The organism is Pseudomonas sp. SJZ079 (assembly GCF_007993865.1).
GTDB lineage: Bacteria > Pseudomonadota > Gammaproteobacteria > Pseudomonadales > Pseudomonadaceae > Aquipseudomonas.
The window spans coordinates 170475-227329 of sequence record NZ_VIUH01000004.1 but is presented as its reverse complement, the minus strand read 5'-3'; the positions used below and the strand labels follow the sequence as shown (position 1 = coordinate 227329).

Below are 56855 nucleotides of genomic sequence, written 5' to 3'. Positions count from 1 at the left end.
TTTCGAGTTCGAGTATAGACGGGGTCTTCCACCTCGCAACGCCAAAACGAAAATGACCAAAGCCCCGCAAGGCTTGTCCTAAACGCCACGCCCGTCATCGAGGGGATAAAATCGACTGCGCCGCGTTATAGCGCGCTCGCATAAGTATTAAAAAATTATGACAATCGCGTCTTAGCAATTGCGTCCAGCCAGCTAAGGTTCACGCCCATGCAATCATTTCAGGAGACGCCATGAACACCCCCGCCTTGCGCGAACTGATCCAGCGCGCCCAGCAACATGAGGCCAGCAGCGGCCTGCTTGCCCGGCTACTGCAGGCTCAAATCGACCACCTGCACCCCTCGATACGCCTGCCGAGCGATGATGCGTTGGGCGTGCTGACGCGCTTCGTCATGGCTTATATCGAACAAGTCCCGGATGTGCTGGAGGCGGCCAATCAGGTCGCTCGCGAAGCCGGGATCGAGGCGCAGATCAAACCGGTGCTGAAGATCGCCGAGCAGTACTTTGTCCAACCGCCGGCCCTGATGGCTGGGCATGACGGCCTCGACGGCCTGCTCGATGAGGCCTACCTGGCCCATCGCCTGGTCGAGGAAGTCAACGACCGCTACATCACGCACCTCGGTCAGCCACTGATCCCACTGGACACCACGGTGGCCAACCTGATCGCCCATCAATTGATCGGCGAGCCCTTCGCCAATCAATTGGATGAGGCCGTGCACCACGCGGTAGACGGCATGCTCGATGACGCCAGCTTCGCCCAGGACTCGGTGGTGGCCTACCGCAGGCGCCTGAGCGACCCACACACCGAAGCGGCCTGGAAGCGCTGGCCCTGCCTGTCGGGCCAATTGGGTGTCGAGTTGGTGCTGGACCAGACCCGCGCTGCCGGTTAAGCGCGGGATGTCCAACCCAGGGTGGTTCAGCACGACCGGGTTGCACACCCGGCCTGCACTGAAGGCCCTTCGGGAACCGCGCGAAGCTTCCTGAGTCGCCCGGGCTTCAGGCGTGCGGGTAACGCGCGCGGGGCGTGGCCATCGGCAGCGGGCCGTTACCGATCAGGCGGAACGTACATTGCTCGGCGTCATAGGCCTTGATGTCACCGGTCTCGATGTCATACACCCAACCGTGGATAAACAACTGGCCGCTGGCCAGGCGCGAGGCCACCGAGGGGTGGGTGCGCAGGTGGTCGAGTTGGGCCACGACGTTTTCCTCGGTGAGGATGCCGAGGGTGGTGTGATCGGCGCAGCCGCAATTGTCCGCGACTACGGTCTTGGCCACTTCGGCATGGCGCAGCCAGGCCTTGACTGTCGGCATGCGCCTCAGGGTCTCGGGGTCGAGCACCGCCTTCATCGCACCGCAGTCGGAATGCCCGCAGATGATGATGTGGTGCACGCCGAGCGCCATCACCGCGAACTCGATGGCCGTGGACACCCCGCCCATCATCTGCCCGTAGGGCGGCACCACGTTGCCGACGTTGCGGGCGACGAACAGGTCGCCGGGGTCACTCTGGGTGATCAGCTCGGGAACGATGCGCGAGTCGGCACAGGTGATGAACATCGCCCGCGGCGTCTGTTCATGGGCGAGCTTCTTGAACAGTGCCTGTTGCTGCGGCACGACCTCTTCGCGAAAGCGCCGAAAGCCCTCGACGATATGTTGTAGCGCCTCCTCGGCGCTCTCGGGCACGGTCGTGGCGCTGTGCTGTTCGTTATCCATACTGGCAACCTCAATAAAACTGCGGAAATCACAATCGCCCGGCGTGGTGGATGACCTGGGCAGGTTGTTACATACCCTAAGTGGACACACGCCGCGAACCTTCGGTCACCGCGCGCCCATCCAATAGTCACCCGCGCTCCCAGATACAACCCGGCCAGGAGATGCTCAACGGCAGCCCCTGGCTGGGTGGTCGGCGCACCAGGCAAGCGCCACAGTCTAGCCGCTAGCGTAGCTGGCTATCACCACCAGTATTCGACCTGCGCACCGAAGTTGGAGCCGTGCAGCGCGGTCTCGAAGGCACCGCTGTCGGACAAGGCAGAACCTGCAGCCAATTCACTGGCTGCACGCTGCGCCGCCTGGTTCCAGGTGGCATAGGTGTAATACAGGCGGAACTCGGGGCGTACCCAGAAACCAGGGCCGGCCGGCGACCAGGTCGGGGCGATGGTGAACTTGGTCAGCTTGCGCGTGCCGCCAGGCGCCTGGACCTGATCACGACCCAGTTCGCCAATCAGCTTGAACTGCTCGGTGAAGGCATAGGTAGTCCGCCCACCCACCGACAACCAGTTCTGGTAGCTCTGGTCCATTTGCTTGTCCTTCTGGTAGACCACCTGAAACTGCCCACCGATACGCGGAGTCATCTGCCAATCGAAGAACTCGACCAAGCGATAGCGTTTGGCGCTGTCGTCCAGGTTGACATCGCCGGTAGAGCCCAGCGCAGTACCGGGGCCTGCACCGTACTGCAGGGCCAAGGTGTTGTTGGCGCCGGAGCCGAAAACATCCTTCTGCTTATGCTGAGCGGTGATCGACCAGCCGCTGTAGGCGCCTTCGATATGGCGCGGCTTGTCGATATAGCTCAAGCCAAACTCAAGCTCACCCCCCGGATTGGTATCAAAGCCGGCCACGTTGAAGTCGTGACGGTTGATGTACTCCTGCTGGAACACACTGTCCTTGCGCGAGAAGGCGTAGCTGTACTTCAGGCCACCCAGCTCATAGTCCTCCACACCGGCGCCGGTGGCGCTCTGGTTCCAGTAGAAGAAGTCGGAGATATGGATGTCGTTGCGCTTGTAGAAGCGTCGTCCGGCCCACAGCGAACCGCCATTGAGCGCCGGCACCTTGCTCCATTCGGCGAACATCTGGTTCATCCGGGTAAAACCATGCTCGCCGGTGAACTCAGGCGTATGGCCGTACTCGTTGAACAACTGCGCCATGGCCTCGACACTCACCACCGAGCCGTCATCCAGGGTCAATAGATCCTGACGCAGGTCGAGCTCGGAATACTGCTCGCATTCGTTGCCCAGGCGATATTTCGATTGGGCGCCGGGCAATTGGAAGCAGGACTGACTGCCATTGCCGTCCGCACTACCCACACCGCTGCGCACATAGCCGGTGAACTCCAGGGCCTGGACCTGGGGCAAAGCCAGGGTCAGGGCCAGCAGGTAGGGGGCGACGCGTACAGCGCCGGGTAGACGCGATGACCGAGGGTTGAGACTGATCTGCATGATTACTCCTGATTGTTTTTATTGTGTGAGGTGCTGCGGATAACCGCCGAAGCGACGGCTTGTTGCGGGTTATTCAGGCGCACAGCCCCCCTTACCGAGCGACGAATCGCTCGGCTTTGCGCACAGGTAACGACTTGAGGGGGACGCGGCCGCGTTTTACTTCAGGCTTGGCGGCGTCCTATCAGCCACGATGACGACCGCGGAAGAAGTCGATCAAACCCTGGGTCGAGCCATCTTCGGCGGCACCTGTCTCGCTGCCGACCAGACGTGAATACACGCCCTTGCCCAGCTGCTTGCCCAGTTCCACGCCCCACTGATCGAAGGCGTTGGTGCCCCAGATCACGCTCTGGGCGAACACCTTGTGCTCATACAGCGCAATCAAGGCGCCGAGCCGGCGCGGACTGACTCGTTCCATCACCAGGGTGTTGCTCGGCCGGTTGCCCGGGACCACCTTGTGTGCTGCCAGGCGCTGCACTTCGTCTTCGCCCAGGCCTTGGCCACGCAGTTCCCCCTCGGCCTCATGCAGGGTCTTGCCGAGCATCAATGCCTGGCTCTGCGACAGGCAGTTGGCGAACAGCCACTGGTGGTGATCGGCGACCGGGTTATAGCTGCTCACCGGCACGATGAAATCCGCCGGAATCAACTGGGTGCCCTGGTGCAGCAGCTGGTGATAGGCGTGCTGGCCATTGCAGCCGACCCCGCCCCAGATCACCGGGCCGGTAGGGAAATCCACGGCGCTGCCGTCCTGACGCACGCGCTTGCCGTTGGACTCCATGTCCAGTTGCTGCAGGTGCTTGGTGATATTGCGCAAATAGTGGTCGTACGGCAGGATCGCCTGGCTCTGCGCGCCCCAGAAATTGCCATACCAGATGCCCAGCAAGGCCAGCAGTACGGGCATGTTGCGTTCGAACGGCGCGTTCTGGAAGTGCTGGTCCATGCGGTAGGCACCGGACAGCAGCTCCTTGAAGTTGGACATGCCGATCGACATGGCAATCGGCATGCCGATCGCCGACCACAGCGAGTGGCGACCACCGACCCAGTCCCACATCGGCAGAATGTTCTCCTCACGAATGCCGAAGGCCACTGCCGCGGGCGTATTGCTCGACACCGCGATGAAGTGGCGGTGCAGCTCGCCCTCGGTGCCGCCCTGGGCCAGGTACCAGCCGCGCGCCGCCTGGGCGTTCTTCAGGGTTTCCAGGGTGTTGAAGGTTTTCGACGAGACAATGAACAGGGTGGTTTCCGCGCGCAGCTTGGCCGACAGCTCGTGGAACTCGCTACCATCGATATTGGCCAGATAATGGCAGCGCACACCGCGCTGGGCGAAAGGCAAGAGGGCTTCGGATACCAGCTGCGGTCCGAGGAAGGAGCCGCCGATGCCGATGTTGACCACATCGGTGATCGGCTTTTCGCTGTAGCCACGCCACAGGCCGTCATGCACCCGTCCGACCAACTCGGTCATTTGATTGAGCACGCGATGCACCTCGGGCATCACATCCACCCCATCGACCAGCACCTTGTCGCCAATCGGTCGGCGTAGAGCCGTATGCAGGGCCGGGCGACGCTCCGAAGCGTTGACCAGCGCACCGTCGTACAGCGCGTGAATCGCACGCTCCAGACCCGCTTCGCGCGCCAGTCCGACCAGCAACTCGCGGGTCTGGGTGGTGATCAGGTTTTTCGAGTAGTCGAGGAACAGCCCGCAGTCTTTAAGGGAGAATTCGTCGAAACGCTCAGGCTGCTCGGCGAATGCCTCGCGCATGCTGAAACTGCCAAGGCTCTCGCGGTGCGCAGCGAGGGCCTGCCAACTGGGCAACTGGGTAACATCGAACGGTGACTGGGGGTACTGCATAACGACTCCTGCGGACGTGGATGCAAAAAAGGGTGAGGCCGCGGCCTGGCTCATGGCTGTTCCAGCTCATGGGCGTAGGGCAGATCCGGCCCGACCCGCGAGCAGGTCACTGCGGCTGCGCGCACGGCGTAGCCGAGCATTGCCTCGATGTGCCCGCGGGACAGCTCGGCCAGCGCCGCCGGGCTATCCAGCCCATGCCGGCTCAGGTAGGCGAGCAGCGCGGCCTGGAAGGTGTCACCGGCGCCGACGGTATCGCGGGTCTGCACCGCCTGCGCCGGCACCGACCAATGCCCGTGCTGGCGGCTGTGCACGCTGGCACCGTCGCTGCCGTGGGTGAGGAACACCAGCTGACAACGCTGAGCGAGCCACTGGCTGACGACCTCCTCGGGCTTGCGCTGCGGGTAGAGCAGCGCCAGGTCTTCCTCGCTGACCTTGATCAGGTGCGCCTGGGCGGCGAAGGCCTCGATGCGCTGGCGCCACAGCTCGATGCTGGGCTCGACCCCGAGGCGCACGTTGGGATCGAGGCTGATCAGGCGCTGATCGCCCTCGCGCCGCACCAGTTCGAACAGGGTATCGGCGATGGGCGTCACCACCAGGGAGTAAGAGCCGACATGGATGCCGCGCACCCGCATATCGAGTGCCGGCAGATGCTCAGTGCGCAGCTGCCGATCGGCGCAGCCCTCGCCGCGAAAGCTGTAGTGCGGCACGCCCTGGGTGTCGACCGCGACCATCGCCAGGGTGGTTGGCGCGTCGCTGTCGACCAGGTAGCGCTCGCTCACCCCTTCCTCCTGCAACACCCGGCGCAGCCGGGCACCGAGGAAGTCGCTGGATATCCCGGCGAACAGGGCCGAGTCGATGCCCAGACGGCGCAAACCGACCGCGACATTGAACGGCGAGCCGCCAGCAATCGCCTGCAAATCCAGCTGACTGCTGCGCGCGCCGGCCTCCAGGCTGAAGACATCGAACAGGGCTTCACCACACACTAGATACATAACCGTCTCCGCATCGGGGAAAGGCGCCGCAGCGCACAGGACATTCGGGTTCGGCGTGGCGCGTCTGGCTGGCAGACCCGCCGCCGGGCATTTATTGCAGCTGTTGCACCTGCTCGCGATAGCGCTGGTACACCAGCTCGTAGCGCGCACTGCGCTCAGGGTCCGGCTCGGTTGCGCGGCTCTCATCGAGGCTGACGCAGGTCGCACACAACTCGTCCAGGCTGGTGCTGCGCCCCTGTTCACGCGCCAGGCTCCAGGCCGCCTGAATCGCCGCACCGAGCGCCGCCGCCTCGCTATGCCGCGGACAGACCAGCGGGGTGGCCATGATGTCGGCGACGATCTGTCGCCAGATCGGACTATTGGCGCCGCCACCGATCAAGCGGATGCTGCGGCATTCGATACCGCTGGCGCGCAACAGATCGAGGCCATAGCGCAGGCCGAAGCTGGTGCCCTCGACCACCGCCCGGCAGAGGTTGGCGCGGGTCAGGTTGTCGCTGGTCATGCCGAACAGGCTGGCGCTGGCATTCGGCAATGGCGGCACCCGTTCGCCATTGAGGAACGGCAACATCAGTACCCCCTCGGCGCCGATCGGCGCTTGTGCCACCAGGGCGCCGAAGCTGGCCAGGTCCAGGTCCAGCAGTTGCTGGATGGCGCCCGTGGCGTTGGTCAGGTTCATGGTGCAGATCAACGGCAGCCAGCCGCCGGAGGACGAGCAGAAACTGGCGACCTGCGGCTGCGGGCTGACCTGCGGCTGCTCGGCATAGGCGTACAGGGTGCCGGATGTGCCCAGGCTCATGGTGATCGCACCGGGGCGAATGTTGCCGGTGCCGATGGCCCCCATCATGTTGTCACCACCGCCGCTGGCCACCAGCGCACGCGGGTTGAGCCCCAGGCGCTGGGCGACTTGCGGGCGCAGCGGGCCGAGGCAGCGACCTGACTCGATGAGCTCCGGTAGGGCCGCCACCAAGCGCCCCGACGGATCGATATGCTCGAGCAAGGCGCTATCCCAGCGGCGCCGACGCACATCGAAATAGCCGGTGCCGGAAGCATCGCCATACTCGCTGCAGTAACGGCCGCTCAGCCAGTAGTTGAGGTAGTCGTGGGGCAGCAGGATATGGGCGATGCGCGCGAAGACGTCAGGGTGCTGCTCCTGGGTCCAGAGCAGTTTGGACACCGTGTAACCAGGCGCAATGGCCACGCCCAGACGCTCCAGCGAACCCGCCTCGCCGCCGAGGTAGTCGAGCAGGCGCCGATTCTGCGGCGTCGATTCGGTATCGCACCACAACTTGGCCGGCCGCAGCACCTCGCCGTGCTCATCGAGCAACACCAGGCCGTGCTGTTGACCGGATACGCCGACCGCGAGAATGGCGCTGCCGGGCACCCCGGCCTGCTCCAGGGCGGCGCGGGTGGCCTGCTCGAACGCCAGCAGCCAATCGGCCGGCTGCTGCTCGCGCTTGCCGTTAGCCGCGCTGATCAGCCGGTGCGCGGCACTGCCTTCGCCGAGTACCCGGCCGCTGTCGGCGTCCAGCACCAGCGCCTTGGTGCCCTGGGTTCCGCAATCGATGCCTAGAAACATACGCGTCTGATCCCGTGAATTCAGCCCAGGCTCTGCACTTTCAGTTGTTCGAGCAGGCTGGACATATGGGGGCTCCTGGTGGCTTAACCGAGCAGGGTTTGCAGGGTGGCGCTCACGCCCTGGCTGCGCAGGCTGTCGAGGTTGCGCTGGAAGGCCGCGACGAACGCCGCCGACTGTGGGATCGCCGTGCCGAAGATCGCCTCGGCCCCCAGCAGCTTGACGCTGATCTGCTCACGCTCGGCGACCAGCGCCTGGCAATAGTCTGCACGCGGGTCGACGATGTTGAAGCGCTCACCACGCTCATCGACGCCTTCGAGGTACAGCGCCCAGGCCGCTACCACCAGCGCGACGCGCTCGAGCGGCTGGCCGTCGGCGATCAGCCGGTTGAGGGTCGGCACGATGAACTTGGGCAGCTTCGACGAACCATCGGAGCAGATCCGCTCCAGTTGATCGGCGATGGCCTGGTTGGAGAAACGCTCGATCAGCGTGTCCTTGTACACATCCAGGTCGATGCCCGGCACCGGCGCCAGTTGCGGGGTGACATCCAGGTCCATGAAGGTCCGCACGAAACGCCGCAACAACGGATCGTTCATGGTCTCGTGCGCGAAGCGATAACCCTTGAGAAAGCCCAGGTAGGTCAGCGCCAGATGGCTGCCGTTGAGCAGCTTGATCTTCATCTCTTCGTAGGGCGTAACGTCGTCGGTGAACTGCACCCCGACCTTTTCCCAGGCCGGCCGACCGTTGACGAACTTGTCCTCCAGCACCCACTGCACGAAGGGCTCGCAGACCACCGGCCAGGCGTCCTCGATGCCGTGGCGCTCGGCCAGTTGCCGGCGGTGCGCGTCACTGGTCATGGGGGTGATGCGGTCGACCATGGCATTGGGGAAACTGACGTTGGCCTCGATCCAGGCTGCCAGCTCGGGGTCAGCCAGACCGGCGAAGCTGAGCAGCGCCTTGCGCGTCACCGCACCGTTGTGCGGCAGGTTATCGCAGGACATCAGGGTAAAGGCCGGGGTGCCGACGGCGCGACGCTTGGCCAAGGCCGCGCAGAGAAAGCCGAAGACGCTGCGCGGGGCCTCGGGATGGGCCAGGTCGTGCTGGATGTCGGGCAGCTCGGCGAGAAACTCGCCGCTGCTGTCGTCCATGCAGTAGCCGCCTTCGGTGATGGTCAGCGAGACGATGCGGATCGCCGGATCGGCCAGTTTGTCGATCAGCGCCTGCGGCGAATCCTCGGCCAGCAGCATGCCACTGATGGCGCCAACCACTTGCACCGCGTTGCGCACGTCGTCGCCCAGCTCGACCAGGGTGTAGAGGTAATCCTGCCCGGCCAGGGCATCGCGCATGGCGCGATCCGCGCCGCGCAGGCCGACGCCGCAGATGCTCCAGTCGAGGGCTTCGCCCTGGTTCATCAGGGCCTCGGTGTAGATCGCTTCATGGGCGCGGTGGAAGCCGCCGACGCCGATGTGGGCGATGCCCTGCTGGGTCGTATCGGCACGGTAGGCGGGCAGCGCGATAGGCGCCGCCAGCTGTTCGAGATGCTGGCGATTGAGTTTCATCTGAGCTTCCTAAGCGGGTCTCACGGGCGGCCTCAGGCCGCCTGCTGGAGTCGTTTGGCAATGGCCTGGCCATCGGCATCGAAGAGGTGGCAATGCGCCGGATCGAACGCCAGTTCCAGGGTTTCGCCAGAGCGCGGAGCGAAATCGCCACGCACCCGAATGGTCAGCATCTCCTTGGAGGCCGTGCGCACGTGGCAGTAGGTGTCGCTGCCCAGACGCTCGCTGACATCGGCGGTAACCCGCAGCTGGCCTTGGCCGGCCGGCACTATATTGAAGTGCTCGGGACGCACGCCCAGGGTCACCGGGCTGCCCGCGGCGAGGCCGCCAGCGGCCAACGGCAGGCTTAGCTGCGCGCCGCACTCCAGCTTCACCTCGCAGGCGGCGCCGTCGGCCTTGCCGGCCTGGCCACGCAGGAAGCCCATCTTCGGTGTGCCGAGGAACCCGGCAACGAACAGGTTGGCCGGCTGGTGATAGAGCTCCATCGGCGAGCCGACCTGCTCGACACGTCCGCCGTTGAGCACCACCACCTTGTCGGCCAGGGTCATGGCTTCGACCTGGTCGTGGGTCACGTAGATCATGGTCGCCTGCAGCTCCTGGTGCAGGCGCGCCAGCTCCAGTCGGGTCTGCACGCGCAGGGCGGCGTCGAGGTTGGACAGCGGCTCGTCGAACAGAAAGATCTTCGGGTTACGCACGATGGCGCGGCCGATGGCCACGCGCTGGCGCTGGCCGCCGGAGAGCTGCTTGGGCTTGCGCTCGAGCAGCGGCTCCAGCTCGAGGATGCGCGCAGCGTTCTGCACCTTTTCCTTGACCTCGCTCTTGGCCACACCGGCCAGGTCGAGGGCGAAGGACAGGTTCTTGCCCACGGTCATGTGCGGGTACAGGGCGTAGGTCTGGAACACCATGGCCAGGTCGCGCTTGGCCGGGGCCATGTCGGTGATGTCCTTACCGTCGAGTTCGATGGTGCCGCTGCTGACTTCCTCGAGCCCGGCGATCAACCGCAGCAGGGTGGACTTGCCGCAGCCGGACGGACCGACGAACACGACGAACTCGCGGTCGCGTACGTCCAGGTCGATGCCCTTGATGATGGCGGTGCCGTCGAAGCCTTTTTTCAGGTTACGAATCTTCAAATCTGCCATGGGAAAATCCTCTTGTTACTTGACTGCGCCGAAGGACAGGCCGCGTACGAGTTGTTTTTGGCTGATCCAGCCGAAGATCAGGATGGGCGCACAAGCCAGGGTCGAAACCGCCGAGAGCTTGGCCCAGAACAGGCCTTCTGGACTGGAGTAGGACGCGACCAGCGCGGTGAGCGGGGCGGCGGCCGAGGAGGTCAGGTTGAGCGACCAGAACGCCTCGTTCCAGCACAGGATCAACGACAGCAACATGGTCGAGGCCAGGCCGCCGCGGGCGATCGGCAGCAGCACGCGACCGATCTCCTGCAGGGTGGTGGCGCCGTCCAGGCGTGCGGCTTCAAGGATGTCGACGGGGATGTCCTTGAAGTAGGTGTAAATCATCCAGACCACGATCGGCAGGTTGATCAGGGTGTAGATGACGATCAGCGCAATGCGTGAATCGAGCAGGCCCAGGTTCTGGCAGATCAGGTAGATCGGCATCAGCACGCCCACCGGTGGCAGCATCTTGGTCGACAGCATCCACAGCAGCGTGCGCTTGGTGTGGCGGCTCTCGAAGAACGCCATGGAGTAAGCCGCTGGCACCGCGATAAGCATGCACAGCAGGGTCGCCACGGAGGAAATCAGCAGCGAATTCCAGGCGAAGCTGAAGTAATCACTGCGCTCATTGATCAGCAGGTAGTTCTCCAGCGTCGGCGTGAAGAAGAACTGCGGCGGCGTGGCGAACGCATCGATCTCGGTCTTGAAGCTGGTGAGGATCATCCACAGGATCGGGAAGAAAATCAGCGCTGCGATAGCCCAGGATGAAGTGCCGACCAGCACACTCTGCAGGCGACGGGATTGTTTAAGCGTGAGCATGATCAAAGCCTCATTACTGGTTGGTGAGGTTCTTGCCGATCATTCGGATCAGCACGATCGCCGCGAGGTTGGCGATGACCACCGCGATCAACCCGCCAGCGGATGCCATGCCGACGTCGAATTGCAGCAGCGCATGGTTGTAGATCAGGTAGGCCAGGTTAGTGGACTCGAAACCGGGGCCGCCGCTGGTGGTGGTGAAGATTTCGGCGAACACCGAGAGCAGGAAGATCGTCTCGATCATCACCACCACGGCGATCGGCCGGGCCAGGTGCGGCAGGGTCAGGTGCCAGAAGATCGCGATGGGCCCGGCACCATCGAGGCGCGCGGCCTCCTTCTGATCCTGATCCAGCGACTGCATGGCGGTCATCAGGATCAGGATGGCGAACGGCAGCCACTGCCAGGACACGATGAAGATGATCGACAGCAACGGATGCTGCGCCAGCCAGTCCACCGGTTGCGCGCCGAAGAACTTCCAGATGGCGGCGAGGATCCCGGAGACCGGATGGAAGATCAGGTTCTTCCACACCAGCGCACTGACCGTCGGCATGATGAAGAAGGGCGAAATCAGCAGCACCCGCACGATGCCCCGGCCCCAGAACTCACAGGCTTCCAGCAGCGCGGCGATCAGCACGCCGAACACCACGCTGATCAGCAGCACGCTGCCGACCAGGGTCAGGGTATTGAGCGCACCCGGCATAAAGCCGGCGTCGGTGAGGAAGTATTCGAAGTTCTCCAGACCGACGAACTGGTTCTCGCCGGGGTACAGCAGGTTGTAACGAATCAGCGAGAAATAGATGGTCATGCCCAGGGGGATGATCATCCACAGCAGCAGCAGGGCCACTGAGGGGCTGACCAGAAACCAGCCAGGCTTGAGCGGGCGGCGCTTACCGCCGGCAGTCGCGGGCGCACTTTTCAGGTGCGTGTCGAGGGTCGAAGTAGTCATGGCGACTCCGTGTTGATTCGGCAAGAACAGACGGTCGGACACCGGCATTCAGGGCTGTATGCGCGGTGCCTGGACGGCCTATGAGAGGTGGGCTACTTCGGATAGCCCGCGCGTTTCATCTCACGCGCTGTGGACTGCTGGGCCGCCATGAGCGCCTGGTCGACCGACATGTGGCCGGTGAGCGCTGCGGTGAACTGCATACCGACCTGGGTACCGATGGCCTGGAACTCAGGAATGGTGACCAACTGAATACCGACATAGGGCACCGGCTTGAGCGTCGGATTCGCCGGGTCGGCCTGCTTCAAGGATTCCAGCGTGACCTTGGCGAACGGCGCGGCGGCCATGTAGGCATCGCTATAGGTCGAGGCGCGGGTGCCAGGCGGCACGTTGCTCACGCCATCGGTCTCGGCGACCAGCTTGGCGTACTCCTGGGAAGTGGCCCAGGCGCTGAAGAGCTTGGCCGCGGCCTTGGACTTGGAGCTGGTGGGAATCCCCAGCGCCCAGGAATACAACCAGGCCGAACCCTTGTCGGTGACCTGCTGTGGCGCATGGCTGAAGCCAACCTGGTCGGCAATCTTGCTCTGGCTGCTGTCGGTGACGAAGGAGCCCGCCACGCTGGCATCCACCCACAGCGCACACTTGCCGCTGTTGAACAGCGCCAGGTTCTCGTTGAAGCCGTTGCTGGAAGCGCCCGGCGGGCCGTAATGCTTCATGGTGTCGACGTAGAAGTTCAGCGCCTGCTTCCACTCGCTGCCGGTGAATTCGGGCTGCCATTGCTCGTCGAACCAGCGCGCACCGTAAGCGTTGGCCACGGTACTGATCAGCGCCATGTTCTCGCCCCAGCCGGCCTTGCCACGCAGGCAAATACCGTATTGCTCCTGCTCCGGCTTGTGCAGCTTGGCGGCGAACTCGCCCATCTGCTCCCAGGTCGGGTAGTCGGGCATGCTCAGCCCCGCCTGCTCGAACAGGTCGGTGCGGTAGTAGGTGATCGAGCTTTCGGCGTAGAACGGCAGGGCGTACAGCGTGCCCTTGACCGACAGGCCTTCGCGCACGGAGGGGAAGACATCATCGAGCGCATAGTCGGCCGGCAGGTCGGTCATTGGCTCAAGCCAGCCTTTCTCGCCCCACAGCGAGGCTTCGTACATGCCGATGGTCAGCACGTCGAACTGACCACCCTTGGTGGCGATATCGGTGGTCAGGCGCTGGCGCAGGACATTCTCTTCGAGCACCACCCACTTCAGGTCGATCTCCGGGTGCTGTGCTTCGAAGGTTTTCGAGAGCCGCTGCATGCGGATCATGTCGCTGTTGTTGACCGTGGCGATGGTCAGGGTTTCCGCGGCGAAGGCGAACGCCGACAGGGACAGGCAGGAAACAGTCACTAAGGCTTTAGCTGAATGGTTCATTGTTTTGAACTCCTCTCCTGCGTCGCTACAGCGACCGGAGATCGATATTGTTTTTGTATTAGTCGACCTGCATTACACCCCCAGAGTCAGCCTCGAACAAATCCTTGGCTGCACCTAAACCGATACGTTTTTGCACTGAATAATCAGTGCGAAACCCAGAAAATCCTGCTGCAGGTCAATAAAATCGGGCAAATCCAGCGAGCTCACCGGCAAATCAGTACAGGTTTTGCTCGGTCAACCGCTGCGCCACCTGCTTGCGGTAGTCGGAGGGCGTCATGCCCTTGAGCGCATGGAAGCGTCGGTTGAAGTTGGAAATATTGCTGAAGCCGGACTCGAAGCAGATATCGGTCACTGGCATGTCGCTCTTGCTCAACAGCTCGCAGGATTTGCTCACCCGCAGGCGATTGACGAACTCGACGAAGCCGCGCCCGGTGGCGTGCTTGAAGAAGCGTGAGAAGTAGGTCGGGGTCATGCCCAAATACTCCGCTACCTCTTCCTGGCTCAGGTCCTGAGCATAGCGTTGGAAGATGTAGTCCACCGCGCGGTTGATGCGGTCGACATGCAGTTCATCAGCCGGTTGCGTGGGGAGCCGGCCGGAGAGCAGCTGGTAGTCCTCGCTGGCGGCCAGCAGTTCGAGGAGGATGAAGAAGTGGCCGAGGCGGGTGGCGCCCTGGGAGTCGGCGATCTTCTGCAGCAGCTGCCGCGCCTCGCGGATGCAGCGCGGATCGCGGAACTCGATGCCGAACTGCGCCCGCGCCAGCAACGGTGCCAGGCTTTTCAGCTCGTCGAACACCGCGATGCCGCGGTCCAGTACCTTGTCGGTGAAATTGACCAGCATGTCGCGCTCGGCGAATTCCTCGCCCTCGGCGGCCTGGCTGATCCAGTTGTGCGGCAGGTTGGGCCCGGTAAGGAACAGGCTATCGGGGGAAAAATTGCCAATGTAGTCACCGATAAACACCTTGCCCGAGCTGGCCGTGATCAGGTGCAGCTCGTACTCCTTGTGGAAATGCCAACGTACCAGCGGGCAGGGAAAGCCATGCTGACGATAGATCAGCGAGTGGCCTTCGTGATCATCCATCAACTCGAAGGAGGGGTCGGGTACACGGGCTGTACGGGTCATGGCTGGGTGGTCAGTTAACGCGTGAGTTATTCAAGTTCTAACACATCACGGCCAATCGCAAGCGCGAATGAGTCAACCAGTTTCCACGACAGAGCAATTCTTAGTCGCAGCGAGACGGCGAAGTCCCACTACCATCAATGCGCCACGGCACCTCATGCTCAAAGCAGGCTCAGCTGAGCACCCGGCGGGCAGAATTGCGAGCAGTCCAGACCCTGGGTGTCACGACGATCCAGACCCAGCTTGCGACTGGCGAGGCGAAAGCGCTGGGCCAGCAAGTCGGCGAACTGGCCTTCGCCGCGCATGCGACTGCCAAAGCGGCTGTCGTAGTGCTTGCCGCCGCGCGACTGGCGGATCAGGCTCATCACATGGGCAGCGCGCGCGGGGAAGTGCGCCTGCAACCACTCCTCGAACAACTCGGCGATTTCCCGCGGCAGACGCAGCAGCACATAACCGGCCGAGCGCGCGCCGGCATCACGAGCGGCCTCGAGCAGGCGCTCCAGCTCCATGTCGTTGATCATCGGAATCATCGGTGCGCAGATCACGCTGACCGGCACACCTGCCTCGTGCAGCGTGCGCATGGCGCGCAAGCGGGCCCCCGGCGAGGCGGCGCGCGGCTCCATGATGCGTTTCAGTTCGTCGTCGAGCGTGGTCAGGCTGAAGGCCACGCTGACCAGGCGCTGACTGGCCAGCTCGCTGAGCAGGTCGAGGTCGCGCAGGATCAGCGAACCCTTGGTGATGATGTGCAGCGGATGCTTGTAGCGCAGGAGAATTTCCAGGGCCTGGCGGGTCAGGCGCTGCTCGCGCTCGATCGGCTGGTAGGCATCGGTGTTGATGCCCAGGGCGATTGGCTGCGGCACGTAGCCGGGCTTCTGCAATTGTTCTTCCAGGCGGCTGGCCAGGTTGGTCTTGGCGATCAGCCGGGTTTCGAAATCGATGCCCGGCGACATGTCCCAATAGGCGTGGCTGGGCCGGGCGAAGCAGTAGATACAGCCGTGCTCGCAGCCACGATAGGGGTTTACCGAACGGTCGAAACCGACATCCGGCGAGTTGTTGCGGGTGATGACGCTCTTGGCGATCTCGCTGCGCACTTCGGTGGCGCGCGACGGCGGCGTCTCGTCCTGAAACCAGCCGTCGTCCTCGGCCACCGCACGGGTCGGCGCGAAACGGTTATGCGGGTTGCTGGCGGTACCGCGACCGCGCGGCGGTAGGGAAACGGACATGGGCGACTCCGGCAAAATACTGTATATAAATACAGTTATTTTACCCTCTAACCAAGTACCTGCCGTCGCCTGCCGCCAGCATCCCCTGCCCAGGCCGTAGACCCTAGGGTCTGTTGCCGTTTCATTCGCGGCCGCGCCGTAGCCTGTTTTTGCGCGAGGCAAGGCACGAGGAGCGCGGTTTGGTTGTTCCAAATGAGCGACGAGAAACGCCGCATCGCGCAAAAACAGGCCCGGCCCTTCGGGTTGCGCGGGAAATGGCCCCCGCTGTTGTTGCAGGACTTGGCAAGGGAATGACCATTACCTGCGTCCTGCGCCTAATCGGGGGCCATTTCTCGCGGCAACGCGGCTCGCAATGAAACGGCAACAGACCCTAGGATCATGTGCAAGGTCTGTAGCATCGTAGGGTAGATAACGCTTTTCCATCCACCCAGCCCTGCTAGCCCGGAGAAGCGCCAGCGCAATCCGCAACAAGCGTCCTCGAATTGTCCAGGCCACCAAGCTAACCGGCGTACGCCTGTTGCAGCGTGGCGATGTCGAGCTTGCGCATCTGCAGCAGCGCCGTCATGACCCGTTGCGACTTGCTCGGGTCGGGGTCGCTGAGCAGCTCCGGCAACACGCTGGGCACGATCTGCCAGGACAGGCCATAGCGATCCTTGAGCCAGCCGCACTGTTGCGCAGCCGGATCGCCGCCCGCACAAAGCGCGTCCCAGTAGTGGTCCACTTCGTCCTGGGTCTGGCAATTGACCTGCAGCGAGATGGCCTCGTTAAAGCGGAACACCGGTCCGCCGTTGAGTGCGGTAAAGGCCTGGCCATCCAGTTCGAACGCCACGGCCATCACCGTGCCCGGCGCCTTGCCGTGGAGTTCGCGCCCCGCTTCGCCGTAGCGCGAGAGGCTGACGATCCGCGAATGGGCGAAGATGGACAGGTACAACGCGACGGCCTGTTCGGCTTGGTCATCGAACCACAGGCAGGGGTTGATCCTTTGTATGCGCGACATGGCAGTTCTCCTGGTCGAATCCAGTCGCCGTCGGGAATGGCGGTGACTCCCAGTTAGTCGTTTACACGACTCGCAAATCGACAGCCCACCTGGATAAATCTGGACTGAACCCAGATCGGGGCGGGCTTGGCCACATGCTGCCCGGATATTACTCCGTGGGTTTCTTCAGCTTGGGGTTGGGGAAGAACTGCACCGCCTGCACCTTGCTATCGGCGGGCTTGGCCGGCGCGGCGCTGACCCGCGTGCCCAGTTCCTTGGGCACCGACTGACCCTGGGCATTGAGGGTATCGACATAGCCGCAGCTCACGCACTCGCGGTGCGGCACGCCGTCTTCGTCCCACATCTTGATGCTGTCCATGGCGCTGCACGCCGGGCACACGGCGCCGGCGATAAAGCGTTTCTTGGTCACATTGACGGGTGCATCGCTCATGCGGCCTCCTGACTCAGACCGAGGTGGCGGAGCAGGGCGTCGATGCGCGGCTCACGACCACGGAAGTCGACGAACAGCTGCATGGGTTCCTGCGAGCCGCCACGGGCGAGGATCGCCTCGCGGAAGGCGCGGCCGGTGGCGCCGTTGAACACCCCTTCCTCCTCGAACCGGGAGAAGGCATCGGCGGACAGCACCTCGGCCCACTTGTAACTGTAGTAACCGGCCGCGTAACCGCCGGCGAAGATGTGCGCGAAGCTGTTGGGGAAGCGGTTGTAGGCCGGCGGTCGCAGCACCGAGACCTCGTCGCGGATGCCTTCGAGCACCTCAAGCACGCTGCGGCCGTCGCCGTGGCTGGCGTGCAGCTCGAAGTCGAACAGCGAGAACTCCAGCTGGCGCACCATCATCAGCCCGGACTGGAAGTTCTTCGCCGCCAGCATCTTGTCCAGCAGGTCCTGGGGCAGCGGTTCACCGCTCTCATAGTGACCGGAGATCAGCGCCAGGCCTTCCGGCTCCCAGCACCAGTTCTCCATGAACTGGCTCGGCAGTTCGACCGCATCCCAGGCCACGCCGTTGATCCCCGAAGCGCCGGCATGTTCGACGCGGGTCAGCAGGTGGTGCAGGCCGTGGCCGAATTCGTGGAACAGGGTGGTGACCTCGTCGTGGGTCAGCAGCGTCGGCTTACCGCCGACCGCCGGGGTGAAGTTGCACACCAGGTTGGCCACCGGGCTGATCAACTCGCCCGAGGCGGCGCGGCGCTTGTCGCGGGCGCCGTCCATCCAGGCGCCACCGCGCTTGTTGGCGCGGGCATAGAGGTCGAAGAAGAAACGCCCAAGCGGCGCGCCGTGCTCGCTGATCTGGAACAGGCGCACCTCCGGGTGCCAGGCGTCGAAGCCGCTGAGCTCCTCGATCTGGATACCGTAGAGTTTCTCGACTATGGCGAACAGGCCGCTCAATACCTTGTCGATGGGGAAGTAGGCGCGGAGGATTTCCTGGGAGATGCTATAGCGCTGCTCGCGCAGCTTCTCGCCGTAGTAACCGACGTCCCAGCTCTGCAGATCGGCGCAGCCCTGCTCGGCGGCGAAGGCTTGCAGCTCCTGCAGGTCCTGGGCGGCGAAGGGTTTGCTGCGTTGCGCCAGGTCGCGCAGGAAGTGCAACACCTGGTCTGGGGTTTCGGCCATCTTGGTCGCCAGGCTCAGCTCGGCGTAGCTGGCAAAGCCGAGCAACTTGGCTAGTTCCTGGCGCAGGCCGAGGATTTCCTCCATCACCGGACCGTTGTCGTGCTGGCCGGCGTTCGGCCCCTGGTCCGAGGCGCGGGTGCAGTAGGCGGCGTACAGCTCTTCGCGCAGGGCGCGATCGTCGGCATAGGTCATCACCGCGAAGTAGCTGGGGAACTCCAGGCTGATCAGCCAGCCGTCGAGGTTCTTGGCCTCCGCTGCCTGCTTCATCTGCGCCTTGGCCGAGTCGGTCAGGCCGGCCAGCGCCGCTTCATCGCTGACGTGCTTGCTCCAGGCCTGGGTGGCATCGAGCAGCTGATTGGAGAAGCGGCTGGCCAGCTCGGACAGTTTCATCTGGATGGCGCCATAACGCTGCTGCTCGGCTTCCGGCAGATCGATGCCGGACAGGTGGAAGTCGCGCAGGGCGTGTTCCAGGATGGTCGTCTGCGCCACCTCGAAAGCGACCGCCGCCGGACTCTTGGCCAGCGCGTCGTAGGCCTGGAACAGCGCGCGGTTCTGCCCCAGCTCGGTCCAGTACTCGGACAACTTGGGCAGACAAGCCTCGTAGGCGGCGCGCAGTTCGGGGCTGTTGCACACTGCATTCAGGTGGCTGACCGGACCCCAGGCGCGGCCGAGGCGCTCATGCAATTCATCGAGCACCAGCACCAGACCCTCCCAGCTCGGTGTGCCAGACTGTTTACTCAAGAGTTCGCCAATCGCGGCGCGGTTATCGGCGAGAATCGCATCCACCGCCGGCTCGACATGCTCGGGCCGGATAGCTGAATAAGGTGGCAGGTCGAAGGAGTGCAGCAGGGGGTTGTTGGCAGTCAAGGCAGGGCACCTGTATCGAAATGGGTTGCATGCTGTGACCCCCCAGCGGAGCAAAAGGCTCCCAAGCAGGCCTGGTGAAAACTACTGCGCTCGGTCATGCAGCGTTAAAAACAGCTTCGAAATGCTCATTTACAGCTCGTAAACTGCGCTTTCTCAGCTGTTTTCGCCTTGCCTGACCTTTGCTCGCTACGCTTTCACTGGGCCTGCAAGACCAGGATGTCAGCGGATATGCCCGCTATCTTAATTACAATCAGCGCTTACCGCAGCTTAAGAGGTTTCTATCGTGTCGATACGCAGTTACCAACAGTTCACTCCGCTACTCGGCGAGCGGGTGTTTGTCGATGCTTCCGCCGTGGTCCTCGGCGATGTGGAAATCGGCGACGACAGCTCGATCTGGCCGCTGGTGGTGATCCGCGGCGACATGCACAGCATCCGCATCGGCGAGCGCTCCAGCGTGCAGGATGGCAGCGTGTTGCACATCACCCATGCCGGGCCCTTCAACCCCGGCGGCTATCCGCTGAACATCGGCGACGATGTGACCATCGGCCACAAGGTCGTCCTGCACGGCTGCAACGTCGGCAACCGGGTGCTGATCGGCATGGGCAGCATCGTCATGGACGGGGTAGTGATCGAGGACGAAGTAGTGCTCGGCGCCGGCAGCCTGGTGCCGCCGGGCAAGCGCCTGGAGAGCGGCTATTTGTACGTTGGCAGCCCGGCCAAGCAGGCGCGCCCGTTGAGCGAGAAGGAGCGCAGCTACTTCAGCTACAGCGCCGCCAACTACGTGCGCCTGAAGGACCAGCATTTGATGGAAGGCTACTCGTCCAACTGAGCCGAGGCAGACCTGCCGACTAGTGGCCTGTACGGCTAGTTGGTTAACTCAAGTTCAGATGCCTGAGGTTCCGAGACCAGGCGCTGCGACGAGTCATAGCGGGCTATGGCGAGGAGCGGCAACGCAGTATCGGCAACTCAGACGTCGAAATTGACTGATTGAACGTGCCACACCGGCCACTAGGTAACCATGCACTACCAGACCATCCTCTTCGACCTCGACGGCACCCTCACCGACCCGCGCGAGGGCATCACCCGCTCGGTGCAGTTCGCCCTGAGCCGGCTGGGCATCGACGAGCCCGATCTGCGGGCGCTGGAGCACTTCATCGGCCCGCCGCTGTTGCAGTGCTTCATGCAAACCTATGGCTTCGACGAGGCCACGGCCTGGCAGGCGGTGGCGCATTATCGCGAACGCTTCGCCGAAGTCGGCCTGTATGAGAACCGTCTGTTCGACGGGGTTGGCGAGCTGCTGGAATTGCTGCTCGCGCAGAATCGCACCCTGTATATCGCCACCAGCAAGCCGGCGGTGTTCGCCTCCGAGATCGCTCGGCATTTCGACTTCGCCCGGCACTTCAAGCTGATCTATGGCAGCGAGCTGGACGGCACGCGCACCGACAAGGTCGAGTTGATCCGCCACCTGCTCGAGCAGGAAGGCCTGAGCGCGGCAGACTGCCTGATGATCGGCGACCGCAAACACGACCTGATCGGCGCCCGGCGCAATGGTCTGGATGCGGCGGCGGTGGGCTATGGCTTCGGCAGCGCCGAGGAGTTGCGGGCCGAGACGCCGAGCTATTACTTCCAGTCCCTGGCCGAACTGCACCGGGCGTTCATGACTTAGGCCGCCGGGCGAGTCATAGGTAGGAGCGGCCTTGGCCGCGAAATACCTGTCAGCTCACACAGTTGCGTCGACCTGACGACCTTCGCGGTCAAGACCGCTGCCACTACCCTGCGCTGCCAGCTCATGCGTCTAGCCGTTGTTCTGGTAGATGATCTTCTTGCTGCCGCCCTCGCAACTGCCGACCACCAGACTCTCGTCATGCACTTCGTCGTTAGCCACGATCTCCAGGGTGTAGCTGACCACGCCGGCGGCCTGGATCTTCGCTTCGATCTCCTGCTTCAGCTCCTCGCAGGGTTTCGGCGCCGCCAATGCCGCGCCACTCAGCAGCGCCAACAGCAACAACACGCTCCATCTGTTCATTGCACACCGCCTGTGTTTTCGGGACTCGTAGGCGTTGGACCGGTCAAGCCTGCGGCAAGTTCTAGCCGGCATCCTGCAAGGCTTGCAGCGCCTCGGTTCGCGCCTCGAGCGGCAGCTCGCCCAGGCTGGCCACGCGCCGGTAGAACAGCGCCCAATCACCCTGCACCTGGGCGAACAATGCCGCGAACGCCGGCACCCACCGATCGTAGAGACCGAACGGCAGCAGCTTGGCGTTGTTCAGCGGCGCCTCGATCCAGGCATCGTAGCGACCGACACCGCCCCACTGACTATCGCGCAGCGCGCGGTAGTCGGCGCGCAGGCGCTCGAACTCGGCCTGCTTGGCGGCGCGCATGGCCGGCACCGGCAGCTCGCTGGCATACAGCCGCTGCAATCGGGCTCGGCTGGCCAGGACCAGCGCGGTGAACTGCTCGCGTTGCGCGCTGCCGTGCGGGTCTGCGGGCGCCAAACCACGGGACGCACGCCACTGACGCGAGCCTTCGCGCTCGACGAAGGTGGCGAAGGACTCATTGAAGGCGGTGTCGTCGCTGACATACAGCTGCTGATGGGCCAGCTCATGGAAGATCACCGCAATCAGTCGCTCATCGCTCCAGCGCAGCATGCTGTTGAGGATCGGATCGTCGAACCAGCCCAGGGTCGAGTAGGCTTCGACGCCGCCCAGGTAGGTATCGAAGCCGCGCTGCTTGAGCAACGCTGCGGCCCCACGGGCGCGACTCTGCTGGTAATAGCCGCGGTAGGCCACGCAACCGGCGATGGGGAAACAGTGCAGCTCGGGCTTGAGGGAGAACTCGGGGGTGGCGAACAGATTCCACAGCACATAGGGTCGCTGCACATCGGCATACAGGCGGTAGCTGCGGTTATCCGGCAGACCCAGGACGGCGCTGGCGAAGCTGCGCGCCTGCAGGGCCAGGGCCAGACGCTGGCGCAGCTGCGGCGACAGCTGCGGGTCCTCGAGCAGGCGGCTGATCGGTTGCCGCGCCTGCAGCAATTGCAGCTGACCACGCGCCAGGTGGCCGTAGTAGTCGAGCGTGCCGCAGCCGCCCAGCAGCAGCGCCGCCAATAGCGGAACCCAGCGCCAGCGCCGTGAGTCGATAGGGAAGAAGTCCGTGCAATGCGTCATGCCGACCACGCTAGCGCATTGCACGCACTGCCTCCAGCAGCGGATCGGCGTAAGCTGAACTCAACTGCTCGCTTTCGGAGACCGACATGTACCGCTTAAGCCTGCTTGCCAGCCTAGTCTTACTCAACGCCTGCGCCTCGCCGGTGCCGCCGCACGATCAGGGGCACGCCTGGGTCGAACTGTCCACCACCGCCAGCGATTTGCTGATGGCCGACCGACTCGATGGCGAACGCCTCAACGATGGCCGCTACTTCCAGGTGTCGCCCGGTTCCCACGAGCTGCTGGCACGCTTTCAGTTCGAAGTTCCGGGTGGCGGCGGGGTCAATATCATGGCCGAACCCGAGCAACGCACCTGTGAGATCCGCGTGCGCTACGCCGACTTCGCCGCTGGCCAACGCTACCGCCTGGAAGCCCGGCCGCTGGTGACAAAAGCTCAGGCCTGGCTGTATGACGACCAGCGCAATGTGCTGGCGCGCGGGCGCGTGTTGCGCTGCGGCACCTTCTGAGCGCTGGGCCGTGCTCGCGGCGTTTCCGCCCGGATCGACCTGAGCACACAGCCGTTGCTGGATCGCGACGAACGTCAGCAATCCAGCAGCTCTCGATCAGCTGTCGAGCACGGACTCCAGGGTGATCTTGGCATTCAGCACCTTGGACACCGGACAACCTTGCTTCGCGGCTTCCACAGCCTTGTCGAAGGCCTCACGGTTGGCACCGGGGATTTTCGCCCGCAGCGACAGGTGCACGGCGCTGATGACGAAGCCGCCGTCGACCGTGTCCAGGGTGACTTCGGCCTGGGTGTCGATGCTCTCGGCGGTCATGCCGGAGTCACCCAGTTGCTTGGACAGCGCCATGGAAAAACAACCGGCATGCGCCGCGCCGATCAGCTCCTCGGGGTTGGTCCCCGGTTGATTCTCGAAGCGTGAGTTAAAGCCATAGGGGGTGTTCGACAGCGCCCCGCTCTGGGTGGAAAGCGTGCCTTTGCCGTCCTTGATGCCGCCTTGCCAATGTGCCGATGCCGTCTTCTTCATCTGGGTTCTCCATTTCATCAGGGCTACAGAGTTCAGAGAGCGTTACCCCGCACAAGTTCGCCGCGATTTGCCCTGCATCAGCTCGTACTAGCGCCAGTGGCCGAAATGCCAGGGCTGAACTAACGCAACTGGGCGAGGATTTCGAAGGCGCGCAGGCGGTCGGCAAACTCGTACAGGTCGCAGGTGAAGATCAGCTCGTCGGCGCCGGTCTGCTCCAGCAACACCTCGAGGCGCGCGGACTTTCTCCGGACCACCGACCACCGCCATGCCGAAAAAGCTGCCGACCGCCTCCTTCTCATGCGGTAACCACAGGCCGTCCATGCTCTGCACCGGTGGCCGTTGCACCAGGCTCTGGCCACGGATCAGGGCGAGGATGCGCTGGTAGGCGGAGGTCACCAGGTAGTTCGCCTGCTCGTCGCTGTCGGCCGCCACCAGCGGCACGCCGAGCATCACGTAGGGCTGGTCGAGTACCGCCGAGGGCTTGAAGTGGTTGCGGTAGACGCGAATCGCCTCGTGCATCATGCGTGGCGCGAAGTGCGAGGCGAAGGCATAGGGCAGACCTCGCTCGCCCGCCAGCTGGGCGCTGAACAGGCTGGAGCCGAGCAGCCAGATCGGCACCTGGGTGCCGCTGCCCGGCATGGCGATCACCCGCTGGTCCGGCGTGCGCGGTCCCAGGTAGCGCTGCAACTCCGCCACATCCGCGGGAAAGTCATCGGCGCTGCCGGAGCGTTCGCGGCGCAGCGCCTGGGCGGTGAACTGATCGGCGCCCGGCGCCCGGCCCAGGCCCAGGTCGATACGCCCCGGATACAGGGTGGCGAGGGTGCCGAACTGTTCGGCGATCACCAGGGGCGCGTGATTGGGCAGCATCACCCCACCGGAGCCGAGGCGAATGCTCGAGGTGTTGGCCGCCAGATAACCGAGCAGCACCGCGGTCGCCGAGCTGGCGATGCCGTCCATGTTGTGGTGTTCGGCCACCCAGAAACGGCTGAAACCCAGGCGCTCGACATGCTGCGCCAGTGCCAGGGAGTTGCCCAGCGCCTGTGCGGGGCCGCCGTCATCACGGATCGGCGCGAGGTCGAGGGTGGAAATCTTCGTCTGTGCTAAAGCGCTCATCAGCCCTACCTGTTCGATTAATCGGAGCTATCGGCGCTGTCAGCGGCAATACCCGAGTTAATTAGTGGGGCTTGTTTTAACTAACTTCAAGGGCGAGCGGTGCGCAGCGACTCGGCGCGAGCCGCGCGAGGCAGGGATCAAGGGCTGCCAGTAGCCGCTCGCGCACAGGCCCGGTCCGCTCGTGCCTGTGCGCCATGAGCAGCCGTACAACCAAGGGTTGCGCTAGCGGCCGATGAGTCGGGCAAGCAGCCCGGACTCAGCTGCTGCTGATGCGGAAACCGACTTTGAGGGTCACCTGATAGTGGCCGACCTTGCCGTTCTCGATGTGCCCGCGGGTCTCGACCACTTCGAACCAGTCCAGGTTGCGGATCGATTTGGCGCATTCGGCCAGGCCATTGTTGATCGCCTCATCGATGCTGATGTGCGAAGAGCCGACGATCTCGATTTTCTTATAGGTGTGGTGGTCAGACATGGCGTTTCTCCTCGAGGGGATAGTTAAACGCTAGTCGAGAAGAATCGGGGGCGTGACCAATATTTGGCATATAGGGCCAAACCAAACGCGATAGTCAAAAAACCAGCAAAGGCTCTCTAGCGCTCACTCAACTCGCTCCGCAGCCACTCGGCCAACTGCTGCGCGCGCTTGTCCAGGCGTCGCGCGGGCACCCACAAGGCCAGCCGCGCCGGGGTTGCGACGAAGCCCCAGGGTGCGACCAGGCGGCCACCCGCCAGGTCGTCGGCCACCAGTTGTTGCGGCGCGATGGCCACCCCGAGGCCCGCGGCAGCAGCCTCCAGCAGGTAGTAGAGGTGCTCGAAGCCCTGGCCCAAGCTGAGCGCCTCGGCGTCCAGGGCATTGCCCGCCGCCCAACTCGGCCAGGCCTGCGGCCGCGAACTGGTGTGCAGCAAGGGTTCGCCCAACAAGGCTGCAGCCGGCGCCTGGTGCAGTGTGGCAAACCGTGCGTAACGCGGACTCAGCACCGGGCCGATACGCTCGGCGGCCAGCTCGAACACCCGCATGTCCGCCGGCCAGGGCGGTTCGGCGAACCACAGGGTGGCGTCGACCCCGGCGCGGCGCGGGTCCAGCTCACCCTCGCTGGCCGACAGCTGCAGGCGCAACTCCGGCAGCTGGCGGTTGAGCCGATCCAGCCGCGGAATGAACCAGCGCGCCAGCAGGCTGCCGGGGCAGGCCAATACGAACGGCGCCTCGGCCTGGCCCTGCTGCAACTCGCCGCACACCGCGCGCAGACGCGCGAAGGCCTCGCTGCTGACATCGCGCAACCGGCTACCCGCGTCTGTGAGTTTAACGCCGCGCCCATCCTTGACGAACAAGGCCACGCCGAGGTGCTCTTCCAGCATCCGTATCTGCCGACTGACCGCGCCATGCGTGACATTCAGCTGCTCGGCGGCCTGGCTGACGCTCTGCAGACGGGCCGCCGCCTCGAACGCGCGCAGGGCGTTGAGCGGGGGAAGGCTCTGGCTCATAGGTGAGTTTTCCTGACAGATTAAAGCGATCTTATCGCTTTTGTCCCAGGCCACACAGCCTTATCCTGTGGCCATTGTCCTAGGTGCCCGCACGCTGGTGCCTACATACCCACACCCGCAGGAGAACGCCATGACCTCTTTGTGCAGCGGCCCCGACGCCAACGGCCTGTTCGGCTCGTTCGGCGGCCAGTACGTCGCCGAAACCCTGATGCCGCTGATCCACGACCTGGCCGCCGAGTACGAGAAGGCCAAGCTCGACCCGGAATTCGCCAAGGAACTGGCCTACTTCCAGCGCGACTACGTCGGCCGGCCCAGCCCGCTGTATTTCGCCGAGCGCCTGACCGAGCACTGCGGCGGCGCGAAGATCTACCTCAAGCGCGAGGAGCTGAACCACACCGGCGCGCACAAGATCAACAACTGCATCGGCCAGATCCTCCTGGCCCGGCGCATGGGCAAGCAACGCATCATCGCCGAGACCGGCGCCGGCATGCACGGCGTGGCCACCGCCACCGTGGCGGCGCGCTTCGGCCTGGACTGCGTGATCTACATGGGCACCACCGACATCGAGCGCCAGCAGGCCAACGTGTTTCGCATGAAGCTGCTCGGCGCCGAGGTGATTCCGGTCACCGCCGGCACCGGCACCCTCAAGGATGCGATGAACGAAGCCCTGCGCGACTGGGTGACCAACGTCGACAACACCTTCTACCTGATCGGCACTGTCGCCGGCCCGCACCCTTACCCGGCGATGGTCCGCGACTTCCAGGCAGTGATCGGCAAGGAAACCCGCGAGCAGCTGCAGGCCCAGGAAGGTCGCCTGCCCGATAGCCTGGTCGCCTGCATCGGCGGTGGCTCCAATGCCATGGGCCTGTTCCATCCGTTCCTCGATGACCAGTCGGTGCAGATCGTCGGCGTCGAAGCGGCCGGTTACGGCATCGACACCGGCAAGCACGCGGCCAGCCTCAACGGCGGCGTGCCGGGTGTGCTGCACGGCAACCGCACCTTCCTGCTGCAGGACGACGACGGCCAGATCATCGACGCCCACTCGATCTCCGCCGGCCTCGACTACCCCGGCATCGGCCCGGAACATGCCTGGTTGCATGACATCGGCCGGGTCGAATACACCTCGGTGACCGACCAGGAAGCGCTCGACGCCTTCCATAAATGCTGCCGCCTGGAAGGCATCATCCCGGCCCTGGAAAGCGCCCACGCCCTGGCCGAAGTGTTCAAGCGCGCACCGACGCTGCCCAAGGAGCACCTGATGGTGGTCAACCTGTCCGGGCGCGGCGACAAGGACATGCAAACCGTGATGCACCACATGGGCGAACTGGAGAACCAAGCATGAGCCGCCTGCAGAGCCGCTTTGCCGAGCTGAAACAGCAGAACCGCGCCGCCCTGGTGACCTTCGTCACCGCCGGCGACCCCAATTACGCCGCCTCGCTGGCGATCCTCAAGGGCCTGCCGGCGGCCGGCGCCGACGTGATCGAGCTGGGCATGCCGTTCACCGACCCGATGGCCGACGGCCCGGCGATCCAGCTGGCCAACATCCGCGCCCTGGCCGCCAAGCAGAACCTGGCCAAGACCCTGCAGATGGTCCGCGAATTCCGCCAAGACGAGCAGGACACCCCGCTGGTGCTGATGGGCTACTTCAACCCGATCCACAAGTACGGGGTCGCGCGCTTCATCGCCGAGGCTAGGGAGTCCGGGGTCGACGGCCTGATCGTGGTCGACCTGCCGCCGGAACATAACGTCGACCTCTGTGACCCGGCGCAAGCGGCGGGTCTGGACTTCATCCGCCTGACCACCCCGACCACCGACGACAAGCGCCTGCCCAAGGTGCTCAACGGCAGCTCCGGCTTCGTCTACTACGTCTCGGTGGCGGGCGTCACCGGTGCCGGTGCGGCGACCCTGGAACACGTCGAGCAAGCGGTGGCGCGCCTGCGCCGGCATACCGACCTGCCGATCAGCATCGGCTTCGGCATCCGCACCCCGGAACAGGCCGCCTCCATCGCTCGCCTGGCCGACGGCGTGGTGGTCGGCTCGGCGCTGATCGACCAGATCGCCCATGCCGAGGACAGCGAGCAGGCCGTGCAGGGCGTGCTGAGCCTGTGCCGCGACCTGGCCGACGGGGTGCGCAACGCCCGTCTGTAAGGCTAGCGCGACAAACAAAGCCGCTACTGCCACACAGGCGTAGCGGCTTTTATGTGTGTGCCGAGCCTGCAGGCGCCAAACAACCCCAGCCTGATTAGCAAAAACGCTGAATAACCCCGGTCAAAACCCCAGCACTGTTGCCCATAATGCAAGGGCCAGCCAGCAGGAGAGGCGCAAGTGGACAGGTTTCAGGAGATGCAGGTGTTTCTCGCCGTCGCCGAGGAACAGGGTTTTGCCGCCGCCGCCCGCCGTTTGCACCTGTCGCCCCCCAGCGTGACCCGCGCGGTGGCGGCCCTCGAAGAACGCATCGGCACCCTGCTGCTGGCGCGCACCACGCGCAGCGTGCACCTGACCGAGGCCGGCCAGCGCTACCTGGAAGACTGCCGGCGGATTCTCGCCGAGCTGGAGGAGGCCGAGGAGTCCGCCGCCGGCAGCCATGCCATGCCCCGCGGCCAACTGTGCCTGACCGCCCCGGTGCTGTTCGGCGAGCTGTTCGTCACTCCGCTGATGGTCGACTACCTCGAGCAGCACCCGGCGGTGACGATCAAGGCCCTGCTGCTCGACCGCGTGGCGAGCATGGTCGACGAAGGCATCGATGTCGCCGTGCGCATCGGCCACCTGCCGGACAACGGTTTGCACGCCGTGCTGGTCGGCAGCGTGCGCCAGGTGGTCTGCGCCGCCCCGGCCTATCTGCAACGGCACGGCCGACCAGCGCACCCGCGCGACTTGTATGAGGCGCGCATCGTCCTCGCCGCCAGCAGCAGCCTGCTCACCGACTGGCAATTCAACACAGCCGAAGGGGCGTTGAACATCCGCCCAGAACCGCGCCTGCTGGTCACCGCCAACCAGGCCGCGATCAATGCCGCGCAACTGGGCTGGGGCCTGACCCGCGTGCTCTCCTATCAGGTAGCCGCGCTCGTGGCCGCCGGCGAGCTGGAGCTGCTGCTGGAACGCTTCGAGCCGCCGCCGCTGCCCATCCACGTGGTCTATCAGGGCGGCCGCAGGGTGCCGGCCAAGGTGCGCAGCTTTGTCGATTACTGCGTCGAGCGCTTGCGCGGCGATGCGGCGCTCAATCCACCGGCGCGTCGCTGACCGAGCATGGACCGCTATCAACAGATGCGCGCATTTCAGGCCGTGGCCGAAGACCTCAGCCTGGCCGCAGCGGCGCGACGCCTGAGCGTGTCCGCGGCCACCTTGACCCGTGCCATTGCCACCCTGGAGCAGCGTCTCGGCACCGCCTTGCTGAGCCGCAGCACCCGCGGCGTGCACCTGACCGAGGCTGGCCAGCGCTTCGCCCTCGACTGCCAGCGCATCCTGCACGAGGTGGCGGAGGCGGACGAGTCGGCCAGCGGCCTGCACCGGCAAGCGCGCGGTCGGCTGACCCTGGCCATGCCGCTGCTGTTTGGTCAGCAGGTGCTGACGCCGATCCTGCTCGACTACCTGGATGCCTACCGCGAAGTGCAGATTCTCGGCCAGTACCTGGACCACGTGCCCAACCTGCACGAGGAAGGGGTGGATGTCGCGATCCAGGTCGGCGAGCTGGCGGACTCGTCGTTGTACGCGCTCAAGGTCGGCAGTATCCGCCGGGTGGTCTGCGCCAGCCCAGGGTACCTGGCCGCGCGGGGTGAACCGGAGACGCCGCAGAGCCTGGACAGCGCATGGATCATCCATGCGAGTGCCGATACGCGCCTGCCGGAATGGCGCTTCCAGCACCGTGGCCAGGCGCTGACGGTGAGCCTGCGTCCGCGCCTCAGCTGCACCACCCATCAGGCGGCGATCGCGGCGGCCTGCCGGGGCGCCGGCCTGACCCGCTGCATGAGCTACCAGATCCATGGGCAGCTGCAGGCGGGCCAACTCAAAACGCTACTGACGGACTTCGAACTGCCCTGCCAGCCGGTCCACCTGGTTTACCGTGAAGGCCGCAGGGCCGCCGCGCGGGTGCGCAGCTTCGTCGATTTCGCGGCGGCGAAACTGCGCGAACACCCCGCGCTCACCCCACGCTGACGGCCGCCACGGAGCGCCGCGGGCAGGGCGGATCGGCTCCAGGTGCGTGCCGCACCGTCGCCAATGCAAGGCCGAATAGGACTACAGCCGCCTCAGGCGTTATTGCGAAAGCTGAAACAGTGGATTGTCATTTCTGGTGATTCTGCAATTTACAGTGAGGATGGATGATCACTTCCATCGGCACGGCCTCTGCTATTAGCGCCCGCCGCCGAGCGACCCACTCAACTGCCTTGCGGAGACTCCCATGTCCCAGAACGCCATCAAACTGTTTCGTCATCCCCTCTCCGGCCACGCCCATCGGGTCGAGCTGATGCTGTCCCTGCTCGGCCTGCCTAGCGAACTGGTGTCCGTCGACCTGGCCAAGGGCGCCCACAAGCAACCCGAGTTCCTGGCGATGAACCCCTTCGGTCTGGTGCCGGTGATCGACGACAACGGCACAGTGCTGAGCGAATCCAACGCCATCTTGGTGTACCTGGCCATAACCTACGGTGAAGGCCGCTGGTTGCCGAGCGATGCCGTCGGCGCCGCCCAGGTGGAACGTTGGTTATCGATTGCCGCCGGACCAATGGCCTCGGGCCCAGGCAGAGCACGGTTGATCACCGTATTCGGTGCACCCTATAACGCCGCAGAAGTGATTGCCCAGTCCCGCGCCCTGCTCAAGGTGATTGAAACTGAGCTGCAAGGCCGACAGTTCTTGATTGGCCAGCAGCCGAGCATTGCCGACATCGCCAGCTATGCCTATATAGCTCATGCCCCGGAAGGCAATGTGTCGCTGGCCGACTACCCGAATATCCGCGCCTGGCTGGCGCGGATCGAAGCGCTGCCGCGCTTCGTGCCGATGCAGCGCAGCGCCGCCGGCCTGCAAGCCTGATTCGCCGCGCCGGTCACCCCTGCGGTGGCCGGCGCCCTGTCGTCTGAGTTGTTCTGGAGTCGCCGCGATGTCTACCCAGCCTCCCGAGAACGCGCCCTCACCCTGGCATGCCGGGGAACAGACCCTGCAGCAACGCGTCGGTGTGGCCGAGCGCATGGCAGCGTTCGGGCGCAAGGTGATCCGCGACCACCTGCCCGAGCAGCACCGCGAGTTCTACCCGCAACTGCCCTTTATCCTGCTCGGCTCGGTGGATGCCGAGGGCAGCCCCTGGGCCAGCATCCTCGAAGGCCGCCCGGGCTTTGTCCATGCCCCGCAACCACGCTTGCTGCAGCTCGATTGCCGGCCAGACGCCAACGACCCGGCAGCGGCCAACCTGGCCGACGGCGCTGCGGTCGGCCTGCTCGGCATCGAGCTGCACAGCCGCCGACGCAACCGGGTCAACGGCCAGGTATTCGGTTCTTCCAAAACAGGCTTCGGCGTGGCGGTGGAGCAGGCTTTCGGCAACTGCCCGCAATATATCCAGCAACGCGACGCGCACTTGGTGCGCGAACCGGGACCACAACAGGGCCTGCAACAGCAGCGCCTGGATGGGTTGGACGAGGCCGCTCGCGAGCTGATTCGCGGCGCCGATACCTGCTTCGTCGCCAGTTATATCGATGCCGATGACGACCCCGCGCGGCGCTCGGTGGATGTCTCGCATCGCGGCGGCCAAGCCGGCTTCATCCGGGTCGAGGGCGACTGCCTGAGCATTCCGGATTTCGCCGGCAACCTGCACTTCAACACCCTGGGTAACCTGCTGCTCAACCCGCGCGCCGGCCTGCTGTTTATCGACTTCAGCAACGGTGATCTGCTGCAGCTCAGTGGCCGCAGCGAGATCGTCTTCGACGGCCCCGAGGTGGCCGCCTTTCAGGGCGCCGAACGACTCTGGCGGCTGCACGTCACTCAGTTGGTGCGGCGCCCGGCCGCCCTGGCGCTGCGCTGGGCTTTCCAGGGCTTTTCGCCGAACAGCCTGATGACCGGCTCCTGGCCACAGGCCCAGGCACGCCTGCAGGCCGAAGCGCTGCGCCACACCTGGCGCCGCCTGCGGGTGACGCGCATCGAGGAGGAAAGCGCGAACATTCGTTCGTTCTATCTGGAGCCCGGCGACGGCGCCGGCTTGCCGCTGTTTCAGGCGGGCCAGCACCTGCCCATCCGCCTGCAACTGCCGGGCAGCTCGACAGCGCTGATCCGCACCTACAGCCTGTCCAGCGCGCCCTCGGATGCCTTTCTGCGCATCAGCGTCAAACGCGAGGGCGCGGTGTCCAGCTACCTGCACGAGCGGATCGCGGTGGGCGACCTGCTCGAAGCGCGGGCGCCGCAGGGCAACTTCATGGTCGCCGCCGAAGAACGGCGACCGCTGGTGTTGCTGGCCGCCGGCGTCGGGGTGACGCCCCTGCTGGCGATGCTGCGCGAGGTGGTCTATCAGGGCCAGCGCACCCGGCGCACGCGCCGCACCTACTTCGTGCAGAGCGCACGCACCCTCGCTCAGCTACCGTTCAGGGATGAGTTGGCGGCACTGAGCCGCCAAGCGGGTGAGGCGCTGAGCGTGCTGCGCCTGCTCAGCCAGCCGGAAGCCCACGCCCGGGCAGGCGAGGATTTCGAACTGGCGGGACGCATCGACATCCAGCTGTTGAAGGCGCTGCTGCCCTTCGATGACTTCGATTTCTACCTGTGTGGACCGAGCCGTTTCACTCAGGGTTTGTATGACAGCCTGCGCGCGCTGCGCATCGCTGACGCGCGCATCCACGCGGAAAGCTTCGGGCCCTCGACCCTGCGCCGCCAGCCCGATTCAGGCCCAGCCTTGCTCCAACAGACCATGGCGGCCACGGGGTCGGTGCCGGTGCTGTTTGCCCAGTCGGCCAAGCAGGCGCGCTGGACGCCCGAAAGCGGCAGCCTGCTGGAACTGGCCGAGAGTCGTGGCCTGAAGCCTGAATTCAGTTGCCGGGGCGGCTCCTGCGGCACCTGTAGCACCCGCCTGGTCAGTGGCCAGGTGCATTACCCGCTTCCGCCGGCCGAGCTGCCGCCGAGCGGTGAAGTGCTGATCTGCTGCGCCATTCCGGCGCTCGCCAGCGAGGGCTCAAGCGGCCTGGTGCTGGACCTTTAATCCACCGTCCACTATTGCGAGGCAACCCCATGAATAACGCCGAAACCCGTCCACCCTTGCCGCCCTTCAGCCGCGAAACCGCGATACAGAAGGTACGCCTGGCCGAAGACGGCTGGAACAGCCGTGACCCACAGCGGGTCGCCCTGGCCTATACCCTCGACAGCCGCTGGCGCAACCGCGCCGAGTTCCCCCGGGGTCGCGCCGAGATCCAGGCCTTCCTCGAACGCAAATGGCAACGCGAGCTGGAGTATCGCCTGATCAAGGAGCTCTGGGCCCATGACGGCAACCGCATTGCCGTGCGTTTCGCCTACGAATGGCACGACGCCGAGGGCAACTGGTTTCGCTCCTACGGCAACGAAAATTGGGAATTCGACGAGCAGGGCCTGATGCGCGTACGCCATGCCAGCATCAACGACCTGCCGATCAGCGCCACCGAGCGCAAGTTCCACTGGCCGCAAGGCCGGCGCCCGGATGATCACCCCGGGTTGAGCGAGCTGGGCCTGTAACCGTCCCGCCCCTGCAAAAGCCGCTGCTCCGGTCAGGAACAGCGGCTTTGCTGTGCGCTGGGGCGCCAACCCTGGGTACTCCTGCGCAACCGCGCGCAGGCATGTTGCAACAGACGGTTAAGGCTGCGCCGCCTGCAACTGGCGCTGTGCCAGCTTGTGTTTCTTGTAGCTCAGCGCCGCCGCCGGCACCGCAGAGACCTTGCCGGTTTCCAGCCAGCGGCGCAGGCGGTTGGCGTCGGCCATGTGGGTGTATTTGCCGAAGGCATCCAGCACCACGAAGGCCACCTGCCGCTTGGCCATCACCGTGCGCATCACCAGGCAATGGCCGGCCTCGTCGGTGAAGCCGGTCTTGGTCAGCTGAATACTCCAGTCGGCCTTGTGCACCAGGTGATTGGTATTGCGAAAGCCCAGGCTGTAGTTGGGCTTGCGGAAGGCCACGCTACGCTCGCGGGTGGTACTGAACTGCTCGATCAACGGGTACTGCTGGCTGGCCTTGAGCAGCTTGACCAGGTCATTGGCGCTGGAGACGTTATGCTCGGACAGTCCGGTGGGCTCGACATAGCGGGTACTGCTCATGCCGAGGGCGCGGGCCTTGGCGTTCATCGCCGCGACGAAGGCCACATGGCCTCCCGGGTAGTGATGCGCCAGGCTGGCCGCAGCGCGGTTTTCCGAGGACATCAGCGCCAGCAGGAGCATGTCGCGGCGGCTGATTTCGCTGCCCACCCGCACCCGCGAGAACACCCCGCGCATCTCTGCGGTGTCGCGGATCACGATCGGCAACTGCTGGTCCAGCGGCAGCTTGGCATCCAGGGCGACCATGGCGGTCATCAGCTTGGTCACCGAGGCGATCGGCACCACCACATCCGGGTTGCTGGAATACAAGACCTGGTTGGTTTGCAGGTCGACCAGCAGGGCACTGCCCGAGGCCAGTTCCTGCCGCGCGGGCGCCTTCTCGGCGGCTTCAAGGTTCGACGCAACTACAGCCACGCTGCACAGCAGCAACAGACTTACTATCGAATGACGAATTTTCACGGGATGCTTCACAGGATTAGGTGAGGGAAGGGCAGAACTGTGCGTTCTGGCCCGCCGTAGTATACGAAAAACGGCTGGTGCTCTTAGAGTGTAGGGTGTCTGCAACGCGGCATTTTGTCCGCTCGGCGGAAGCTTTCAGGCGGGTGCGCCTTCATTCCTCAGTTCGACCTGCAACCAGTCGACGAAACACTGGGTCAAGCGCTGGCGACGCTTACGCTCGGGCAGGACCACGTAATAGCCGAGCTCGGAGCGTGCCTCCTGGGTACAGACCCGGCACAGCAGGTTCTGCGCGAGCAGGTCATCGACCAGGTGGCGCCAGCCAATCGCCACCCCTTGCCCGGCGATGGCGGCCTGAATCAACAGGGTGTAGTTGTCGAAGCGCAGGCTGCCCGAGCTGGGCGCCTCGGCGATCTCCAGGGCGCGGAACAGGCCCTTCCAGTCGAACCAGCGGGTCGGCACCTCGGGCCGCAGATGCAGCAAGGGCAGCTGCGCCAGTGCCGCCGCTGGCAGGGGCAGTTGCTGGCCCTTGAGCAGTTGCGGGCTGCACACCGGAAAAGCCTCCTCGGCAAACAGCAGCTGAGCTTCGCCATGCTTGAAGCGGCCATCGCCGAAGGCGATGGCCACGTCGATCTCCGGCGGCAGCGTACTGAAGTCGCGCTCACTGGTGATCAGGCTGACGTCCACATCGGGGTGGGCCTGGTGAAAACGCTGCAGGCGCGGCATCAGCCAATAGGCGGCCACGGCGAAATCGGTGGCCACCTGCAGCACCTCATGCTGCTGCCCGGCGGTCACCGCGGCCAGACCGGCATCGAGTACCGCGAGACCTTCCTCCACGTAGCGCAGCAACAACTCACCGGCTTCGGTGAGGACGATACCGCGATAGACCCGGTCGAACAGGCGCGTCGCCAACTGCTGTTCCAGGCGCTTGATCTGCTGACTGATGGCCGGCTGGCTGCTGCCCAGCTCGGCGGCCGCCGCGGTAAAACTCAACTGGCGGGCGGCGGACTCGAACACCCGCAAGGCATCCAGGGAGAGGCCCTCGAGCGCTCTTAACATAAGCTGTACTTATCCAAGTTATGTATTCCTGCCGGGTTTACCACGATTTTGTTTTGGCTTGATCATAGCCACAGAACTTTCGCATAAATCTTTTATATGGAATACCCGCCATGAAGCGCCCGAATATCCTGTTCATCATGGCCGACCAGATGGCCGCGCCGCTCCTGCCGATCCATGATCCGGCCTCGCCGATCAAGATGCCCAACCTGGTGCGCCTGGCCGAAACGGGCGTGGTATTCGATTCCGCCTACTGCAACAGCCCGCTCTGTGCGCCATCGCGCTTCACCCTGGTCAGCGGCCAGCTGCCGAGCAAGATCGGCGCCTACGACAACGCCGCCGACTTCCCCGGCGACGTGCCGACCTATGCCCACTACCTGCGCAGCCTCGGTTATCACACGGCGCTGTCGGGCAAGATGCATTTCTGCGGCCCGGACCAGCTGCATGGCTACGAGGAGCGCCTGACCAGCGACATCTACCCGGCCGACTACGGCTGGGCGGTGAACTGGGACGCACCCGAAGAACGCCTCTCCTGGTACCACAACATGTCCTCGGTGCTGCAGGCCGGTCCCACGGTGCGCACCAACCAGCTGGATTTCGATGAAGAGGTGGTGTTCAAGGCCCAGCAATACCTCTACAACCATGTCCGCGAGAACGCCGAGCAGCCGTTCTGCCTGACCGTATCCATGACTCACCCGCACGACCCCTACTGCATCCCGGAAGAATTCTGGAACCTGTACCGCGACGAGGACATCCCGCTGCCAGGAGTCAAGATCGAGCAGGAGGATCTCGACCCGCACTCGCAACGCATCCTCAAGGTCATCGACCTGTGGGGCAAGGAGCTGCCCGAAGAGAAGATCAGGGACGCGCGGCGCGCCTATTTCGGGGCCTGCAGCTACATCGACGCGAATATCGGCAAGCTGCTGAAAACCCTGGGTGACTGTGGCCTGGCCGAGGACACCATCATCGTCTTCTCCGGCGACCACGGCGACATGCTTGGCGAGCGCGGCCTCTGGTACAAGATGCACTGGTTCGAGATGGCCGCACGGGTGCCCTTCGTGGTGCATGCGCCGAGCCAGTTCGCCGCGCACCGGGTCAGTCAGTCGATGTCCACCGCCGACCTGTTGCCGACCCTGGTGGAGCTGGCCGGCGGTGCGGTAGACCCCAGCTTGCCGCTCGATGGCCGCTCCCTGTTGCCGCACCTGCAAGGCAGCGGCGGGCATGACGAAGTGCTCGGTGAGTACATGGCCGAAGGCACTAACAGTCCGCTGATGATGATCCGCCGCGGCGACTGGAAGTTCATCTACTCCGAACAGGACCCGTTGCTGTTGTTCAACGTGGCCAATGATCCGAAAGAGCTGGAGAACCTGGCCCAGTCACCCGATCACCGGAATCTGCTGGCCGAGTTCCTCGAGGAGGCACGCCAGCGCTGGGACATGCCGGCGATCCATCAGGCCACCCTGGCCAGCCAGCGCCGTCGACGTTTCGTCGCCGAGTCGCTGAGCAAGGGCAAGCTGAAGAGTTGGGACCATCAACCCATGGTCGATGCCAGCCAGCAGTACATGCGCAACCACATCGATCTGGATGACCTGGAGCGGCGTGCGCGCTTTCCGCAACCTTGACCCCTGGTCCTGCAGCCAGCCATGTTCGGCGTGAGTCCTGCTCGCGCTTACCCACACCAAGAGGATAGTCGGCATGAAAACAATCAAAAGCGCCTGCATCGCCAGCCTGTTACTCAGCTCGGTCACGCTCGCGGCCCAGGCCGAAGACGCCAGCTGCGCGACGGTCAAACTGGGCGATCCCGGTTGGAGCGACATCGCCGTGACCAACGGCGTCGCACAATTTCTCCTCGACGGTCTGGGCTACAAGACCGAGACGCAGATACTCGCCGTACCGATCATCTATGCCGGGCTGCAGAAGGGTCAGGTCGATGCCTTCCTCGGCAACTGGATGCCGGCACAACAGGATAACTACGACAAGTTCGTCGCCTCCGGCATCGTCGACAAGCTGGCCGAGAACCTGACCGGCACCGAATACACCCTGGCCGTACCCAGCTACGCCTATGAGGCCGGGGTGAAAACCTTCGCCGACCTGGACAAGTTCGCCGATCAGTTCGAGCACAAACTCTACGGCATCGCCTCCGGTTCGCCGGCCAACGAATCGATCCGCAAGATGATCGCCGCCGACGAGTTCGGCCTCGGCGACTGGAAACTGGTCGAGTCCAGCGAGCAGGCGATGCTGGTTCAGGTCGGGCGTGCGGTGAAGCGCGACAAGTACGTGGTGTTCCTCGGCTGGACCCCGCACCCGATGAACGTGCAATACGACATGCGCTACCTCAAGGGCGGCGAGAAGTACTTCGGCGAGAGCGGCAACGTCAACAGCCTGGCGCGCAAGGGTTACGCCAGCCAGTGCCCGAACGCCGGCAAGCTGCTGAGCAACCTGAGCTTCACCCAGGAGATGGAGAACGCCATCATGAACGAGGTGATGAGCAAGAAGGCCAACAATGAAGAGGCGATCAAGAACTGGCTGAAAGCCAACCCGACGGTCATCGACGCCTGGCTGCAAGGCGTCACCACCCGCGATGGCGGCGATGCACTGGCAGCGGTCAAGGCGCGTCTTTGAACAATCCAGGTGGATTGGCGTAGGCTGGGCGTCAGCCCCGCCTGAAACAGCCGCGTGGGCAGACTCCCGTATGCCCACGCCAGGACCGAGCGACGCCGATGCCGCTACCCAGCCGCCAAACCCTGCTGCCCTTCCTCAGATGGTTGCCCAACACCAGCCGGCGCAGCCTCGGCAATGACCTGCTGGTCGGCCTGACCGGCGCCATCCTGGCCCTGCCACAGTCCATCGCCTACGCGCTGATCGCCGGGCTGCCGCCCGAGTACGGCCTGTACGCCGCCATAGTGCCGGTGATCATCGCCTGCCTGTGGGGCTCGTCCTGGCACTTGATCTGCGGCCCGACCGCGGCCATCTCCATCGTCCTGTTCACCAGCGTCAGCCCATTGGCCGCGCCCGGCAGCGCCGACTTCGTGGCCCTGGTGCTGTTGCTGACCTTTCTCGCCGGCCTGTTCCAGTGGCTGCTCGGGCTGTTGCGCTTCGGCGCCCTGGTAAATTTCGTGTCGCACTCGGTGGTGCTCGGTTTCACCCTCGGCGCCGCGCTGGTGATCGCCCTCGGCCAGTTGCCCAACCTGCTCGGCATCAGCATTCCCAGCCAGCCCACGGCGCTGGATACGCTGCTCAACATCGGCCAGCACCTGGGCGAGAGCGACTGGCGTGCCCTGCTGTTGACGGTCTTCACCCTGGGTCTGAGCCTGCTGATCCGCCGCCTCTGGCCACGGGCGCCGGCCTTGCTGCTGGGTATCAGCGCCGGCAGCCTGCTGGTGTTCCTGCTGCCCGAACAGGCCGCGGGAATCGCCCTGGTCAGCGCCTTCGAAGGCCAACTGCCGCCCTTCAGCCCGCTGACCTTCAAGCTGTCGAACATCCTCCAGCTGCTGCCGGCGGCGGTGGCCTGCGGCATGCTCGGGCTGGTCATCAGCCTGTCGATCGCCCGCGCCCTGGCCAGTAAATCGCAACAGTTTCTCGATGCCAATCAGGAGGTCCGCGCCCAAGGGCTGTCGAATATGCTCGGGCCGTGGTTTGCCGGTTCGCTGTCGGCCGGCTCCTTCACCCGCTCGGCGCTGAACCTGCAAGCCGGCGCCCGCTCGCCGCTGGCCGGGGTCTGTTCGGCGTTGCTGGTGGCGTTGTTCGCGGTGTTCGGTGCGCGCCTGATCGCGCACATCCCGCTGCCCTGCATGGCGGCGAGCATCCTGCTGATCTGCTGGGGGCTGATCGATATCGCCGGGGTCAAGGCGCTGTACCGGGTCAGCCGCTCGGAGTTTCTGGTGATGCTGCTGACCCTGCTGGCGACCCTGCTGCTGGAGCTGCAGGCGGCGATCTATGCCGGCGTGCTGGCCTCGCTGTTCTTCTACCTCAAGCGCACCTCGCAACCGCGGGTGAAGGTCTGGCAGGAGGGCGAGGAAGAACTCCTGCGGGTCGAGGGCTCGATCTTCTTCGGCGCCTGCCAGTACCTGCAACAGCTGCTGCAGCGCAGCCACGGCGAACGGGTGGTGATCGATGCCCACCACGTCAACTTCATCGACTACGCCGGGGTGGAAATGCTCCATCAGGAAGCGCGCCGGCTGCTGGCGCAGAATCGCCGCCTGATCCTGCGCCGCGCACGGCCGCAGGTGATCGAGGAGATCCATAAGCTGGAAGGCGCCGAGCACTGCCCGGTGCAGTTCGAGGACTGACCGGGCAGCACTTGATCCATGCCTTCGAGGCGCTTAGCCGGCCATCGCGACTGGCGCGTTGCCCCCGCGCTTCAGTGACTGGCAGAGGGCGGCGCAACGCCGCTGTCGCCGTTCGGCAGCAGCTCCGGGGACTCGCGTTGCAGGCGGCTGTGCAAATGCTGCAACTGCTCCAACGCCGCCCGCGCCTCGTCGATCTCCACGGCGCTGCGTTCACCACTCTGCGCAGCTTGCTCGATGCGCGCACGGATAGAGGGAATCTGCTGCACCCCACTGGCCCAGACCTGCACCAGGGCGCGCTCCTGCTGATCGGCGAAGGCGGCGTACTGCTGCGGATCGGCCAGTTGCGCCGCGCTGGCCCCCGTCCGCGCTTGCAGCTGGCCCAGCGCAGGCTGGCGCGGATCGCCTTGCTCGGCCATCAACTGGATCAGCATCTGCGCTTCCGCCACCGAGTAGGCCGTCGGCACTGCCAGCGCGTCATCCGGTTTCAGCGGCGCAGGCGCCGGCCTAGTCGTCAGCGGCTTTTTCGCGGCCAAGTGCGGCGCGACCAGCGACTGCGGAGGCGCTGGCGGGCTTACCACTACCGTGACCGGCGGCGCCGATATCGTCGGCAGCAGCCAGATGCTCACGCCCACCGCCAGGCCAGCGCTGGCCAGCGCCAGGCTCAACCAGCCCTTCACAAACCCTCTACCTTGGCCGCAGCGGTCAAGGCCTGCAGGCGCGCCTGGAACTGCGCCGCCAGCTGTTCCTTGGCCACCGCCTGATTGACCTCGAAGCGCACACTGGGGTCGCTCAGCGGCAGCTGGTGATCTTCACGAGCCCGTACCTGGACGATCTCGAACCCACCCTCGACCCACATCGGCTGCGAGAATGTGTCGGCCTTCTGGATCAGCGCGGTCTTGCGCAAGAAATCCAGATGCGGGTCGTCATGGCGGATCTGCCCCAGGTCGCCGGGCCGCGCACCTTGCTTGTCCTCGGCGATCGAATACCGGCGCACCGCCTGCTCGAAGTCCAGGCCCTGCTGCAACTCGGCATGGACCCGGTCGGCGCTGGCCTGATCGCGCAGACGGATATGCGCGGCCTGGACCTCGGCGACGTTGCGGTACTGGGCCAGGTTGCGCCGGTAATAGGCCGCGGCGTCGGCATCGCTGACGCTGCGCGCCAGCTGCTTGAGACCCGCCGTTTCATGGTGAAAGTCGCTGAGCACGCCAATCTGCTGCAGGTACTTGTGCCGCACCAGCTTATCGCGCACCAGCCTGCGCACGCCTTGCAGCTGTGCTTGGCTGTAGCCTTGCTCAGCGAGCTGATACCAGAGGTAATCGCGCATTGCGTAGTCGTGCACCAGTTGCGCCATCAGCCTCAGGTTGCCCTGCTGCAGTTCGACCTGCCCCTGCACGCTGACGCCCTGGTACAGCTCGAGCAGGTTCAGGCGCCGCGGCGGCTGGCCGGGAAACTGCCAACCGATCAGTTCGACCCGCGCCGCCTCGGCCTGCTGCGCCTCGCTCAGCAACAGACTGTTGAGCACCACGCCTTGCGCCTTGGGCGCCAGGGTCTCGCGCAAGCGTTGGCTGCTGAGCCCCTTGGGCTGTTTGAGGAAGGGCGCGAGATCGTGCTGCAACTGCTGGCCATGCACCTGCTCGATCAGGTTGGCCGCCTCGACGTCGACCAAGGCTTCCAGGTCCTGACGATAGGCCGGCTCCAGCTCGGCTTCGACGGCCCGCGCCAGTACATGGTTTTCCACCAGGCCCAGACGCAGCGTGCGCGGATCACCAGCGCGCTTGACCCGGTTCAGCGCCTGTTCGAGCAACTGGATACTTTTAGCGGGCAGCACCTCATTGTCGATGCGCAGGTCCTGGCTGGCACTGGCGGGCGGAGCGAAGCCGCTCAGCCAGAGCAGCAACGCCCCGGTGCAACCCGCCCGCCAGAGCGGGTTGCGTGACTTACAGGCCACCTTGTCCATAGATGCTGTTAGCGCCCTTGGTGAGTACATTGACGGTCAGCGCGATGGACTCCGGAATCAGCTCCTTGGCCACGCGCAAGCGCGTGGCGTAGCTGCTGTCGTACAGCGGCTCGGGATGCTGGTAGGCCACCTGGGCGGTCTGGGTTAGCAGGTCGCGCAAGGGTTTGCGTGGGTCATAGTTACCCACCAGATTGACCACCGCCGCCTGGGTGTTCAGCTGCTCGCTGAAGTAGTGGTCATCGACCCAACCTTCCCAGCTGGAGTGGCCATTGGCCGAGGTGATCCAGGCGTGGTGCGGCTGCGCCACGTCGCCGGTGGCGTGCAGGGCATAGCCGATGGTTTGCAGCGACGGCGCGGCCTTGAACTGGTCGAACCAGTACTTGGCCAGGTTATCGATCGGCTGGAAGGCGGCCACCTGGAAATCGTCGTAATGCTCCTTCCATTTCGAGCTACTGCCCTGGCGATAGTGCGCCTCCGTGCTGTTGTAGTCCTCGGTCTTCAAGCCGCGGTTGTACAGGTAGACCATGGCGTACCAGTCGACGTCCGACGCACTGCCGTCGACCTTGTGGTAGCGGTAGTCGTAGCCGCCATGGTCATTGCCGTGGGCGTCGCCCTGGCGACCCATATTGATGAAGTGCCAATACGAGGTGTAATTGACCAGGGAGGCCCCGGCGTTCCAGGCCGGCGCGTATTCATAGCCCACCCACCAACCCCCCAGGCGGGTGTCCTGGAAATCGTCGACGTCATAGGCGGCCTGGCCGAGTACCTCGCCGGCCTTGGCTTCGCTGCCGGCGGCCTGCACATAGAACTGATAGGCCCGGCGCATGTCCGCCGTGGCATAGGTCGAGTTCATGTAGGCCAAGGCATCCTTGACGATGTTCTTATGCGTGGGTTGCGACCAGGCGCCTGCCTGGGATGCCGAGAACGCCAGGCCTAGACCAGCGATCAGCAGGGGGAGTTTTTGCATGGGAAGCGCTCTCTTGTAATTGGACTTGAGCAGCATTACCCGGTGACATGGCAGTTGCGTGACCATGCCCGGCCCATGACTAGAGCCGATAGCCTTGGCCTTCGCCTAGCCAACTAATGTTTGGACTAGACCAGCGTCATCCCTGCGCCAGTAACACTCGCATGTGTTGCAGCACCGGCGCCGAGTCTGGGCGCACTCCACGCCACAGATGGAACGCCTCGGCGGCCTGTTCGATCAACATACCCAGACCATCCAGGGTACGCGCGGCGCCATGCGCGGCAGCCCACTGATTGAAGGCGGTGGTGTGCTGGCCGTACATCATGTCGTAACACAGGGTGTGGCCGGGCTGGATCAGGCTCGGGGCAATCGCCGGCAGCTCTCCGGCCAGGCTGGCCGAGGTGCCGTTGATGATCAGGTCGACCGGCGCGTCGATCCAGTCGAAGCCGCTGGCCAGCACCGGGCCCAGGTCGGCGAACTCACGCGCCAGTTGCTCGGCTTTCTCCACCGTGCGATTGGCGATCACCAGCGCCGCCGGCTGCTCGGCCAGCAGGGGCTCCAACACCCCGCGCACCGCACCGCCGGCACCGAGCAGGAGGATGCGCTTGCCGTGCAAATCGCAGCCGGCATTGACCGTCAAATCACGGACCAGGCCGGCACCGTCGGTGTTGTCGCCGAGCAGGCTGCCGTCGTCGAGTTTTTTCAGGGTATTCACCGCACCGGCGCGCTGGGCCCGTGGCGTCAGACTGTCGGCCAGCTGGTAGGCCTGCTCCTTGAACGGCACAGTGACGTTGGCGCCCTGGCCTGCGCTGAAGAACGCCCGGGCGAAACCCTCGAAGTCCTCCAGCGGCGCCAGCAAGGCCTCGTAACTCAGCTGCTGGCCGGTCTGCTCGGCAAACAGCCGATGAATCAACGGCGACTTGCTGTGGCCGATGGGGTTGCCGAAAACGCCGTAGCGGTCCATGGGGAAATTCCTCGCGTCAAAATTTGCGCTGAACGCGTCATGAGTGAAGGACAGGCAAGGCGAAAGCGGGCGAGGAAGCGGAGTTTACGCATGTAAATGAGCATGACTCGTTTCTCTCGCCCTATGGGCCGCGCTGTAGCGCGTTAGCCGCAAGCGGCTTCCGAGTTCGCTTTCAACGCAGCATGGTCGAACGCAACAGCGTTCAGGGTAAATTTTCCAGCCAGTCACGATCGGTCAGGAAGTACTCGGTGAGTCGCGCTTCTTCGCTGCCCGGTTCGGCCTGCCAGTCGTAACCCCAGCGCACCAGCGGCGGCAACGACATCAGGATCGACTCGGTGCGTCCGCCGGACTGCAGACCGAACAGGGTGCCGCGGTCGTAGACCAGGTTGAACTCGACATAACGCCCGCGGCGGAAGGCCTGGAACTCGCGCTGCTGCTCGGTGAAGGGCGTGGCCTTGCGCCGCTGCACGATCGGCAGGTAGGCCTCCAGGTAAGCATCGCCGATGGCACGCACGAAGGCGAAGCTGGTCTCGAAGTCCCATTCGTTCAAATCGTCGAAGAACAGGCCGCCGATGCCGCGCGGTTCGTTGCGGTGCTTGATATGGAAATAACGGTCGCACCAGGCCTTGTAGCGCGGGTACACATCCTCGCCGAAGGGTGCACAGGCCGCTTGCGCAACCCGGTGCCAGTGCACGCAGTCTTCTTCGACGGCGTAGTAGGGCGTCAGGTCGAAACCGCCGCCAAACCACCAGACCGGTTCCTCGCCTTCCTTCTCGGCGATGAAGAAGCGCACGTTGGCGTGGGAGGTGGGGATGTGCGGGTTTTCTGGGTGCATCACCAGGGACACGCCGAGCGCCTCGAAACCGCGACCGGCCAGCTCCGGACGATGCGCGCTGGCCGAAGGCGGCAGGCCGCTGCCGAACACATGGGAGAAGTTGACCCCGCCCTTTTCGATCAGCGCGCCGTTCGCCAGCACCCGCGTGCGCCCGCCACCACCGGCCGGACGCTGCCAGGCGTCCTCGACAAACTCGGCGCTGCCATCCTCGGCTTGCAGGGCAGAACAGATACGGTCTTGCAGGTCGAGCAGGTAGGCCTTCACGGCCTCAGTACGGTCACTCACGGCGGCACCTTAAACGGGTCAGGCCGCACAGCCCCAGGCTGGCGGCGAAATCGGCGGCTAGCATAGCATTTGCGCCGCGCCCCTCGCAGTTGACGCAGGTCAATGGGGACGATTGGATAGGTGCTTGTTTTGCCCACGCCCGGCATCATCACCGGCTTAACCGTTCGACAGGAGCCTGACATGGCCAAACGTATCCAGTTCAACCGCCACGGCGGTCCCGAAGTCCTCGAGTTTGTCGATTACCAGCCCGCTGCACCCGGCCCCCATGAGGTGCGCGTGCAGAATCAGGCGATTGGCCTGAACTTCATCGATACCTATTTCCGCAGCGGCCTGTATTCGCCACCCGCCCTGCCTTCTGGCCTGGGCACCGAGGGTGCGGGCATCGTCGAAGCGGTCGGCGCAGAAGTCAGCCAGTTCCAGGTCGGCGACCGCGTGGCGTACGCCACCGGCCCATTGGGCGCCTACAGCGAGTTGCATGTGCTGCCCGCCAGCAAACTGGTCAAGCTGCCGGATGCAATCAGCTTCGAGCAGGCGGCGGCGGTCATGCTCAAGGGCCTGACCGTGCAGTACCTGCTGCGCCAGACCTTCGCCCTCAAGGGCGGCGAGACCATTCTGTTCCACGCGGCCGCAGGTGGCGTCGGCTCCTTCGCCTGTCAGTGGGCCAAGGCCCTGGGCGTGAAGCTGATCGGCACCGTCAGCTCCACTGCGAAAGCCGAAAAGGCCAGGGCACAAGGCGCCTGGGCGACCATCAACTACAGCCATGAGAATGTGGTCGAGCGAGTGCTGGAGCTGACCGACGGCAAGAAATGCCCGGTGGTGTATGACGGCGTCGGCAAGGACACCTGGGAGACCTCGCTGGACTGCGTCGCCCCACGCGGCCTGCTGGTCAGCTTCGGCAATGCCTCAGGCGCGGTGACCGGGGTCAACCTGGGCATCCTGGCGCAGAAGGGCTCGTTGTACGTCACCCGCCCGACCCTGGCTGGCTACGCCGATACCCCCGAGCGCCTGCAGAACATGGCCAACGAGCTGTTCGGCATGATCGCCGGCGGCCAGTTGCAGGTCGAGATCGGTCAGCGCCATGCCCTGGCCGACGCCGCTGCCGCGCAGACGGCCCTGAGCGCGCGGCAGACCACCGGCTCGACCATTCTGCTGCCGTAGGGCGGGTTAGGCGCGCCAACCGGCTTCGCACGCACTGTCCAATGTCTGCCGCGCCGTAACCCACCATGGCCATCTGCGGCGCCTGAACTGGTGGGTTACGCGGCGCTCACATACCGCACGACTATCGATGTCGTGACAATGCGCCGCTAACCCACCCTACGAAAGCCGAAAGCGTCAGGACGGCCTGATCACCTCGCCGGTGAGCAGGTCGCGGATCACGCTGGGGTTCTTGCGCCCGCCGAGCGCGCCGCCCAGCACCTTGTCCAATTGCCGTGGGAAATACTGCTCGACCCGCAGCCGCGTGCGCGCCGCCGGGCGTCCGGCGGGGTTGGCCGAGGTCGACACCAGCGGGCCGGTGAGGGCACACAGCTGGCGCACCAGAGGATGATCGCTGACGCGCAGGGCGACGCTGCTGTGCCGGCCGGTGATCCATTTCGGCAGACGATCCCGATGCGGCACCAACCAGGTGTTCGGCCCCGGCCAGCTGCTGGCCAAGCGTTCTTGCCAGACCTCCGGCAAATCGTCGAGGAGGAAGTCGAATTGCTTGATGTCGTCCGCCACCAGGATCAGCCCCTTGTCCATCGGTCGCTCCTTCAGCGCCAACAGACGATCCACCGCCATTTCGTTCCACGGATCGCAGCCCAGGCCCCACACCGCTTCGGTCGGGTAGGCGATCACGCCGCCCTCACGCACCACGCGCGCCGCCTGCTGTACCTGCCAACTGCTGACCATTCACTGCACTCCGTCCCGCTGAAGAATGCCGCGCAGTGTATCCAAGCTAGGCGGTGCGGCCCAGCCAGAGCGCGCCTTCACGCGCGATGCGGCCGTCCAGTTCGAGTTCGGTCAACGCCGCCAACACCTCGGACAACGGCCAGCCACTGGCCGCCGCCAAGGCTTCACTGCTGTGTGGCGCGGCGTGCAGCAACTCCAGCAGCGGGTGCTGCGCTGGCGCTGCAGCGGGCTCAGGCGCCAGCGCCTGCCAACCGCGCAAGGCCTCGAGAATATGCTCGATGCTCTCCACCAGCGTGGCGCCATCGCGAATCAACTGATGGCAACCGCGAGCGCCCGGGTGATGGATCGACCCGGGAATCGCATACACCTCACGCCCCTGCTCGGCGGCCAGCCGTGCGGTGATCAAGGAACCGCTGGACGGACTGGCCTCGACCACCAGCACACCGAGAGACAGGCCGCTGATGATGCGATTGCGCCGGGGAAAGTTGCTCGCCTGAGGGGGCGAATCCAGCGGCAATTCGGAGACCAGCGCGCCACCCTGCTCGACGATGGCCGCAGCCAGTGCTTTGTGTCGCGGCGGGTACACGCACTGCAGCCCGGTGCCGAGCACCGCTATGGTCTTGCCCGCGACATCCAGCGCGCCCTGGTGGGCGGCGCCGTCTATGCCCAAGGCCAATCCGCTGGTGATCACGAAGCCGCCAGCGGCCAGGCTGCGGGCGAAACTCTGCGCAGTGTCCAAGCCGGGCCGCGAGGCCCGGCGACTGCCCACCATGGCCAGCTGCGGTTGTTCCAATAATCCCGGATCGCCGGCGACGAACAGCAAGGGCGGCGCATCGCTCAATTCGGCGAGCAAACCCGGATAGCCAGGATCGTCCCACATCAGCAGATGATGCTTTGGCGCCTCGAGCCACGCCAGCGCGGCAGTGGCTCGCTCACGCACCTCGGCGCTACGCCTTGGCTCGGCACAGGCGGCCGGAAGGCCCAAGGCACGCCAGGCGCTGGCCGGGGCACTGAGCGCTGCCGACGCGCTGTCGAACGCCGTGAGCAGCTTGCGAAAACGCCGCGGCCCCAGCTCCGGCAGGCTATGCAGGCGCAGACGGGCTTCGAGTTCGGCAGGGGAAATGCAAGGGCGAGTGCCGTGCGACATTTGATCATCCTTGATCGGTCGCGCCGCGCGAGCTCTAAGCCAGCGCGGCGCGCGTATAGCACAAGCCCCGCATTGGCGGGGCTTGTGGGTGTTACGGGTTACGCACCTTGTCCAGCAGCGCGAGGGAGCGGGTTGCTTGCAACACCACACCGTAGCTGAGCTTGTCGTAGGTGCGGAACACCATCAGCAGGCCGGCGCGCTCGTCGGGGATCTTCACCTGCTCGCCGGTCACCCGGTCGCGTACGGTTTCGCCGGTCTTGTACACCGCCAGTACGTTGCCCTCGGCCAGACCGTCACGCGCCCCTTTGTTCAGGGTAACCACGTCGAACTGACCGATCTGGGTTACCCCACGCGGCACATCGAGAATCAAGCCACGGACCTCATTGGCCGGCTCGCTGGGCATGAAGGTCGAGTTGATGGCGCGCTCCTCGGTCGGGAACAGGCGATCGCCGAGGCGGACTTCCTGGGTCGTACGAAGCAGGTTCATGGTGCCGATATCGCCTTCCTCGGCAACTATCTCACCGCCGCCGATGTCGTCGGCGTTGATCCCGAGGAACTCCTCGGTGTCTGGATCGATGTAGGTCTTGCCCTGGCGGAAGATGCCGTACACCGGCGCGTGCTCATCGAACGCCCCGCGGGCGTAAACCCGGTCACCGGCGCCGCTGACCACGCGCTCGGCATTGCCGGCGACTATATAGGGGGCTCCCTGGAAAGCTTCCGGGGTATCGACGATGCGATTGCTCAACAAGAAGCTGTTGATCGCCTCCAGCGGGATGGCCGGGATGGCTTCGGCCATCGGCGTGCGCCGCACTTGTGGCGACAACTTGATGGTGCCGCGCGACTCGCCACGGTTAAGCATCAAGCGGGGCTGGCCATCGACGTAGACCAGGCTGAGCAGGTCGCCGGGATAGATAAGGTGCGGGTTTTCCACCTGTGGATTGGCGTGCCAGATTTCCGGCCACTTCCAGGGCTGGCTGAGAAACTTGCCGGAAATATCCCAGAGCGTATCGCCCTTGACCACGGTATAACGGTCTGGGTGACCGTCCTTGAGCTGCACTTCGGCCTGAGCTAAGCCGCCTGCGGCGAGCAGTAGCAAGGCGAGTAGTGATTTCCTCATGCGGTGAATCCCTTTATTATGTGCCTTCAGGTGGAGCGCCCTAGCGCCGCGACGAAACCCAGTAGAACCGCGGCGTGAAGCCGTTTTTCATTGCTGCTCATCATCTTAGCAGCGGATTTTGACTTTATTCTACAAGTGCATCACAAACGCATATGGCGATCTTAAACATCCTCGAATTTCCCGATCCACGTCTACGCACCATCGCCAAGCCGGTGGAGGTGGTCGATGACGCGTTGCGTCAGCTGATCGACGACATGTTCGAAACCATGTACGACGCCCCAGGCATCGGCTTGGCCGCCACTCAGGTCAACGTGCACAAGCGTGTGGTGGTGATGGACCTGTCCGAAGACAAGTCCGAACCACGGGTGTTCATCAACCCCGAGTTCGAGATCCTGACCGACGAGGTCGACCAGTATCAGGAAGGCTGTCTGTCGGTACCCGGTTTCTACGAAAACGTCGACCGACCGACCAAGCTCAAGATCAAGGCCCTGGACCGCGACGGTCAGCCCTTTGAACTGATCGCCGAAGACCTGCTGGCGGTGTGTATCCAGCACGAATGCGACCACCTCAACGGCAAGCTGTTCGTCGACTACCTGTCTACGCTGAAACGCGACCGCATCAAGAAGAAGCTGGAAAAGCTCCACCGCCAGCACGCTTGAACCCTCCCATGCTTAAAGGCTTGCTGCGGCAAGCCTTTTTCTTTAGCGAGCACCCATGACTGAAGCACTGCGTATCGTCTTCGCCGGCACCCCGGAATTCGCCGCCGAGCACCTCAGGGCCCTGCTCGACACGCCCCACCAGGTCATCGCGGTCTACAGCCAGCCGGACCGCCCCGCCGGCCGTGGGCAGAAACTCATGCCCAGCCCGGTCAAGCAACTCGCCGTGCAGCATGCGATCCCGGTGTATCAGCCGCAGAGCCTGCGCGACCCGGCGGCGCAGGCCGAACTGGCGGCGCTCAAGCCCGACCTGATGGTGGTGGTCGCCTATGGCCTGATCCTGCCGCAAGTGGTGCTGGATACCCCGCGCCTCGGCTGCATCAATAGCCATGCCTCGCTGCTGCCCCGTTGGCGCGGCGCGGCACCGATCCAGCGCGCCATCGAAGCCGGCGACCTCGAGTCAGGCGTCACCGTGATGCAGATGGAAGCGGGGCTGGATACCGGCCCCATGCTGCTGAAAGTCAGCACGCCGATCGACGCAGAAGACAGCGGCGGCAGCCTGCATGACCGCCTCGCCCGCCTCGGCCCGGCAGCGGTGATCGAGGCCATCGCCGGTCTCGCCGGCGGCACGCTGCAGGGCCAGGTGCAGGACGACAGCCTGGCCACTTATGCGCACAAGCTGAACAAGGAGGAGGCGCGCATCGACTGGAGCCGTCCGGCCATCGAACTGCAGCGGCTGATCCGCGCCTTCAACCCCTGGCCGATCTGTCACAGCACGCTGCACGCTGCGCCCTTGAAAGTCCTCGGTGCGCAACTGGGCGAAGGGCAGGGCCAGCCGGGGCAGATTCTCAGCGCCAGCAAAGAGGGTCTGAGCGTGGCCTGCGGCGTTGGCGCACTGCGCTTGACCCGCCTGCAGTTACCGGGCGGCAAGGCGCTGGCCTTCGCCGACCTGTACAACAGCCGCCGCGAACAATTTGCCGCTGGCTCGGTGCTGCTCTGATGAGGATCTACCCATGAACCCGCGTCTAGCAGCGGCCCGTGCACTGGCCGCAGTACTCTCCGGCAAGGCCTCGCTGGGCAGCAGCCTGCCGCCGCTGCTGGACAAGGTCGAGTCGCGCGACCGTGGCCTGACTCAAGAACTGGCGTTCGGCACCGCACGCTGGCAACCGCGCCTGGCTGCGCTGGCGGAAAAACTCCTGCAAAAACCGTTCAAGGCAGCCGACAAGGATGCCGAAGCCCTGCTCCTGGTCGGCCTCTACCAGCTGCTCTACACCCGCATTCCGGCCCACGCGGCCCTCGGTGAAACCGTCGGTTGCGTCGACAAGCTGAAAAAGCCCTGGGCCAAGGGTCTGCTCAACGCCGTACTGCGTCGCGCCCAGCGCGAGAGCGAGCAACTGCTGGCGGAGCTGGAACACGACCCGGTGGTGCGTACAGCCCACCCGCGCTGGCTGCAAAAAGCCCTGAAGGCGCACTGGCCTGAACATTGGGAGGCCATCTGCGCCGCCAATAACGCCCATCCGCCACTGATCTTGCGGGTCAACCGCCGCCATGGCAGCCGCGACGACTACCTGGCCGAACTGCACGCCGCCGACTACCAAGCCGAACCCTGCGCCTTCAGCCCCGACGGTATTCGTCTTGAGCAGGCCTGCGATGTCACCAGCCTGCCGGGCTTCGCCGCAGGCCGGGTCAGCGTGCAGGATGAAGCCGCGCAACTGGCCGCCGAGCTGCTGGAACTGGCGCCCGGTCAACGGGTACTGGACGCCTGCTGCGCGCCCGGCGGCAAGACCTGCCATCTGCTCGAAGCCGAGCCACAGCTGGCCGCCGTGGTGGCGGTCGACCTGGAGGAGAAGCGCCTGCTCCGCGTACGCGAAAATCTCCAGCGCCTGGGTCTCAACGCCGAACTGATCGCCGCCGATGCCCGCGCCGTCGATGAGTGGTGGGACGGCCAAACCTTCCAGCGCATCCTGCTCGACGCGCCCTGTTCCGCCACCGGCGTTATTCGCCGCCATCCCGACATCAAGCTGACCCGTCAGGCCGATGACATTCCCGCCCTGGCGCAGTTACAGGGCGAACTGCTGGATGCCTTGTGGCCGACGCTGGCAGTCGGCGGCATCCTGCTCTATGCCACCTGCTCGACCCTGCCGACGGAAAATACCGAGGTCATCGCCGGCTTTCTCGCGCGCACCTCGGGCGCACGCGAACTGGATATTGCCGGGCCCTTCGGCCTGAAACAGCCGCACGGCCGTCAACTGCTTGCGCAGCCTGACGGTCACGACGGTTTTTATTATGCCAAGCTGATCAAAATCGCCGCTAATCGCGGCTGAGGAACAGAGCGGATGAAGATCATCATTCTCGGCGCCGGCCAGGTCGGTGGCACCCTGGCGGAACACCTGGCCAGCGAGGCCAACGACATCACCGTGGTGGACACCGACGGCGACCGCCTGCGCGACCTCAGCGATCGCCTGGATATCCGTACCGTGCAGGGCCGCGGCTCGTTCCCCACGGTGCTGCGCCAGGCCGGCGCCGACGATGCCGACATGATCATCGCGGTGACCAACAGCGACGAGATCAACATGATCGCCTGCCAGGTCGGCTACAGCCTGTTCCACACCCCGACCAAGATTGCCCGGGTGCGCGAGCCGGCCTACCTGACCCGCGCCGGCCTGTTCAACAACGACTCGATTCCGGTCGAAGTACTGATCAGCCCGGAACAGGTGGTGACCAACTACATCAAGCGCCTGATCGAATACCCCGGCGCCCTGCAGGTGATCGACTTCGCCGACGGCAAGGCCCAGCTGGTGGCGGTCAAGGCCTACTACGGCGGCCCGCTGGTCGGCCAGCAATTGCGCCAGCTGCGCGAGCACATGCCCAACGTCGACACCCGGGTGGCGGCGATCTTCCGCCGTAACCGGCCGATCATTCCCAAGGGCGACACGGTGATCGAGGCCGACGATGAGGTGTTCTTCATCGCCGCCAAGGCGCATATCCGTGCGGTCATGAGCGAGATGCGCCGCCTCGAAGACGGTTACAAGAAGGTGGTGATCGCCGGTGGCGGGCACATCGGCGAGCGCCTGGCCGAGGCCATCGAGAGCCGCTACCAGGTGAAGATCATCGAGATGAACCCGGCACGCTGTCGCTACCTCTCGGAGAATCTGGAGAGCACCATCGTGCTGCAGGGCAGCGCCTCGGATCGCGACCTGCTGGTGGAAGAGAACATCAACGATGCCGACATCTTCCTGGCCCTGACCAACGACGACGAGGCCAACATCATGTCCTCGCTGCTGGCCAAGCGTCTCGGAGCGCGCAAGGTGATGACCATCATCAACAACCCGGCCTACGTCGACCTGGTGCAGGGCGGCGAGATCGACATCGCCATCAGCCCGCAGCTGGCCACCATCGGCACCCTGCTGACCCACGTGCGCCGGGGCGATATCGTCAGCGTGCACTCGCTACGCCGCGGGGCTGCCGAGGCCATCGAAGCCATCGCGCATGGCGACGCCAAGTCGAGCAAGGTGGTCGGCCGCGCCATCGAGGACATCGACCTGCCGCCGGGCACCACTATCGGCGCAATCATTCGCGACGAAGAGGTGCTGATCGCGCATGACGACACGGTGATCGAGACCGGCGACCATGTCATCCTGTTCCTGGTCGACAAGAAATACATCCGCGATGCCGAGCGCCTGTTCCAGGTCGGCCTGACCTTCTTCTGATAGCGGGCAGAGCGGGTATGACCCGCTCCGCCAAGCCACTCCACACAGGAGACCCGCGATGACCACCGAATCCCTGGAAAAGCTGCTGGCCAAGGGCATGGACAACGCCCTGCTGCGTTTCGGTCTGGGCAAAGGCTATCTGGATGCCGGTGAGTTCGCCCGTGCGGCCGAGCACTTGCAGCGCTGCGTCGAATTCGACCCCAAGTATTCGGCGGCCTGGAAGTTACTGGGTAAGGCGCAGCTGGAGCAGGGCGATAGTCGCGCCGCCGAGCAGGCCTGGCAGCAGGGGATCGCCGCGGCCCAGGGCCACGGCGACAAACAGGCCGAGAAGGAGATGACGGTGTTTATCAAGCGCCTGCAGCGGCAAAACCCGTCGAGCTGAAGCCGTCAGGCCTCGACAAAGCGCAGGCCGACACCTTCGGCATCCACGCGCATCACTTCCATGCGCAGCACCGGCGCCTCAATCGGCAAGTCCTGTACCTGGCCCGTGACAATAGTGCCCAGGGGCAGGGCCATCAGGTCTGGATGCTTGGCATAGACGCCGCCGTCGGACAGGTTGGTGGTCTGGGCCAGCCGCTCGCCGAAGCTCGGATGGCAGATCTTGATCCGACATTTCATCGGCGTACGTGGATGTTGCCGTTGATTGGACATTGCGCCAGTCAGTCCTAGACGAAGAGGGTGGCATTTTAATAACGCAAATTGCCGAAAAGGCCCAGTGCTGTTAATGAAAAAGGTGCCCGATCAGACACCTTTTTCAGCGCAGGGCTATGAGCACCGCCTTCAGTACCACTTCGCCTCACCCGCCGGGCGTTTCTTGAAACGTTTCATGCTCCACATGTACTGGCTGGGATAAGCCCGCACATACTTCTCCAGCACCGTGCTCATGGCCGCCACGGCGGTTTCCACCTGATCGCTGTACATATCAGACGGCGCCGCCTCGAGTATCACCTTGTAGCCGGAACCATCGCTCAGGCGCAGGGCATGCAGGAACACCCCGACCGCCTTGCCGCCGGTGAGCATGCCGGGCACAAACTTGCTGGTCAGCGCCTGGGTCGCACAGAACGGCACGAATACCCCTGCGGACAAACTCGGCTCCGGATCGGCCGGAATGCCTACGGCGCCGCCTTTGCGGACTTCCTTGATGACACTGATAATGCCTTCTTTGGTCGACGGGGCCACGCGATTGCCCAGCTGCACCCGCTGCTGGCGCAACAGCTCATCCACCGCCTTGAGTTTCGGCGGGCGGTAGAAAATGATCGGCTTGCACTGGGCGCAGTAGAAGTGATTGAGCACTTCCCAGTTGCCCAGGTGGCTGGTGATGCCGACCACTCCTTTGCCGGAGGCCAGTGCCGCCTGCAGCACCTCCAGGCCCTCGACTTCGCGTACCAGATCGATGGACTTCTGCGCCGGCCAGATCCAGGCGCAGGCGCTTTCGGTCAGGGTTTTGCCGATGTCCATCAGGCTCTGGCGCAGCAGGTGCTGGTGGGCTTGCGCGTCGAGTTCGGGAAAACATTTGCTCAGGTTGGTGCTGGCGACCGCTCGCGAGCCGTTTGGCAACTTCCACATCAGCCAGCCAATGGCCGCGCCCACAGCTTGCACGGCGCGCCACGGCAGCAGGGCGAACAGGCGCAGAAAGCCCACCACCAAGGCGCCTTTGAGCTTTTCCACAGGCAACTCCACAAAGTCAAAACGCCTAGTGTAACCGCGCACAGGGCCGGCGATGAAACGCCCTGGCACCAAGCTAAGACGTCGCCTTGCTCAATACGGCGTAGCGATCACAATCGCGGGTGTGATCCATGACCATCCCCGTCGCCTGCATATAGGCGTAACAGATGGTCGGACCGACGAAGGTAAAGCCGGCTTTTTTCAGCGCCTTGCTCATGGCCTCGGCTTCCGCGGTCACTGCCGGCACCTGCTCGCGGCCAACGAAGTGATTGATCTTCGGCGTGCCGCCGACGAACGACCACAATAGCGTCACCGGGTCATCCAGCTTGAGCCAGGCTTGTGCGTTCTGCCGCGCCGCCTTGAGCTTGAGGCGATTGCGGATGATCCCGGGGTCCTGCATGCGCTCATCGATTTGCGCATCGCTCATCTGCGCCAGGCGCTGCGGGTCGAAGCCGAACAGCACCTCGCGGTAGCGGGCGCGCTTCTTCAGTACGGTGATCCACGACAAACCGGCCTGGAAACCTTCGAGCAGCAACAACTCGAACAGGGGCTGTGGCGCGCGCAAGGGCACCCCCCATTCCTCGTCGTGGTAAGCCATGTAGAGCGGGTCGTCGTTGCACCAAAAGCAGCGTGGCATAGGGCCTTCCAGGGCGGTGGAGGCCGTACGGATTGGGGTATACTCCCGCCCTTTCTGTCGCAGCCTCAACAGGTGAATTTTCCGTGAGCCAGACTACGCCTGCCGTGCGCACCTTCCAAGACTTGATCCTTGCCCTGCAACAATATTGGGCCGAGCAAGGTTGCGTGGTGTTGCAGCCCTACGATATGGAAGTGGGCGCCGGCACCTTTCACACCGCCACCTTCCTGCGCGCCGTTGGCCCGGAAACCTGGAACGCCGCCTACGTGCAGCCCAGTCGCCGCCCAGGCGATGGCCGCTATGGTGAGAACCCCAACCGCCTGCAGCACTACTACCAGTTCCAGGTGGTATTGAAGCCGAACCCGGAAAACTTCCAGGAACTCTACCTCGGCTCGCTGAAACACATCGGTCTCGACCCGCTGGTCCACGATATCCGCTTCGTCGAAGACAACTGGGAATCGCCGACCCTCGGCGCCTGGGGTCTGGGTTGGGAAATCTGGCTGAACGGCATGGAAGTCTCGCAGTTCACCTACTTCCAGCAGGTCGGTGGGATCGAGTGCTACCCGGTGACCGGCGAGATCACCTATGGCCTGGAACGCCTGGCCATGTACATCCAGGGCGTCGACTCGGTCTACGACCTGATCTGGACCGACGGCCCCTTCGGCACCGTCACCTACGGCGACGTGTTCCACCAGAACGAAGTGGAGCAGTCGACCTACAACTTCGAACACGCCAATGTCGACAAGCTGTTCGAACTGTTCGATTTTTACGAATCCGAAGCCAATCGGCTGATCGAACTGGAACTGCCGCTACCGACCTACGAAATGGTGCTCAAGGCCTCGCACACCTTCAACCTGCTGGATGCCCGCCGCGCCATTTCAG

At 64.5% G+C, this 56855-nt stretch carries 54 protein-coding genes and 1 pseudogene (1 of these 55 only partly in view); 21 read left to right on the top strand and 34 right to left on the bottom strand.

Annotated elements, in window-relative coordinates; genetic code table 11:
- Positions 1–230 precede the first annotated feature (230 nt).
- The gene (locus FBY03_RS06560; protein WP_147171390.1) at positions 231–887 is read left to right on the top strand and encodes a hypothetical protein; all 657 of its coding nucleotides are present in this window, start codon (positions 231–233) and stop codon (positions 885–887) included.
- Between the two features lie 106 nt (positions 888–993).
- Here the strand turns inward: FBY03_RS06560 and FBY03_RS06555 are convergent, their stop codons facing one another.
- The 15 genes from FBY03_RS06555 to prlC form a co-directional block, all read right to left on the bottom strand.
- Complete coding sequence (locus FBY03_RS06555) at positions 994–1707, bottom strand: carbonic anhydrase (protein ID WP_147171389.1); 714 nt, start codon at positions 1705–1707, stop codon at positions 994–996.
- Positions 1708–1946: 239 nt separating this feature from the next.
- Positions 1947–3206 (bottom strand): carbohydrate porin, encoded by a 1260-nt coding sequence (locus FBY03_RS06550; RefSeq protein ID WP_147171388.1) that lies wholly within the window; start codon positions 3204–3206, stop codon positions 1947–1949.
- 181 nt (positions 3207–3387) lie between these two features.
- The gene (pgi, locus tag FBY03_RS06545) at positions 3388–5052 is read right to left on the bottom strand and encodes a glucose-6-phosphate isomerase (protein ID WP_147171387.1); all 1665 of its coding nucleotides are present in this window, start codon (positions 5050–5052) and stop codon (positions 3388–3390) included.
- A gap of 50 nt (positions 5053–5102) precedes the next feature.
- A complete protein-coding gene (locus tag FBY03_RS06540) occupies positions 5103–6044 on the bottom strand; it encodes a carbohydrate kinase (protein ID WP_147171386.1) in 942 nt (313 codons plus the stop codon).
- A 91-nt stretch (positions 6045–6135) separates the two neighbouring features.
- Positions 6136–7620, bottom strand: a complete 1485-nt coding sequence (gene xylB, locus FBY03_RS06535) for a xylulokinase (protein ID WP_147171385.1) — start codon at positions 7618–7620, stop codon at positions 6136–6138.
- An 83-nt stretch (positions 7621–7703) separates the two neighbouring features.
- Positions 7704–9176 (bottom strand): mannitol dehydrogenase family protein, encoded by a 1473-nt coding sequence (locus tag FBY03_RS06530; protein ID WP_147171384.1) that lies wholly within the window; start codon positions 9174–9176, stop codon positions 7704–7706.
- Positions 9177–9208: 32 nt separating this feature from the next.
- Positions 9209–10312, bottom strand: a complete 1104-nt coding sequence (locus tag FBY03_RS06525; protein WP_147171383.1) for an ABC transporter ATP-binding protein — start codon at positions 10310–10312, stop codon at positions 9209–9211.
- Positions 10313–10327: 15 nt separating this feature from the next.
- Complete coding sequence (locus tag FBY03_RS06520; RefSeq protein ID WP_147171382.1) at positions 10328–11161, bottom strand: carbohydrate ABC transporter permease; 834 nt, start codon at positions 11159–11161, stop codon at positions 10328–10330.
- A 13-nt stretch (positions 11162–11174) separates the two neighbouring features.
- Positions 11175–12104 carry a carbohydrate ABC transporter permease gene (locus tag FBY03_RS06515; RefSeq protein ID WP_147171381.1) on the bottom strand — a complete coding sequence of 310 codons (930 nt, stop codon included), beginning with the start codon at positions 12102–12104 and terminating at the stop codon, positions 11175–11177.
- A 92-nt stretch (positions 12105–12196) separates the two neighbouring features.
- Positions 12197–13507: a sugar ABC transporter substrate-binding protein gene (locus tag FBY03_RS06510; RefSeq protein WP_147171380.1), complete on the bottom strand. Its 1311-nt coding sequence runs from the start codon at positions 13505–13507 to the stop codon at positions 12197–12199.
- Positions 13508–13721: 214 nt separating this feature from the next.
- The gene (locus FBY03_RS06505) at positions 13722–14627 is read right to left on the bottom strand and encodes an AraC family transcriptional regulator (RefSeq protein ID WP_147171379.1); all 906 of its coding nucleotides are present in this window, start codon (positions 14625–14627) and stop codon (positions 13722–13724) included.
- Between the two features lie 158 nt (positions 14628–14785).
- Positions 14786–15847, bottom strand: coding sequence for a PA0069 family radical SAM protein (locus tag FBY03_RS06500; protein ID WP_147171378.1), 1062 nt, complete (start codon positions 15845–15847; stop codon positions 14786–14788).
- Between the two features lie 499 nt (positions 15848–16346).
- On the bottom strand, positions 16347–16844 hold the full coding sequence (locus tag FBY03_RS06495) for a VOC family protein (RefSeq protein ID WP_147171377.1): 498 nt from the start codon (positions 16842–16844) through the stop codon (positions 16347–16349).
- A 148-nt stretch (positions 16845–16992) separates the two neighbouring features.
- On the bottom strand, positions 16993–17274 hold the full coding sequence (locus tag FBY03_RS06490) for a YheV family putative zinc ribbon protein (RefSeq protein WP_147171376.1): 282 nt from the start codon (positions 17272–17274) through the stop codon (positions 16993–16995).
- On the bottom strand, positions 17271–19319 hold the full coding sequence (gene prlC / locus FBY03_RS06485) for an oligopeptidase A (protein ID WP_147171375.1): 2049 nt from the start codon (positions 19317–19319) through the stop codon (positions 17271–17273). The genes FBY03_RS06490 and prlC overlap by 4 nt, the downstream gene beginning before the upstream one ends.
- A 283-nt stretch (positions 19320–19602) precedes the next feature.
- On the opposite strand from prlC, the gene FBY03_RS06480 reads away from it, so the two are divergent.
- Together FBY03_RS06480 and FBY03_RS06475 are read left to right on the top strand one after the other, a co-directional pair.
- Positions 19603–20148 (top strand): gamma carbonic anhydrase family protein, encoded by a 546-nt coding sequence (locus FBY03_RS06480; protein ID WP_147171374.1) that lies wholly within the window; start codon positions 19603–19605, stop codon positions 20146–20148.
- A 189-nt stretch (positions 20149–20337) separates the two neighbouring features.
- Positions 20338–20985, top strand: coding sequence for an HAD family hydrolase (locus tag FBY03_RS06475; RefSeq protein ID WP_147171373.1), 648 nt, complete (start codon positions 20338–20340; stop codon positions 20983–20985).
- A gap of 129 nt (positions 20986–21114) precedes the next feature.
- On the opposite strand, the gene FBY03_RS06470 is transcribed toward FBY03_RS06475, so the two are convergent.
- Together FBY03_RS06470 and FBY03_RS06465 are read right to left on the bottom strand one after the other, a co-directional pair.
- Positions 21115–21345, bottom strand: a complete 231-nt coding sequence (locus FBY03_RS06470; RefSeq protein WP_147171372.1) for a DUF1161 domain-containing protein — start codon at positions 21343–21345, stop codon at positions 21115–21117.
- 61 nt (positions 21346–21406) lie between these two features.
- Complete coding sequence (locus tag FBY03_RS06465) at positions 21407–22483, bottom strand: aminopeptidase (RefSeq protein ID WP_147171431.1); 1077 nt, start codon at positions 22481–22483, stop codon at positions 21407–21409.
- A gap of 86 nt (positions 22484–22569) precedes the next feature.
- On the opposite strand from FBY03_RS06465, the gene FBY03_RS06460 reads away from it, so the two are divergent.
- Complete coding sequence (locus tag FBY03_RS06460; RefSeq protein WP_147171371.1) at positions 22570–22989, top strand: hypothetical protein; 420 nt, start codon at positions 22570–22572, stop codon at positions 22987–22989.
- A 96-nt stretch (positions 22990–23085) separates the two neighbouring features.
- Here FBY03_RS06460 and FBY03_RS06455 read toward each other — a convergent pair whose 3' ends face one another.
- The 4 genes and pseudogenes from FBY03_RS06455 to FBY03_RS06440 form a co-directional block, all read right to left on the bottom strand.
- Positions 23086–23511: an OsmC family protein gene (locus FBY03_RS06455; protein ID WP_147171370.1), complete on the bottom strand. Its 426-nt coding sequence runs from the start codon at positions 23509–23511 to the stop codon at positions 23086–23088.
- Between the two features lie 119 nt (positions 23512–23630).
- Positions 23631–24624, bottom strand: a pseudogene (locus FBY03_RS06450) (LLM class flavin-dependent oxidoreductase).
- A gap of 256 nt (positions 24625–24880) precedes the next feature.
- A complete protein-coding gene (locus tag FBY03_RS06445) occupies positions 24881–25096 on the bottom strand; it encodes a dodecin (RefSeq protein ID WP_147171369.1) in 216 nt (71 codons plus the stop codon).
- Positions 25097–25212: 116 nt separating this feature from the next.
- A complete protein-coding gene (locus tag FBY03_RS06440; RefSeq protein ID WP_147171368.1) occupies positions 25213–26103 on the bottom strand; it encodes a LysR family transcriptional regulator in 891 nt (296 codons plus the stop codon).
- Between the two features lie 130 nt (positions 26104–26233).
- On the opposite strand from FBY03_RS06440, the gene trpB reads away from it, so the two are divergent.
- From trpB to FBY03_RS06405, 7 genes are all read left to right on the top strand, one after another.
- Positions 26234–27445 carry a tryptophan synthase subunit beta gene (gene trpB, locus FBY03_RS06435; RefSeq protein WP_147171367.1) on the top strand — a complete coding sequence of 404 codons (1212 nt, stop codon included), beginning with the start codon at positions 26234–26236 and terminating at the stop codon, positions 27443–27445.
- The gene (gene trpA / locus FBY03_RS06430) at positions 27442–28251 is read left to right on the top strand and encodes a tryptophan synthase subunit alpha (protein WP_147171366.1); all 810 of its coding nucleotides are present in this window, start codon (positions 27442–27444) and stop codon (positions 28249–28251) included. Before trpB ends, trpA begins: the two co-directional genes overlap by 4 nt.
- 177 nt (positions 28252–28428) lie before the next feature.
- A complete protein-coding gene (locus FBY03_RS06425; RefSeq protein WP_147171365.1) occupies positions 28429–29343 on the top strand; it encodes a LysR family transcriptional regulator in 915 nt (304 codons plus the stop codon).
- 6 nt (positions 29344–29349) lie between these two features.
- Positions 29350–30255 (top strand): LysR family transcriptional regulator, encoded by a 906-nt coding sequence (locus FBY03_RS06420; RefSeq protein ID WP_147171364.1) that lies wholly within the window; start codon positions 29350–29352, stop codon positions 30253–30255.
- 244 nt (positions 30256–30499) lie between these two features.
- A complete protein-coding gene (locus FBY03_RS06415; protein WP_147171363.1) occupies positions 30500–31126 on the top strand; it encodes a glutathione S-transferase family protein in 627 nt (208 codons plus the stop codon).
- A gap of 67 nt (positions 31127–31193) precedes the next feature.
- Positions 31194–33269, top strand: coding sequence for a pyridoxamine 5'-phosphate oxidase family protein (locus FBY03_RS06410; protein ID WP_147171362.1), 2076 nt, complete (start codon positions 31194–31196; stop codon positions 33267–33269).
- Positions 33270–33298: 29 nt separating this feature from the next.
- Positions 33299–33775 (top strand): nuclear transport factor 2 family protein, encoded by a 477-nt coding sequence (locus FBY03_RS06405; RefSeq protein WP_147171361.1) that lies wholly within the window; start codon positions 33299–33301, stop codon positions 33773–33775.
- A 117-nt stretch (positions 33776–33892) separates the two neighbouring features.
- On the opposite strand, the gene pbpG is transcribed toward FBY03_RS06405, so the two are convergent.
- Positions 33893–34807 (bottom strand): D-alanyl-D-alanine endopeptidase, encoded by a 915-nt coding sequence (gene pbpG / locus FBY03_RS06400; RefSeq protein ID WP_147171360.1) that lies wholly within the window; start codon positions 34805–34807, stop codon positions 33893–33895.
- A gap of 135 nt (positions 34808–34942) precedes the next feature.
- Positions 34943–35863 (bottom strand): LysR substrate-binding domain-containing protein, encoded by a 921-nt coding sequence (locus tag FBY03_RS06395; RefSeq protein ID WP_147171359.1) that lies wholly within the window; start codon positions 35861–35863, stop codon positions 34943–34945.
- Positions 35864–35973: 110 nt separating this feature from the next.
- Here FBY03_RS06395 and betC point away from each other — a divergent pair, with 110 nt between their 5' ends.
- The 3 genes from betC (at position 35974) to FBY03_RS06380 (ending at position 40149) form a co-directional block, all read left to right on the top strand.
- On the top strand, positions 35974–37482 hold the full coding sequence (gene betC, locus FBY03_RS06390; RefSeq protein WP_147171358.1) for a choline-sulfatase: 1509 nt from the start codon (positions 35974–35976) through the stop codon (positions 37480–37482).
- A gap of 73 nt (positions 37483–37555) precedes the next feature.
- The gene (choX, locus tag FBY03_RS06385) at positions 37556–38482 is read left to right on the top strand and encodes a choline ABC transporter substrate-binding protein (protein ID WP_147171357.1); all 927 of its coding nucleotides are present in this window, start codon (positions 37556–37558) and stop codon (positions 38480–38482) included.
- A 98-nt stretch (positions 38483–38580) separates the two neighbouring features.
- The gene (locus FBY03_RS06380; protein WP_147171356.1) at positions 38581–40149 is read left to right on the top strand and encodes a SulP family inorganic anion transporter; all 1569 of its coding nucleotides are present in this window, start codon (positions 38581–38583) and stop codon (positions 40147–40149) included.
- 71 nt (positions 40150–40220) lie between these two features.
- On the opposite strand, the gene FBY03_RS06375 is transcribed toward FBY03_RS06380, so the two are convergent.
- From FBY03_RS06375 to hemF, 5 genes are all read right to left on the bottom strand, one after another.
- Positions 40221–40826, bottom strand: coding sequence for a hypothetical protein (locus FBY03_RS06375; protein WP_147171355.1), 606 nt, complete (start codon positions 40824–40826; stop codon positions 40221–40223).
- Positions 40823–42106 (bottom strand): peptidylprolyl isomerase, encoded by a 1284-nt coding sequence (locus FBY03_RS06370; protein ID WP_147171354.1) that lies wholly within the window; start codon positions 42104–42106, stop codon positions 40823–40825. The genes FBY03_RS06375 and FBY03_RS06370 overlap by 4 nt, the downstream gene beginning before the upstream one ends.
- On the bottom strand, positions 42087–43073 hold the full coding sequence (locus FBY03_RS06365; RefSeq protein WP_147171353.1) for a phospholipase: 987 nt from the start codon (positions 43071–43073) through the stop codon (positions 42087–42089). The genes FBY03_RS06370 and FBY03_RS06365 overlap by 20 nt, the downstream gene beginning before the upstream one ends.
- A 136-nt stretch (positions 43074–43209) precedes the next feature.
- Complete coding sequence (aroE, locus tag FBY03_RS06360; protein WP_147171352.1) at positions 43210–44034, bottom strand: shikimate dehydrogenase; 825 nt, start codon at positions 44032–44034, stop codon at positions 43210–43212.
- A 202-nt stretch (positions 44035–44236) separates the two neighbouring features.
- Positions 44237–45154, bottom strand: a complete 918-nt coding sequence (hemF, locus tag FBY03_RS06355; protein ID WP_147171351.1) for an oxygen-dependent coproporphyrinogen oxidase — start codon at positions 45152–45154, stop codon at positions 44237–44239.
- A 180-nt stretch (positions 45155–45334) separates the two neighbouring features.
- On the opposite strand from hemF, the gene FBY03_RS06350 reads away from it, so the two are divergent.
- Positions 45335–46312, top strand: coding sequence for an NADPH:quinone reductase (locus tag FBY03_RS06350; protein WP_147171350.1), 978 nt, complete (start codon positions 45335–45337; stop codon positions 46310–46312).
- 174 nt (positions 46313–46486) lie between these two features.
- On the opposite strand, the gene FBY03_RS06345 is transcribed toward FBY03_RS06350, so the two are convergent.
- The 3 genes from FBY03_RS06345 to FBY03_RS06335 form a co-directional block, all read right to left on the bottom strand.
- Positions 46487–47044, bottom strand: coding sequence for an L-threonylcarbamoyladenylate synthase (locus tag FBY03_RS06345; protein WP_147171349.1), 558 nt, complete (start codon positions 47042–47044; stop codon positions 46487–46489).
- 46 nt (positions 47045–47090) lie between these two features.
- Positions 47091–48191, bottom strand: coding sequence for a DNA-processing protein DprA (dprA, locus tag FBY03_RS06340; RefSeq protein ID WP_147171348.1), 1101 nt, complete (start codon positions 48189–48191; stop codon positions 47091–47093).
- A 91-nt stretch (positions 48192–48282) separates the two neighbouring features.
- Positions 48283–49308 carry a LysM peptidoglycan-binding domain-containing protein gene (locus tag FBY03_RS06335; protein WP_147171347.1) on the bottom strand — a complete coding sequence of 342 codons (1026 nt, stop codon included), beginning with the start codon at positions 49306–49308 and terminating at the stop codon, positions 48283–48285.
- 152 nt (positions 49309–49460) lie between these two features.
- Between FBY03_RS06335 and def the strand changes: the two genes are divergently transcribed.
- Genes def through FBY03_RS06310 form a run of 5 tightly spaced genes read left to right on the top strand, consistent with a single transcriptional unit; the run spans position 49461 to position 54056 of the window.
- Entirely contained in the window at positions 49461–49967 is a 507-nt protein-coding gene (gene def / locus FBY03_RS06330; RefSeq protein WP_147171346.1) for a peptide deformylase, read from the top strand.
- A 55-nt stretch (positions 49968–50022) separates the two neighbouring features.
- Complete coding sequence (gene fmt, locus FBY03_RS06325) at positions 50023–50964, top strand: methionyl-tRNA formyltransferase (RefSeq protein ID WP_147171345.1); 942 nt, start codon at positions 50023–50025, stop codon at positions 50962–50964.
- A 13-nt stretch (positions 50965–50977) separates the two neighbouring features.
- Entirely contained in the window at positions 50978–52288 is a 1311-nt protein-coding gene (gene rsmB, locus FBY03_RS06320; protein ID WP_147171344.1) for a 16S rRNA (cytosine(967)-C(5))-methyltransferase RsmB, read from the top strand.
- Positions 52289–52300: 12 nt separating this feature from the next.
- Complete coding sequence (gene trkA / locus FBY03_RS06315) at positions 52301–53674, top strand: Trk system potassium transporter TrkA (protein ID WP_147171343.1); 1374 nt, start codon at positions 52301–52303, stop codon at positions 53672–53674.
- A gap of 58 nt (positions 53675–53732) precedes the next feature.
- Complete coding sequence (locus FBY03_RS06310; RefSeq protein WP_147171342.1) at positions 53733–54056, top strand: tetratricopeptide repeat protein; 324 nt, start codon at positions 53733–53735, stop codon at positions 54054–54056.
- Positions 54057–54061: 5 nt separating this feature from the next.
- Here the strand turns inward: FBY03_RS06310 and FBY03_RS06305 are convergent, their stop codons facing one another.
- The 3 genes from FBY03_RS06305 to FBY03_RS06295 all read right to left on the bottom strand — a co-directional run bounded on the left by FBY03_RS06305 (position 54062) and on the right by FBY03_RS06295 (position 55976).
- Entirely contained in the window at positions 54062–54325 is a 264-nt protein-coding gene (locus tag FBY03_RS06305; RefSeq protein WP_147171341.1) for a PilZ domain-containing protein, read from the bottom strand.
- 129 nt (positions 54326–54454) lie between these two features.
- On the bottom strand, positions 54455–55342 hold the full coding sequence (locus FBY03_RS06300; RefSeq protein WP_147171340.1) for a lysophospholipid acyltransferase: 888 nt from the start codon (positions 55340–55342) through the stop codon (positions 54455–54457).
- 73 nt (positions 55343–55415) lie between these two features.
- Positions 55416–55976 carry a DNA-3-methyladenine glycosylase I gene (locus FBY03_RS06295; RefSeq protein ID WP_147171339.1) on the bottom strand — a complete coding sequence of 187 codons (561 nt, stop codon included), beginning with the start codon at positions 55974–55976 and terminating at the stop codon, positions 55416–55418.
- A gap of 83 nt (positions 55977–56059) precedes the next feature.
- On the opposite strand from FBY03_RS06295, the gene glyQ reads away from it, so the two are divergent.
- On the top strand, positions 56060–56855 hold the 5' portion of the coding sequence (gene glyQ, locus FBY03_RS06290) for a glycine--tRNA ligase subunit alpha (protein WP_147171338.1). It continues 197 nt past the right edge of the window; the window shows 796 of its 993 coding nt (coding positions 1–796); its start codon is at positions 56060–56062; the stop codon falls past the right edge of the window.

Coding starts and splice junctions, on each gene's coding strand:
- rsmB (WP_147171344.1), top strand. CDS start 50,978: ATGAACCCGCGTCTAGCAGCGGCCCGTGCACTGGCCGCAGTACTCTCC.
- betC (WP_147171358.1), top strand. CDS start 35,974: ATGAAGCGCCCGAATATCCTGTTCATCATGGCCGACCAGATGGCCGCG.
- FBY03_RS06440 (WP_147171368.1), bottom strand. CDS start 26,103: ATGAGCCAGAGCCTTCCCCCGCTCAACGCCCTGCGCGCGTTCGAGGCG.
- FBY03_RS06505 (WP_147171379.1), bottom strand. CDS start 14,627: ATGACCCGTACAGCCCGTGTACCCGACCCCTCCTTCGAGTTGATGGAT.
- FBY03_RS06500 (WP_147171378.1), bottom strand. CDS start 15,847: ATGTCCGTTTCCCTACCGCCGCGCGGTCGCGGTACCGCCAGCAACCCG.
- FBY03_RS06370 (WP_147171354.1), bottom strand. CDS start 42,106: ATGGACAAGGTGGCCTGTAAGTCACGCAACCCGCTCTGGCGGGCGGGT.
- FBY03_RS06460 (WP_147171371.1), top strand. CDS start 22,570: ATGTACCGCTTAAGCCTGCTTGCCAGCCTAGTCTTACTCAACGCCTGC.
- FBY03_RS06345 (WP_147171349.1), bottom strand. CDS start 47,044: ATGGTCAGCAGTTGGCAGGTACAGCAGGCGGCGCGCGTGGTGCGTGAG.
- FBY03_RS06525 (WP_147171383.1), bottom strand. CDS start 10,312: ATGGCAGATTTGAAGATTCGTAACCTGAAAAAAGGCTTCGACGGCACC.
- xylB (WP_147171385.1), bottom strand. CDS start 7,620: ATGTTTCTAGGCATCGATTGCGGAACCCAGGGCACCAAGGCGCTGGTG.
- trpA (WP_147171366.1), top strand. CDS start 27,442: ATGAGCCGCCTGCAGAGCCGCTTTGCCGAGCTGAAACAGCAGAACCGC.
- FBY03_RS06445 (WP_147171369.1), bottom strand. CDS start 25,096: ATGTCTGACCACCACACCTATAAGAAAATCGAGATCGTCGGCTCTTCG.
- FBY03_RS06365 (WP_147171353.1), bottom strand. CDS start 43,073: ATGCAAAAACTCCCCCTGCTGATCGCTGGTCTAGGCCTGGCGTTCTCG.
- FBY03_RS06455 (WP_147171370.1), bottom strand. CDS start 23,511: ATGAAGAAGACGGCATCGGCACATTGGCAAGGCGGCATCAAGGACGGC.
- FBY03_RS06310 (WP_147171342.1), top strand. CDS start 53,733: ATGACCACCGAATCCCTGGAAAAGCTGCTGGCCAAGGGCATGGACAAC.
- FBY03_RS06555 (WP_147171389.1), bottom strand. CDS start 1,707: ATGGATAACGAACAGCACAGCGCCACGACCGTGCCCGAGAGCGCCGAG.
- FBY03_RS06420 (WP_147171364.1), top strand. CDS start 29,350: ATGGACCGCTATCAACAGATGCGCGCATTTCAGGCCGTGGCCGAAGAC.
- FBY03_RS06350 (WP_147171350.1), top strand. CDS start 45,335: ATGGCCAAACGTATCCAGTTCAACCGCCACGGCGGTCCCGAAGTCCTC.
- FBY03_RS06295 (WP_147171339.1), bottom strand. CDS start 55,976: ATGCCACGCTGCTTTTGGTGCAACGACGACCCGCTCTACATGGCTTAC.
- FBY03_RS06540 (WP_147171386.1), bottom strand. CDS start 6,044: ATGTATCTAGTGTGTGGTGAAGCCCTGTTCGATGTCTTCAGCCTGGAG.
- choX (WP_147171357.1), top strand. CDS start 37,556: ATGAAAACAATCAAAAGCGCCTGCATCGCCAGCCTGTTACTCAGCTCG.
- FBY03_RS06560 (WP_147171390.1), top strand. CDS start 231: ATGAACACCCCCGCCTTGCGCGAACTGATCCAGCGCGCCCAGCAACAT.
- FBY03_RS06465 (WP_147171431.1), bottom strand. CDS start 22,483: ATGACGCATTGCACGGACTTCTTCCCTATCGACTCACGGCGCTGGCGC.
- fmt (WP_147171345.1), top strand. CDS start 50,023: ATGACTGAAGCACTGCGTATCGTCTTCGCCGGCACCCCGGAATTCGCC.
- FBY03_RS06475 (WP_147171373.1), top strand. CDS start 20,338: ATGCACTACCAGACCATCCTCTTCGACCTCGACGGCACCCTCACCGAC.
- FBY03_RS06335 (WP_147171347.1), bottom strand. CDS start 49,308: ATGAGGAAATCACTACTCGCCTTGCTACTGCTCGCCGCAGGCGGCTTA.
- FBY03_RS06520 (WP_147171382.1), bottom strand. CDS start 11,161: ATGCTCACGCTTAAACAATCCCGTCGCCTGCAGAGTGTGCTGGTCGGC.
- FBY03_RS06495 (WP_147171377.1), bottom strand. CDS start 16,844: ATGTCGCGCATACAAAGGATCAACCCCTGCCTGTGGTTCGATGACCAA.
- FBY03_RS06415 (WP_147171363.1), top strand. CDS start 30,500: ATGTCCCAGAACGCCATCAAACTGTTTCGTCATCCCCTCTCCGGCCAC.
- trpB (WP_147171367.1), top strand. CDS start 26,234: ATGACCTCTTTGTGCAGCGGCCCCGACGCCAACGGCCTGTTCGGCTCG.
- aroE (WP_147171352.1), bottom strand. CDS start 44,034: ATGGACCGCTACGGCGTTTTCGGCAACCCCATCGGCCACAGCAAGTCG.
- FBY03_RS06510 (WP_147171380.1), bottom strand. CDS start 13,507: ATGAACCATTCAGCTAAAGCCTTAGTGACTGTTTCCTGCCTGTCCCTG.
- FBY03_RS06395 (WP_147171359.1), bottom strand. CDS start 35,863: ATGTTAAGAGCGCTCGAGGGCCTCTCCCTGGATGCCTTGCGGGTGTTC.
- dprA (WP_147171348.1), bottom strand. CDS start 48,191: ATGTCGCACGGCACTCGCCCTTGCATTTCCCCTGCCGAACTCGAAGCC.
- def (WP_147171346.1), top strand. CDS start 49,461: ATGGCGATCTTAAACATCCTCGAATTTCCCGATCCACGTCTACGCACC.
- FBY03_RS06410 (WP_147171362.1), top strand. CDS start 31,194: ATGTCTACCCAGCCTCCCGAGAACGCGCCCTCACCCTGGCATGCCGGG.
- FBY03_RS06380 (WP_147171356.1), top strand. CDS start 38,581: ATGCCGCTACCCAGCCGCCAAACCCTGCTGCCCTTCCTCAGATGGTTG.
- trkA (WP_147171343.1), top strand. CDS start 52,301: ATGAAGATCATCATTCTCGGCGCCGGCCAGGTCGGTGGCACCCTGGCG.
- FBY03_RS06405 (WP_147171361.1), top strand. CDS start 33,299: ATGAATAACGCCGAAACCCGTCCACCCTTGCCGCCCTTCAGCCGCGAA.
- FBY03_RS06530 (WP_147171384.1), bottom strand. CDS start 9,176: ATGAAACTCAATCGCCAGCATCTCGAACAGCTGGCGGCGCCTATCGCG.
- FBY03_RS06490 (WP_147171376.1), bottom strand. CDS start 17,274: ATGAGCGATGCACCCGTCAATGTGACCAAGAAACGCTTTATCGCCGGC.
- FBY03_RS06305 (WP_147171341.1), bottom strand. CDS start 54,325: ATGTCCAATCAACGGCAACATCCACGTACGCCGATGAAATGTCGGATC.
- FBY03_RS06550 (WP_147171388.1), bottom strand. CDS start 3,206: ATGCAGATCAGTCTCAACCCTCGGTCATCGCGTCTACCCGGCGCTGTA.
- pgi (WP_147171387.1), bottom strand. CDS start 5,052: ATGCAGTACCCCCAGTCACCGTTCGATGTTACCCAGTTGCCCAGTTGG.
- FBY03_RS06515 (WP_147171381.1), bottom strand. CDS start 12,104: ATGACTACTTCGACCCTCGACACGCACCTGAAAAGTGCGCCCGCGACT.
- FBY03_RS06470 (WP_147171372.1), bottom strand. CDS start 21,345: ATGAACAGATGGAGCGTGTTGTTGCTGTTGGCGCTGCTGAGTGGCGCG.